The following is a 55,192-nucleotide window of genomic DNA, read 5'->3' as shown; positions in this document are numbered from 1 at the left end:
TGAGTTCCTCGGGCGTGGCCCGGTTGCCCAGGCGCTGCAGGTGGGCCCGGACCTCGGCGACCCGGCGGCCGACCGAGGCGCGGCGCAGTTTGACCAGGAACTCGCCGGCGTAGAGCTCGTCCGGCTTGCGCCGGGTGCGGACCGGCTCGACCGTCAACTCGGTGACCAGGGAACGGACCCGGGCGTCCTCGGCGGCCTCCTGGACCAGGTCGAGGAAGCCGGGCACGGTGGCGCCCCAGGTGGTGCCGCCGGCCTTGGCGATGGCCCGGCGCACCGCCGCGTAGGGCGGCGGCGGGAACTCGTCCTCGCCGTACTGGTCGAACGCCGGGCTGACCAGCTGCGGGTGCTGGAGCGCGAGCTTGAGCAGTTCGCGCTCGACGAACCGGGCCGGGTCGCGGTGGTCGATCCGGAACTGCGGCGGGGCCGGCGGCGCCACGGGCGCCGGCCGGACCGCCTGGCCGCGCTGCTGCTGCGGGGTCTCGCGCTGCCAGCGGGAGATCTGGGCGATCCGGCGGACCACGAACTGCTCGTCCAGGATGCCGAGCAGGCCGGCCAGTTGGACGGCGTACTCGTGCCGGATCGACGGGTCCTTGATCTTCGCGACGATCGGCGCGGCCTCCTCCAGCGCGGCGGCCCGGCCCTCGGCCGAGTCCACCCGGTGCCGGGCGACCGTGCTGCGCAGCGCGAACTCGAACAGCGGCACCGGGTTGGCGATCAGCTCGCGGACCGCCTCCTCGCCCTGGGCCAGCCGCAGTTCGCACGGGTCCATGCCGCCGGGGCTGATCGCGATCGAGGTGCGGGCGGCGAACTTCTGGTCGTCCTCGAAGGCGCGCAGCGCGGCCTTCTGGCCGGCCGCGTCGCCGTCGAAGGTGAAGACGGTCTCGCCCCGGTAGGCCGAGGTGTCCATCAGCAGGCGGCGGATGATCTTGATGTGGTCCTCGGCGAACGCGGTGCCGCAGGTGGCCACCGCCGTGGTCACGCCCGCGAGGTGACAGGCCATCACGTCGGTGTAGCCCTCGACCACCACCGCCCGGCCGGACTTGGCGATCTCCTTCTTCGCCAGGTCGATGCCGTAGAGGACGTGCGACTTCTTGTAGATCGGGGTCTCGGGGGTGTTCAGGTACTTCGGCCCGTTGTCGTCCTCGCGCAGCCGGCGGGCGCCGAAGCCGACCACCTCGCCCGCCGCGTCCCGGATCGGCCAGACCAGCCGGCCGCGGAACCGGTCGATCAGGCCGCCGCGCTGGCCCTGCGAGGCCAGGCCGCCCTGCAGGATCTCCTTGTCGGTGAAGCCCTTGCCCCGCAGGTGGCGGACCAGGTGCTCCCAACCCGCCGGGGCGTAGCCGACCCCGAACCGCTCGGCGGCGGCCGCGTCGAAGCCGCGCTCGGCCAGGAAGGCCCGGCCGATCTCCGCCTCCGGCCCCTCCAGCTGCTCGCGGTAGTAGGCGGCGGCGGCCTTGTGCGCCTCGACCAGCCTGGTCCGCTCGCCCTGCTGGCCGCGGCTGGAGTAGCCGCCCTCCTCGTAGCGGAGCGTGATGTTGGCCTGCGCGGCCATCCGCTCCACGGCCTCGGCGAAGGAGAAGTGCTCGATCTTCATCAGGAAGGAGATCGTGTCGCCACTCTCCTGGCAGCCGAAGCAGTGGAAGACGCCCTTGCTCGGACTGACGTAGAAGGAGGCGGACTTCTCGTCGTGGAACGGGCAGACGCCCTTCAGCTGGCCGCCGCCACCGTTGGTGAGCTGCACGTAGTCGCCGACGACCACGTCGATGGGCAGCGCGTCGCGCACTCGCTGTACGTCTTCGTCCCTGATCCGCCCGGCCACCCCGGAATTCTACGTGGTCCGCCCGGCGAACCGCGGTGGTGCCGGCCGGTCAGCCGGCGGCGGCCCCCGCACCGGTCAGCCGGGCGTGCAGGGCCAGCGCGGAGGCGTCGGTGAGGCTGGCGATCTGGTCGACCACGGCGCGCAGCGCGGCCGCGTCGTCGGGGGCGTGCCGGTACTGGGCGTGGAAGACCGGATCCAGCTCGGTCGGGTCGCCGGCCGCCAGCCGCCGCCACAGCTGCTCGGCCAGCTCGCCGATCACCACCCGCTGGCGGGCCCGCAGCTGGGCCTGCTCGTCGCGCTGCATCACGTAGCGCACCGCGACCGCCTTGAGCACCGCGCACTCCAGCCGCACCTCGCGCGGCACCACCAGCTCGGCCGCGTACCTGGTCAGCCGGCCCGGGCCGTAGCGGGCCCGGGTGGCCTGCTCGGCGGCCTGGCAGAACCGGCCGATCAGCTGGCTGGTCAGGTCCTTCAGGCCGGCCCGGGAGCGCGGCGTGCCGTCGTAGCCGCGCGGCCACCACTCCTCGGCCAGCAAACGGTCCAGCGCGGCGGCGAACTCGGCCGGCCCGGTGCCCGGGGCGTACCGCTCGGCGACCGCGAACAGCCCGGCCCGCTCCTGCGGGCTGCGCAGCGCGGCGGGGTCGATGTGGCCGGCGTAGATGCCGTCCTCCACGTCGTGGGTGGAGTAGGCGACGTCGTCGGACCAGTCCATCACGGTGGCCTCGAAGCACTTGCGGCCCTGCGGGGCGCCGGTGCGCAGCCAGCGGAAGACCGGCAGGTCGTCGGCGTAGACGCCGAACTTGGACGAGTCCGGGTCGGTGGGGTGGCCGCCGCGCGACCAGGGGTACTTGGTGGCGGCGTCCAGCGCGGCCCGGGTCAGGTTGAGGCCGACGCTGCGGCCGGGCCAGGGGGCGAGCCGGGCCGGCTGCTCGTCCAGCGGGGCGAACCGCTTGGGTTCCAGCCGGGTGAGGATGCGCAGCGACTGGGCGTTGCCCTCGAAGCCGCCGCAGGCCGCCGCGGCCTCGTTGAGCGCCTCCTCGCCGGTGTGGCCGAACGGCGGGTGACCCAGGTCGTGGGCCAGGCAGGCGGTCTCCACCAGGTCCGGGTCGCAGCCCAGCGCGGCCCCCAACTCCCGCCCGACCTGGGCGCATTCGAGCGAGTGGGTGAGCCGGGTGCGGGGGAAGTCACTGCGCATCGGGGCGACCACCTGGGTGGTGCCGGCCAGCCGGCGCAGGGCCGCGGAGTGCAGCACCCGGGCGCGGTCGCGCTGGAAGGCGGTGCGGCCGGGCCGCTTGTCGGGCTCGGGCACCCAGCGGGCGTCGGCCCAGTCGTCGGTCGTGAGGTCGTCACCCTGCGGGTCGTCGATCATCGCGTCGTCCATCACCGACACGGTACGCGCCACCGGTGACGCGGCGGCGAACACGCGCTGACGGCAACTTGCAGAGAGTTCTCTGCAGATATCCCTATGCAGAGAACTCTCTGCAAGCTAGTGTCTGTGCCGTGAACGAGGAACCCACCCCCCAGCGGCCCCCCGGCCGCACCGTCGATCCGCGCAGCCTGCGGGCGCTCGCCCACCCGCTGCGGATGCGGATCCTCGACCTGCTCACCGACGAGGGCCCGGCCACCTCCGCCCGGCTCGCCGACCGGCTCGGCGAGAACACCGGCACGGTCAGCTGGCACCTGCGCCACCTCGCCGAGCACGGCTTCATCGAGGAGGAGCACGGCCGGGGCACCAAGCGCGAGCGCTGGTGGCGCCGGGTGCGCACCCCCCTCAACGTGAACTCCGCCGAACTCGTCCCGGACCCGGCCACCAGCGCCGCGCTGGACGTCTACAAGCGCCACTACCTGGAGCGCAGCTTCCGGCGCGCGGCCCGGGCACTGGCCTCACCGGTCCCGCCGGAGTGGGTGGGCGCCGGGAACATGTCCGACTGGGGCGACGTGCGGATGACGCCCGCCCAGCTCTCCGCGCTCGGCGCCGAGATCCTCGAAGTGATCCGGCGTCACGTGCCCGACCCGGACGCGCCGGTGCCACCGGACGCCCGCCCCGTGCTGATCCAGTTCCAGACCCTGTCGATGCTCGACGACACCGACGAGGACCCGCGATGACCCTGCTCGCCCAGCGCCCGGCCACCCGGCCCGGCCGCACCCCCGGCCTGCTGCGCCGCAACCGCGACTTCCGGATGCTGTACCTCGGCGAGGTCAGCGGCAAGTACGGCTCCTCGGTCACCGGCCTGGCGTTACCCCTGACCGCCGCCGCCGTGCTGCACGCCGGACCGCTCGCCACCAGCTCGCTGACCGCCGCCGCCTGGCTGCCCTGGCTGCTGGTCGGCCTGCCGGCCGGCGCCTGGGTGGACCGGCTGCCCCGCCGCACCGTGATGCTGGTCTCGGCACTCTGCTCGCTGCTGCTCTACCTCTCCGTCCCGGTGGCCGGCGCGCTCGGCGTGCTCGGCCTGCCGCAGCTGCTCGTGGTCGCCCTCCTGGCCGGCACCTCCGGCGTCTTCTTCCAGACCGCCTACACCGCACTGCTGCCCGCCGTGGTCCCCGAGCCGGACCGCGCCGAGGGCAACGCCAAGCTGCACGGCAGCGCCTCCGCCGCCCAACTGCTCGGGCTCGGCACCGGCGGCACCCTCGCCCAGGCCTTCGGGCCGGTCAACGGCCTGCTCGCCAACACCGCCACCTTCCTGGTCTCGCTGCTCAGCACCTCCCGGATCAAGGCGCGCGAGGAACGGCCGTCGGCGGCCCGGCGCAGCCTGCGCCAGGAGGTCGGCGAGGGGCTGCGGCTGGTGCTGCGGGACCGCTGGCTGCGCGCCTTCCTCTGCTTCGGCGGGCTGTCCAACCTGGCGCTGACCGCCTACCAGTCGATCCTGGTGATCTTCCTGCTGGACCGGGTCCACCTCTCCCAGGGCCTGATCGGCGTCCTCGTCGCCGCCGCCAGCGTCGGCGGCATCGGCGGCGCGGCGGTGGCCCGCCGGGTCGGCGCCGCGCTCGGCACCGCCCGGGCGACGCTCCTCTTCCAACTGGTGCTGCCGGCGCCGGTCCTGCTGATCCCGCTCACCGGCCGGGGCGCCGGGACGCTCTGCTACCTGGCCGGCGGGATGACCGTCTCGGCCGGAGTGGTGGCCGGCAACGTGCTGCGGGCCACCTTCAACCAGCGCTACGTGCCCGCCGAACTGCTCGGCCGGATCAGTGCCACCACCGCCGTCGTGGTCTACGGCACGATGCCGCTGGGCGCCCTGCTGGCCGGCGTGCTCGGCCAGACGCTGGGCCTGGGCCCGGCGATGTGGCTCAGCTGCGCGGGTGTCCCGCTGGCCGCGGCGACCCTGCTGCTGTCCCCGGTGCGGCGCCACCGGGACCTGCCGGACTCGCCGATGACCGTCCCGGCTCCTTGAGGAAGACCCCGAGCAGCACCCCCAGCACCGGCACCGCCGGCAGCACCGCCAGCACCCCCTGCGGCCCGTGCCCCTGGGCCACCAGCCCGAGCAGCGGCGCGATCAGCCCGCCGATGCTCACCGCCAGACCCAGCGTCACCCCGGCCGCCGTGCCCGGCCGGTTCGGCAGGTAGTCCTGCCCCAGCTTGACCAGCACCGCGAACGGCAGGTTCAGCGCGGCCCCCGTCAGCACCGCGAACAGCAGCGGCGGGTACTGACCCGGGGTCAGCCGCAGCGCCAGCAGCGCCGGGACGGTCAGCGCGGTGCCCCACTGCGCGGTGCGGACCATGCCGATCCGGTCCGCCAGCCGGCCGCCCCCCAGGGTCCCCGCCACCCCGCCGGCCAGGAAGCAGGTCAGCGCCGCCCCGCCGAGCAGGTGCGAGGAGTGCAGGTGGCGCAGCCAGTACAGCTCGATGAACGTGTTGATTCCGGAGAAGACCACCGAGCGGACCACCTCGACCCCGGTGAGCACCAGGAACGGCCCCCAGCGGTCCTTCCCCGCGCGCCGCGCGGCCCCGCCGGCCAGTGCCGCCGGGCGGTCGCGCCGCCGGTGCAGCACCACGGCCATGGCCAGCGCGGGCAGCAGGAAGACCGCGGTGGCCCGCACGCCCCAGGCCACCAGCAGCGGCGTGGCCAGCACCGGGGCCAGGAAGAAGCCCACGCTGCCGCCGGCCGCGAAGACGCTCATCGCCGCGGTGCTCTCCCCCGCCGCCTCCCGGGCCGCCTTGCCGGCCGCCGGGTGGAACATCGCCACCCCGAGCCCGGAGAGCAGCACCAGCGCCCAGACCAGCGGATAGCTGCCGGCCAGCCCCGACAGGCCCACCCCGAGCCCGGCCAGCGCCACCCCGGCCCCCGCCAGCCAGGAGAGCCGCCAGCGGTCCACGGCCAGCCCGATCGCCGGCTGCGGCACGGCGCTGCCCAGCGTCGCGGCCAGGGTCAGCCCGCCGGCCGCCACGTAGCCGTAGCCGCGCTCCAGCACGAAGTACGGCACCACGGCGGGCACCAGGCCCTGGTAGAGGTCGTCCACGGCGTGCGCCGCGCCCCACACCCGCATCCGGCGCCAGATCCCGGTCCCGCCGCCCGCCGCGGTCGTCATCGTCGTCGTGGTCGTCATGGGCCCAGCCTGGCGGGCGGACGGGTCTGCGGGCTTCCGCTACTCTGCCAAGTTGTGTCGATAACCCGCCAGGAGCCGCAGGGAGCCGTCCGCCGTCCGCTCGCCGACCGGGAACGGGTGGACTGGCACTACCACGAGGTCAACCAGCTGGTCGCGCCCGGCCTCGGGGTGCTCCGGGTGACCACCACCCAGGGCAGCTGGGTGGTGCCGCCGCACCGCGCGGTCTGGCTGCCCGCCGGCACCCCGCACACCCACCAGGCCTACGGCCCGAGCGAGTTGCGCTGCCTGGTGTTCCAGCCGCGGACCAACCCGCTGCGGCTGACCGGGCCGACGGTGCTGGTGGTCACCCCGCTGCTGCACGAGCTGATCGCGGTGCTCACCGGGCCCGGGGCACCGGTCGGCCGGCCCGCCCGCACCCTGGAGCAGGCGGCGCTGGACCAGCTGCGGCCCGCCCCCGAGCCCGCCCTGGCCCTGCCGCTGCCGCAGGAACCGCGCCTGCGCGACCTGGCCGACCTGCTGCTCGCCGACCCCGCCGACGACCGCACGCTGGCCCAGCTCGGCCACGCGGTCGGCGCGGGCGAGCGCACCCTGAGCCGGCTGTTCCGGCGCGAGCTGGGGCTGAGCTTCCCGCAGTGGCGGGCCCAACTGCGGCTGCACCACGCGCTGGTGCTGCTGGCCGAGGGCCGCTCGGTCACCGCTACCGCGGCGGCCTGCGGGTACCGCTCCCCCAGCGCCTTCATCGAGGCCTACCGGCACGCCTTCGGCAGCACGCCCGGGCGGCAGCGGCCGGGCCGCACGGCCGGCGGCTGAGCCCGCGGGCGGTCAGCGGGTCGCCCGGACGGTGCCGAGCACCGCGTCGGCCATGCCCTGCTGGCCGGCCGCGTTGGGGTGCAGCGGGGCCAGCCCGTCGGCCGGCAGCGGGGGCTCCACCCAGCGGGCCGACCGGCCGGCGCACATGTCGTGGCCCTGGGAGGGGGTGTAGGTGTCCACGTAGACCGCGCCGACGGCCGCGGCCTGCTGCTTGAGCAGCGTGTTCAACTGCTGCTCGTGGTCGCTCAGGAAGGCCAGGTCGCCCTTGGTCACGGTGGGCCCGAGGGTGCCGTAGCAGGCGGCCGGGTCGGCGGGCAGCAGGGCGGGGTAGCCGACCACGAAGACCTTGGCGCCCGGGGCCCGCGCCGTGACCTGGTGCAGCACCGCGGCGACCCGCTGCCCGACCGTGTCCAGCAACCCGGCCAGCTGGTCGGTGCCGTCCGACGCGGTGTAGTGCGCCTTGCAGGGCGAGTCGCCGTGCGCCGCGTCCACCAGGCGGAGCAGGCCCTGCTCGGCGCACTGCTGGACCACCGCGGTGAAGTCCGCGTCGTTGCCGCCGATGCCGACGGTGACCAGCCTGGTCCGGTCGGAGAGCGCGTCCAGCTGCGGCGGGTTGGGCCCGCCGGTCACCTGTTGAGCCCCCGTCAGGTCGGCGGTGGTGGCGCTGGTGCAGCTGACGTCGGTGAACTGGTCCCCGGACAGGCCCAGGTCGTGCGCCACCAGCGCGGGGTAGTTGACGGCGGACCGGCCGCAGCCCTGCGGACCGCTGCCGGCCGGCCGCACCTTGTCGCCCGCCGTGTAGGAGTCACCGAGCGCCACGTAGGGCCCGCCGGGCACCCAGGCCCGCGGGCTCGGCGGGGCGCTGGACGGCCCCGGTGCCGGTCGGCTGCCCCCCGTGGCGCAGCCGGCCAGCGCGCACAGCGCGGCCAGCAGCCCCAACAGCCTCAGTCGATGGATCACACCCGCCCCAACGCGCCGCCGCCCGGCATTGGTTCCGACCGCCCGACCCGCCGGCCCGGCGGTCGCGGCCGGTCGCGGCCCGGCTAGTCGCCCTGCTCGTGCTCGGCCAGGAACTGCTCGAACTGCCGGCCCAGCTCGTCCGCCGAGGGCAGCTCGGTGGTCTCGGCGAGCAGGCTCTCCCGGTCCTCGGCGCCGGCCACCGCGTCGTACTGGCTCTCCATGCCGCGGATCGCCGAGCGCAGCTCGCCGTCGCCGTGCGAGAGCTGCTCCTCGATGTCGGCGTAGACCTCGCCGATCCGGCCGCGCAGCGCCAGGCCCGGCAGCACCAGGCCGGAGGCGGCCTGCACGGCCTCCAGGATCACCACCGCGGCGGCCGGGTAGGGCGAGCGGGCCACGTAGTGCGGCACGTGCACGGCCAGGCCCAGCACGTCGTGGCCGGACTCGGCCAGGCGGTACTCGACCAGGGCCTGCGCGCTGCCCGGCACCTGGGCCCGCTCGAACCAGCGCGGGTAACCGGGCGCCAGGTCCAGGCGGTTGCCGTGCGGGGTCAGGCCGACCGGGCGGGTGTGCGGCACGCCCATCGGGATGCCGTGGAAGTCGACCGTGAGCCGCACGCCCAACTCGTCCACCAGGCGCCGCACGGCGGCCGCGAAGGCCTCCCACTCGACGTCCGGCTCCGGGCCGGTGAGCAGCAGGAACGGGCTGCCGGTGGCGTCCTGCACGAGCTGCACCAGCAGCTCCGGCGGGTCGTAGGAGATCCAGCTCTCCCGGTCGAAGGTCATCGCCGGGCGGCGGGCCCGGTAGTCCACCAGGCGGTCGTGGTCGAACCGGGCGACCACCACGGGGCTCCCCTGCTCCTGCAGGTGGGCCACCACCTGGCCGCCGGCCTCGCCGGCGTCCATGAACCCCTCGAAGTGGTAGAGCAGCACCAGGCCCTCCGCCAGGCCGGCCCGCGCGGCCTCCAGCGCCGCCATGCCCTGCGGCTCCAGTTCGTACAGCTCCCCGGGATCACGCACCGCGCACCCAACCCGTTTCTCGTCGGTCCTACCTACCGGTCATGGACACCAGCGTGCCGCACCGCGCCGACATTCCCGCCACCGCCCCCCGCCCCGGACGAGCGCCGATCACCGGGCCGTCACCATCGGTGATGAGCGCAGGTCGGAGCGGGTGCTTGAAACGTTTCAGCACCCCCCGGCGGACCTGCCGAAAGGTTCCCCTCCCCGGTTGGCGCGCCGCGAAGTGACGCAGGGGCCCGGGGCAGGTATCGTCCTCTCGCTGCCCCGCACCGTCGCGCCGTCGCCACGTCGTCAGTCACGCCGTAGGACGCCGTCCCGAACGTGTACGGTCAGCCCCAGAACCTCACCTTGCCTTCACCTGGCCGCCTGCTTCCCTTCGCGCACTCGTTCCCCTCTCGGCCATCTCGCGGACGCACTCTGTCCCCCCGCACCTCCCCGCCGGACCGGTCCATGCGAACCGTGCCCGCTCCGGCACCGCGCTGCCCGCCCGAGGGCCGCTGCCCCCCGACGTACCGCCGAGGCTCCGGCGTACCCGGGTGGAGCGGACCCACCGGACGGGGCGACTGACCACCCCAACCGCCCGGAACCCCTGGGCGCGAGGGCCCTCCGACTGCCGAAGGATCGAAGGTCCCGTGCCAGCACCTGTCACCCTCACCGGCCGCACCGTTCGGCTGGAGCCCCTCACCGAGCAGCACGCCGAAGCCCTGGCCGGGGCGGCTGCCGAGGACCGATCGAGCTTCGGCTACACCGCCGTCCCGCAGGGCCTGGACGGCGCGCTCGACTTCATCGCCACCGCGCGGGCCGACCAGGCCGCCGGCCGCTCGCTGGCCTTCGCCACCGTCCGGGCCTCCGACGGCCTGGTGGTCGGCTCCACCCGGTTCCTGGAACTGGACTACTGGCAGGGCCCGGTGGTCTGGCCACCGCTGCCGGCCGGCCCGCTGGGCGACCCGGCCACCGCCGTGCCGGACGCCGCCGAGATCGGCCGCACCTGGCTCTCCCGGCACGCCCAGGGCACCGGCATCAACACCGAGGCCAAGCTGCTGATGCTCCGGCACGCCTTCGAGGTCTGGGGGGTGCAGCGGATCTCGATGCGGGCCGACGCGCGCAACCTGCGCTCGCGGGCCGCGATCGAGCGGCTCGGCGCCACCCCCGAGGGGGTCCGCCGGGCGCACAGCCGGGGGCTGGACGGGGTGGTGCGCAGCACCGCGTTCTACTCGATCCTGGCCGAGGAGTGGCCGGCCGTGCGGGACATCATCGAGCTGCGGATCGCCGCCGCCACCTCGCCGAGCGCGCCGGAGCGGCTCGGGCCGGGGATGGGGCGGGAACGCGACGAGGAGTGCGTCAGACCGGGCCAGCCGCTCATCCTGGCCTGACCCGACTCCTGGCCCGACCCGGGGTCGGTCCGAGGCGGCGTCGGTCTGAGGCGGGGTCAACACCGAGGGCGGGTGACCCCGTGCGGGGGATCTTTCGCATACCCACGGTCCAGGTGGGCAACACCCCGCCATGACTGTGATGACCGCCCTCGAGACCGTCCGGGTGCTCGGCGCCGACCACCAGCACATCCTGACCAGGGCTCAGCTGATCGAGCACGGCGTGCCGTCCGGCACGATCGCCCACCGGCTGCGCCCCGGCGGGCCCTGGCAGCGGGTGCTGCCCAGGGTGATCTGCCTGCAGAGCGGGCGGCTGACCCCGCACCAGCGCCTGCGGGCGGCGCTCGGTTACGCGGCGCCCAAGGGCGAGCGGCCCAGACCCGGCTCGGTGCTGCTGACCGGGGTGGCCGTGCTGGCGGACGCCGGGCTGCCCAGCGCCGGGCACCCGTCGGACGTCGAGGTGGTGGACGTGCTGATCCCGGCCGGGCGGCGGGTGGCCAGCCGGGACTTCGTCCGGGTGCACCGGGCGCCCAGCCGGCCGAACGGGATGCCGCCGGGCTTCGAGCGGGACGACGGGCTGTGGAGCGTCGGGGTGGCCCGGGCGCTGGCCGACGCGGCGCCGTTCGTCTCCGGCAGCCGGCAGTTCCGGGCACTGTGCGCGGAGGCGGTGCAGGGCCGGCACTGCGAGCGGGCCGACCTGCTGGCCCGGCTGCTCGGCGGGCCGCCCTCCTCCGCCACCCTGCCGCACGTGCAGCACGTCGCGGACGAGCTCACCTGCGGGGTCTACTCGGTGGCCGAGGGCGAGGCGCGCGAGGTGCTGCGGCGGGCCGGGATGCCGGAGCCGCTGTGGAACCCGGTGCTGATGCTGGACGGACGCTTCCTCGCGGTGCCGGACGCGTTCTGGCCGCAGTCCTGCGTGGCGCTGGAGATCGACTCGCGGGCCTGGCACCTGCGCCCGGCCGACTACGAGCGCACGCTGACCCGGGGCAACCGGCTGCAGGCGGCCCGGCTTCCGGTGGTCCGGGCCACCCCGCACCAGCTGCGCTCGGACGCCGGCCCGATCATCCGCGAGCTGCGCACCCTGCTGGCCACCGGCCCGCACGGCCCGTACCACCGGATCACCTGGACCAAGGCCCGCTGACCCGCCGTCAGTAGTGCCCCGCCGTCAGCAGCGCGGGTCGACCAGTTGGAAGCTCGCGTAGTGGTCCTGGGTCCAGTACTCCTCGCCCGCGCCGCCGGTGACGATCCGGCGGGCTCCGCGGTCGCCCGCGCCCGGGGTGACCACGGTGTACTCGTGGTAGTAGGCGCCGGGCTGCTTGGGGAGCCGGCCCTCGCGGTTGTCGAAGACGATCCCGTCGCTGCGGTACGGGAACGGACCGCCCTTGGCGATCAGCGCGATGGTGTCCTGGGCCTGGCTGGGCAGCCTGGTCCGGCAGACCCCGCCCTGGCCCGGGCCCGGCTTCGGGCTCGGGCCCGCGGCGGCGCGGGTGCTGGTGACGGCGGTGGCGCCCACGGCCGGGCGGGCGGCGGGCTGGTGACGCCCCATCGCGTAGGCGGCGGCGAGCGCGACGGCCACGGCGAGCACGACGGCGACGACGATCGGACGCAGGCGGTTGGTCATGGCCTCCAGCTTGCCGGGCGCTCCCGGCCGGCCGGCCGACGGGCCGCCGCGATCACCCGGACGGAGCAGTCACCCCCGGGCCGGACGGGCCCGGACACGGCAGCGGCCGGGTGCGGTGGACGTCATTGGCCACCACACCCGGCCGCTTTACGTCCGGCGGTTCTCCTGCGCCGAGCACCGACGGACGCCCCTCCCCAACGGAGGGGGATGCGGGTCAGCGCGAGTCGCTGCCCGCGGTCTCGATGGCCGCGCGACCGGCCTCCAGCCGCGCCACCGGGATCCGGAACGGCGAGCAGGAGACGTAGTCCAGGCCCGCCTCGTGGAAGAAGTGCACCGAGTCCGGGTCACCGCCGTGCTCGCCGCAGACGCCGAGCTTCAGGTCCGGGCGGGTGGCCCGGCCCTCCTTGACGGCGTGCTTCACCAGCGAACCGACGCCGTCCCGGTCGATCGTCTCGAACGGCGACACTCCGAAGATGCCCTTCTCCAGGTAGGCGGTGAAGAACGAGGCCTCCACGTCGTCCCGGGAGAAGCCCCAGACCGTCTGGGTGAGGTCGTTCGTCCCGAAGGAGAAGAACTCGGCCGCCTCGGCGATCTGACCGGCCGTCACGGCCGCCCGCGGAAGTTCGATCATCGTACCGAGCTTGATGTCCAGCTGGACACCGGTGGAAACCGCCACCTCGGCGAGAACCCGCTCACACTCCTCGCGGACGATCTCCAGCTCCTGGACGGTGCCGACCAGCGGGATCATCACCTCGGGGCGCGGGTCGCCGCCGGCCAGCTTGCGCTCGGCCGCGGCCTCGGCGATCGCCCGGACCTGCATGCCGAACAGGCCGGGGATGACCAGGCCGAGGCGGACGCCGCGCAGACCCAGCATCGGGTTCTGCTCGTGCAGCTTGTGCACGGCCTGAAGCAGGCGCAGGTCGTTCTCGTTCGGGTCCTTGCGGGCCTCGGCCAGCGCGACCCGGACCGAGAGCTCGGTGATGTCGGGCAGGAACTCGTGCAGCGGCGGGTCGAGCAGCCGGACGGTGACCGGCAGGCCGTCCATCGACTGGAAGAGCTCGATGAAGTCGCCCTTCTGCAGCGGCAGCAGAGTGGAGAGCGCCTGCTCGCGGTCCTTGTCGTTGTCCGCCAGGATCAGGTGCTCGACCTCCTTGCGGCGCTCCTCGCCGAGGAACATGTGCTCGGTGCGGCACAGGCCGATGCCCTGGGCGCCGTAGCGGCGGGCGCGGTTCGCGTCGTCGGCGTTGTCGGCGTTGGCGCGGACCGCGAGCCGGCGGCGGCCGTCGGCGTGCGACATGATCCGGTGCACGGCCTGGACCAGGCCGCCCTGGACGTCGGCGCCGGCGTGCAGGGTGCCCTCGAAGTACTCGACCACCGGGGAGGGCAGCACGGGTACCTCGCCGAGGTAGACCTTGCCGGTGCCGCCGTCGATCGAGACGACCTCGCCCTCCTCGATGACCAGGCCGTCGGCGGTGATCATCTTGCGGCGCTTGGTGTCGACCTCAAGCTCCTCGGCGCCGCAGACACAGGTCTTGCCCATGCCGCGGGCGACCACGGCGGCGTGCGAGGTCTTGCCGCCGCGCGAGGTGAGGATGCCCTCGGCGGCGATCATGCCGTCCAGGTCGTCCGGGTTGGTCTCGCGGCGGACCAGGATGACCTTCTCGCCGGAGCGGGACCACTTGACGGCGGTGTAGGAGTCGAAGACCACCTTGCCGATCGCGGCGCCCGGCGAGGCGGCCAGGCCGCGGCCGATCTGCTTGGAGGTGGACTCGGGGGCGAACCGCGGGAACATCAGCTGGGCCAGCTGGCCGCCGGTGACCCGGTGCAGCGCCTCGTCCAGGTCGATCAGGCCCTGGTCCACCAGCTGGACGGCGATCCGGAAGGCGGCCGCGGCGGTGCGCTTGCCGATCCGGGTCTGCAGCATCCAGAGCTTGCCGCGCTCGATGGTGAACTCGATGTCGCACAGGTCGCGGTAGTGCAGTTCGAGCTTGTGCATGATCGCCATGAGCTCGTCGTAGGACTTCTTGTCCAACTGCTCCAGCTCGGCGAGCTGCAGGGTGTTGCGGATGCCGGCCACCACGTCCTCGCCCTGGGCGTTGGAGAGGTAGTCGCCGTAGACGCCGGGGGCGCCGGTGGAGGGGTCGCGGGTGAAGGCGACGCCGGTGCCGGAGTCCTCGCCGAGGTTGCCGAAGACCATGGTGCAGATGTTGACCGCGGTGCCCAGGTCGTTCGGGATGCGCTCCTGGCGGCGGTAGAGCCGGGCCCGGTCGCCGTTCCAGGAGTGGAAGACGGCGTGGATGGCCAGGTCCATCTGCTGGCGCGGGTCCTGCGGGAACTCCCGGCCGGTCTCCTTCAGCACGATGGTCTTGAAGGTCTCGACCAGCGCCTTCAGGTCCTCGGCGCCCAGGTCCAGGTCGTTGGTGCTGCCCTTGGCGTGCTTGGCCTCGTCCAGGGCCTCCTCGAACAGCTCGCCGTCCACGCCCAGCACGGTCTTGCCGAACATCTGGACCAGGCGGCGGTAGGAGTCCCAGGCGAACCGCTCGTTGCCGGACTGGGCGGCCAGGCCCGTGACCGAGACGTCGGACAGGCCGATGTTCAGGACGGTGTCCATCATGCCGGGCATGGAGAACTTGGCACCGGAGCGGACCGAGACCAGCAGCGGGTTGTCGGACTGGCCGAGCTTCTTGCCCATCTGCTCTTCGAGGCGGGCCAGGTGCTCGCTGACCTCCTGGTGCAGCGAGTCCGGCTCGGCGCCGGTCTCCAGGAAGACCTTGCAGGCCTCGGTGGTGAGGGTGAACCCGGGGGGGACGGGGAGGCCGAGGTTGGTCATCTCGGCGAGGTTGGCTCCCTTGCCGCCCAGCAGGTCCTTGAGGTCCTTGTTTCCTTCGGTGAAGGAGTAAACAAACTTCTGCGTCGCCGCCACGGGTCGGTCTCCTCGCACGGGGTTGCCCTGACGCCGGAGAACATACCCATTTCGAAGGCGGTTTCGCGCCGTCGATAGGCCGTCCGATCCTCGGAGCCCCGCGTTACCCCCGAGATCAAATGCTTGTGAAGGCGTTCACCTTTGTTGCTGAAATCGTCCGGGTGACGCTAGCGATCGTTCAAGTCTTGAAGGCATGGATACACGAAGATCACGATGGGCGGACAGAGGGTAGCGGCCGTGGGACCGCCGTGTTTCCCCGGCTTGATTTCCTGCAGCCAGTCGGCCCGATCCGCCGCGGCGCCCGTTCGGAAAGCGATTTGGACATGATGGCGCCATCGACGACTCTGACCCACCGTCAGGCGTGGATTCGTGTGGCCAGAGTCACGGATCCGACTCGCTCATCGTACGTATCAAAACTCGTCACTTCGTCGCTCAACGCGCCGTTTCACGCGCACAGAGTCACCATCGCCTGCCAAAAAGGAGCCCACTTGGCCAGATTGGCCAAGTGGGCTGGGCCGAGCCGTCCTGTCGGCTTTCAGGGCCAACTTCTACTCGGCGTACAACTCAGCCGCCGGAGCTGTCCGATTCGGCCTCAACGGACGGAATGGCGCAGTCGTACGGATCGTCCAACCAGCCCTCCGGCAGGACCACCCGTCCGTTGCCGCTGGTGCGCCCGCGCGGACCGTCGGCGGAGTCCGGCCAGCGCTGCTCCTGGTCCACCTCGGCGAGCAGTTCGGCCAGCTCCGCGAGCGAGCTCGCAGTGGCCAGCTTGACCCGCAGCTGGCCGCCGACGGAGAAGCCCTTGGTGTACCAGGCGACGTGCTTGCGGAAGTCCACCACGCCGCGCTGCTCGTCGTTCAGCCAGTGGCCGAGCAGTTCGGCGTGGCGCCGCATGGTGGCCGCCACCTCGGCGAAGCTCGGCCGGACCGGATCGGTGACGCCCTCGAAGACGGCGACCAGGTCCTTGAAGAGCCAGGGCCGGCCCAGGCAGCCGCGGCCGACCACCACGCCGTCGCAGCCGGTCTCCTCGATCATCCGGATCGCGTCCGGGGCGGACCAGATGTCGCCGTTGCCCAGCACCGGGACGTGCGACGGCACGGCCTCGCGCAGCCGGGCGATCGCCGACCAGTCGGCCTGGCCGCCGTAGTGCTGGGCGGCGGTGCGGCCGTGCAGGGCGATCGCGGACACGCCCTCCTCGGCGCCGATCCGGCCGGCGTCCAGGTAGGTGAGGTGGTCGTCGTCGATGCCCTTGCGCATCTTCATCGTCACCGGCAGGCCGCCGGCGCCGGCCACCGCCTCGCGGAGCAGCTCGCGCAACAGGTTGCGCTTGTAGGGGAGGGCCGAGCCGCCGCCCTTGCGGGTGACCTTGGGGACCGGGCAGCCGAAGTTCAGGTCGATGTGGTCGGCCAGGTCCTCCTCGGCGATCATCCGGGCGGCCTTGCCGACGGTGGCCGGGTCCACCCCGTAGAGCTGGATCGAGCGGGGCTGCTCGGTCGGGTCGAACTTGATCAGCTGCATGGTCTTGGCGTTGCGCTCGACCAGTGCCCGGGTGGTGATCATCTCGCTGACGAACAGGCCCTTGCCGCCGGACTGCTCGCGGCAGAGGGTGCGGAACGGGGCGTTGGTGATACCGGCCATGGGTGCCAGCACCACCGGCGGCCAGACCTGGAGCGGGCCGATCGACAGCGGCGCCGCGACGGGGGCGGCAGGGGCGGGCGTGGTCGTCATGCGCGGCTGATCCTCGACGGAAGGGGGTGGACGGGACTCTCCATTGTCCCCCAATCGGCGGACCCGCCCTGAGCTGCGGTGATGCTGGTGGGGCTCGGGTGGGGTGGGGCGGGGCTCGGGTGCGCTCTGGTGCGCTCGGGTGGGGCGGGGTGAGGCTCGGGTGCGTTCAGGTGGGGCCGGGCGGGGCGGCCGGGGCGGGCGGCGGGTCAGTTGTCGGCGTACTTGAGGGTGACCGAGCCGGAATCGGCGGTGGCGGTGACCGAGCGCTGGGAGGCCGGGTCCTGCAGCTGGCGGTCGACGGTGCTGCCGCCGGAGCCGGTGCTGACGGCGACCCGGTAGGTGGTGCCCTGCGGGAAGAGCGCCCGGACCGAGCCGGAGCCCGCCGAGAGCGCGACCACCTCGGGCGCGGAGATGAAGGTGAGGTTGACCGAGCCGGAGGTCACCTGGGCCTGGACCTGCGAGGAGGACAGGCCCCGGCCGGTCACCGAGCCACTGGTCACCTGGGCCGTCACCCGGCCGGTGTCGTCCGAGAGCGCGAAGGTGCCGGAGGTCGCGTGCAGGTTCAGCTCGCCGGTCAGGCCGGTGATGGCGGTGTCCGCGCTGCTGCCGCGCACCGACACCTTGGTGTCCGCCGGGACGCCGATGGTCAGATTGGTGCGGCAGTTGGGCGCGCCGATCGGGAAGACCTCCGGGCAGCGCACGCTGATCTTCAGCCTGCCGTCGACGACCTCCCGCTTGACCACCGGCTGGCTGACCGTCCAGTGGGTGCTCTGGCTGACCTCGACCTCGCCGCTGACGGACGGGGTGACCTGGGTGCTGGCGTTCTGCAGGTCGAGGTCGAGCGCGGTGATCTGCGGGTACCGGTAGCCGTCGGACCGGTCCTGCTGGGCCAGGGCACGCCACGTCTGGCCGGCGCCGGTCAGCGTCAGCAGCACGGCGGCCACGACGCCGACCGCCCGCCAGCGGCGGTAGGCCGCGGTCACGGCTCAGCCCTCCCCGAGGTAGCGCAGCACGGCGAGCACCCGGCGGTGGGTGGCATCGGCCGCGGGCAGCTCCAGCTTGGTGAAGATGCTGCTGATGTGCTTGGCCACCGCGCTGTCGCTGACCACCAGGGATTCGGCGATCGCGGTGTTGGAGTGGCCCTGGGCCATCAGCCCCAGCACGTCGCGCTCGCGCGGGGTGAGCCGCTCCAGCGGATCGCGGTGCCGACGCACCAGGAGCTGGGCCACCACCTCGGGGTCGAGCGCGGTGCCGCCGGAGGCGACGCGTTGCAGCGCGTCCACGAAGTCGTCGACGTTGGCCACCCGCTCCTTGAGCAGGTAGCCGACCCCGCTGGTGTTCGAGGAGAGCAGGTCGGCGGCGTACCGCTCCTCCACGTACTGGGAGAGCAGCAGCACCGCGACCTCGGGCCACTGCCGGCGGATCAGCAGGGCGGCCCGGACTCCCTCGTCGGTGAAGCCGGGCGGCATCCGCACGTCCGTCACCACGACCTGGGGCTGGTGCTCCTCGACGGCCGTGAGCAGCGCGGCGGAGTCGCCGACCGCGGCGACCACCTCGTAGCCCACCGCCTCCAGCACCTTGACCAGGCCCACTCGCAGCAGGACCGAGTCCTCGGCGATCACAGCTCGCACGGCAACTCCACAGTGATGGTGGTCGGGCCCCCGACGGGGCTGGTGATGGCCAGGGTCCCGTCGACCGAGGCGGCGCGCTTGCGCAGCCCGATCAGACCGGTGCCCTTGCCGGGGTCGGCACCGCCGACCCCGTCGTCGCTGATGGTGATGTGCAGGGTCCGGTCGAGCTGGCGGACCGTCAGGTCGGCCCGGGAGGCGCGGGCGTGCTTGGCCACGTTGGCCAGCGCCTCGGAGACCACGAAGTAGGCGACCGCCTCCACCGTGGGTGCCATCCGCCGCTCCAGGCTGACCGTGAGGCGGACCGGCAGCGGGGCCCGGGCGGCGATCCCGGAGAGCGCCGCGTCCAGCCCGCGGTCCTCCAGCACCACCGGGTGGAGGCCGCGCACCAGGTCGCGCAGCTCGGCGATGGCGGCCTGGGCCTCCTCGTGCGCGTCGACGATCACCTGCATGGCATCGGGGGGCACGTCCTTCAGGGTGCGGCGGGCCAGGCCCAGGTTCATCGCGAGCGAGACCAGGCGCTGCTGGGCGCCGTCGTGCAGGTCGCGCTCGATCCGGCGGCGCTCGGCATCGGCCGCGTCCACCACGCCGGCCCGGCTCTCGGCCAGCACCGCCACCCGCTGCTGGAGCTCGACGGCCCGGCTGGGGCCGAGCAGGGCGCGGGCCGCCCGCCGGTCGACCCGGGCCACCCGCACCGCCAGCCAGGGCGCGGCGACCAGCAGGCCCATGCCGATCAGGGTGAACGCGGCCACGGCCGGGAAGCCGTGGCCGCCGCGCACCGGGGTGCCGCGCGGCATCAGCCAGGCCCAGCCGATCACCGTGCTCAGCACCGCCCCGGCACCGGTGCCGAGCAGGGCGACCGCGCCGACCAGGGCCAGCACCGGGCCGACCACCAGGTGGTAGCCCAGCTGACGGTAGGTGGACCCGGCCCTGGCCCAGGCGAGCAGCCGGACCGGCGGCGAGCTGCCGGGCTCGGCCGGCGAGCGGAGCTCCGGGACGACCAGGCCGCCGAGCGCCTGGAACCGGCCGCGCTGGGCCCTGGTGAGCCGGGAGACGAAGAGCACCAGCAGGGCGGTGACGAAGCACCAGGCCTGACTCGTCGTCACCACCAGGATCAGCGGCAGTAGGAAGGGCACTCCCGCGGCGACCAGCAGCAGCTCGCCCAGCGCGGCGACGGACCACGGCGCGGGCGGACGGGGGCTGGGAGCGGTCTGCTCCTCCCCCTTCGCGCGCACCCAGGCCACGCTGGGGTGCGCCGCGCCGCGGCGGAGCCGCTCTCGCAGTCGGCTGGTGCTGATCATGGCATTCAGCTTAAAGCGCCAGCTGGGGGCCGCACATGGGTGCGGGGTCCCGAAGTGGGGGTGTACCTAGGTACACCCTGAAGACGGGCCCGAGGACCACAGACACCGGCTCCGGCGACCGGCAGTCTTGTTGGCGTCAGGGGATCCGGCCGCAGCCGGCTCCTTCCAACGGGTTCATGAGGTGGTGGGGATGGACACGGTGCAGGAGCGCCAGCAGCCGGCGATGCCGGCCGGCCCGATCGGCGGCCCGTGGTCGGTGCGCCAGACGGTCGGCCGGGCGGGCCGCCGGGCGCTGGAGGTGTACGAGGCGGGCGAGCTGATCGACGTGCTGGTCGCCAGCACGCTCAGCCCGGACGTGTTGCGCGGGGCCCGGCGGACCCGGGCCGCCGGCTTCGCCTGGGGCCGCGTCCCGGCCGACGGGCCGGCGCCCCAGGTGGCCTTCGCCCAGGCCAGGGTGCGGGCGCAGTGGGAGCCGGCCGAGCTGGTCGAGCTGCCGGGCGGCTTCTGGCTGGCCTGGACGACGGCGCCGGCCGCCGCGGTGCTGGCCCGGCGGGCGGACGGAGTGGTGGAGCGGCTGAGGCCGGCCCGGCTGGTCTGAGCGGCGCGGAGCACGGCGGGGGCGGGGCGAGGCGGGGTGCTGAGCACGGGATCTGACGGGTCGACGGGACGAGGGGGCAGGGCGATGCGGGATTCGAAGCGGTGGCAGGTGCGGCTGCTCGGCGGCGCGGGCATGGCGCTGCTGCCCTGGATGGTGGTGCTGGCCCTGACCCTGCGGGACGCTACCGGTTGGGTGCTGCTGGACCTGGCGGAGGCGGCCAGCCTGGTCGGCACGGCGGCGCTGCTGCGCCGTGACGGGCAGTGGCACCGGGTCTGCGCCGCGCTGGCAGCCCTGCTGCTGGTCTCCGACGCGGGCTTCGACCTCGGCTCGGCCACCACCGGGAGCGACCTCTGGACGGCCCTGGCGATGGCGCTCGGCGCGGAGCTCCCGCTGGCCGCGCTCTGTGCCGTGCTCGTGCTGCACCGCAGCCGGCCGGTCAGGGCCCTGCTGCCGGTCCGGCCGGTCCTGGCACTGGCGGCCTGACCCGTCGTCGCCCGGCCTGTCGGCGCCTGACTGGCGGTGACCGTACCGGTCGGCCTGCCGACGGGGAGGACGGTCGCGGCAGGTCGGCCCGGGTGCGAGTGACGAGTGACGAGTAAACGGGCGGTAATAGGTGACGGACGGTCAGTCGGGAAGCGCCGCAGTGAGGTCCAGCTCGACGAGCTGGCCGGTGTAGCCGAGTTGGGCCACCCCGAGCAGGGTGCTCGCGGTGCCGAAGGCCGGACCGATCGCGGAGTCGGTCAGCCGCTGCCAGGCGCCGGCCAGCACCGGCTGGTCGGCGGTGACCACGTAGATCACCGAGCGGACCACGTGCTCGGGTCCGGCGCCCACCGCGGCCAGCGCGGTGAGGGCGTTGGCGACCACCTGGTCGATCTGGGCCTCCAGGTCACCGGGCCCCACCAGCGTCCCGGTGAGGTCGAGCGGGCACTGCCCCGCCAGGTGGGCGGTGCGGCCCGCCGAGACGACGGTGATGTGGTGGTAGCCGGGGGTCGGGTGGAGCTGTGGCGGGTTGAGTCGGGTGATGTGGGATGTCATGGAAACCGAGTCTGGTGGCTCGACCTCGCGGACGCGCGGCCTTTTCCGGTGCACCCGGCGAGCGGACCGCCCCGGCTCACCGGGACCGCGCCGACCCCGGTGCCCCGTCAGGAGACCAGCGCCCGCTGGCTGGCCTCGGGGAGCGGATCGGCCCGGTGGGCCAGGTCGAGCAGGGCGCGCAGCGGGACCTCGGCCAGCCCGAGCCTCGGGTGCCACTGGGCGACGATGCTGACCGGGCGGACCTGCTCGGTCAGTCGCAGCTCGACCAGCTCGCCGGTCTCCAGTTCGCGGGCCACCGCGAGCTCCGGCAGCAGAGTGACCCCGCGGCCGTGCACGGCGAGCCGGAGCAGCGCGGCCAGCGAGCCGGTCACCATGGCCACCTGGGCGTCGATCAGCAGGTCCCGGCCGAAGCGGTCGAAGAGCATCTCCGAGGTGCAGCCGGGCTCGGCGACCAGGAACTCGTGCCCGAGCAGCTGGTCCACCGTCACCGTTCCGGCGCGGGCCAGCGGGTGGCCGGCGCCCGCGGCCAGCACCGTGCGGTCGTGGCCGACCACCCGGTGCGGTCCGATCAGCGGCCGCCCGGCGTCGTACTGGAAGACCAGGTCCAGCTCGCCGGCGGCGAAGAGCTGGTTGAGCCGGGGCCGGCTGCCCACGCTCAGCTCCACCTCGGCGGCGGTGCCCGGCCCGGCCGCGCCGTACTCCAGGGCCGCCAGCACGTCCGGCAGCCAGACGTGCGCCAGTGACTCCTGAGCCCCGATCCGCAGCTTGACCCGCTCGCCGAGCACCGCCCGCCGCATCCGATCGTCCAGGCTGAGCGCCTCCCGGGCGAAGGGCAGCAGTCGCTCCCCCGCCTCGGTGAGCACCGCCCCGGTGCCGGCGCGGACCAGCACCGCCGAGCCGACCTCCGCCTCCAGCCGCTTCAGTTGGGCGCTCACGCTGGATTGGGCGTAGCCGAGCCACTGTGCGGCGGCCGAGATCCCACCCTGGTCGGCGACGGCAACGAAGGCGCGCAGATATCGGGTGTCCATATGAGAATCATACTGACGCTCCATCGGATTCTCCGATGGGGCCATCGGACTTCCGGCGTCGCCCGGACTCCCGGGGCGGGACGAGGGTACTGCCATGACCACCGCCACCCTTCTCCCGCGTGCTGACGCCCCTTCAGCAGCCCGGTCCCGCCTCGCCTTCGCGGGGATCGCGGCCGGGAACCTTCTCGTCCTGCTGGACACCTCGATCCTGAACGTCGCCCTGCCCGACCTCCAGCGCACCCTGCACCCCGCCGCCGCGGCGGTGCCCTGGGCGGTGGACGCCTACACCGTGCTCTTCGCCGGTCTGTTGCTGGCGGCCGGCGCGCTGGCCGACCGCTGGGGCCCGCGCCGGGTCTACCGCGCCTCGCTCGCCGCCTTCGCCGTGCTCTCCGCGCTCTGCGCCGCCGCACCCGGGATCGACTCGCTGATCCTCGGCCGGGCCCTGCTCGGCGCCGCGGGCGCCGGCCTGGTGCCCGCCTCGCTCGGCCTGCTGATCGCCATGAACCCCGACCCGGCCCGCCGCACCTGGGCGGTCGGCGCCTGGACCGCGGTCAGCGGCCTGGGCGCGGCGGCCGGCCCGGTGCTCGGCGGCTTCCTGGTCGAGCTGGGCGGTTGGCGGCTGGTCTTCCTGGTCGCCCCGCCGATCGCGCTCGCCGCCCTGGCCCTGGCCCGCCGGCTGCCCGTACCGCCCCGCGCGGCGGCCCGCCCGCTGGACCGCCCCGGCATGCTGCTCTCCACCGGCGCCCTGGGCGCGCTCACCTTCGGCCTGGTCGAGGCGGGCGTGGCCGGCTGGACCGCCCCGCAGACCCTGGCGCCGCTGGCGCTGGCCGTGCTGGCCTTCGCCGCCCTGGTGGTCGTCGAACGCCGGGTGGCCTCCCCGGTGCTGCCGCCCTCGCTGCTCGCCCTGCCCCGGGTGCGGGCCGCGCTGGTCGCCGCCGCCGTCGCCTGCTTCTCCTTCTACGGCTGCCTCTACCTGCTCGACCTCTGGCTGCAGCACGCCTACCGGCTCTCCCCGCTCGACGCCGGCCTGGCCTCGCTCCCGCTGACCCTGCCGGTCTGCGTGATGCCGTTCTTCACCGGCCGCCTGGTCGCCCGGCGCGGCGCCCGCCCCGTGCTGCTGGCCGGGATGACGGCCAGTGTGCTGGCAGGCCTGCTGCTGCTCGCCGCCACCGGTCACCACCCGCCGCTGGCCCTGCTGATCGTCGCCGAGCTGGCGCTGGCCGGCACCGGCACCCTCTCCATCCCGGGCGCCTCGGCCGAGATGGCCGTCGCCGCCCCCACCGAGCTGGCCGCCACCGGCCAGGGCGCGCTGAACGGCATCCGCCAGGCCGGCTCCGCCCTCGGGGTGGCCGTGCTCGGCACCACCGGCACCCTCTCCGCGGCGGGCGCCGTGGTCCTGCTGGTCGGGGTCGCCGCCGTGTTCACCGTGGAGCGGGCCACCCGCCGGCGCGCCTGATGACACGAGCGGGCCCGGCCGCCGGCGAAGTGCCGGCGACCGGGCCCCGTGCTGCCGGTCCGTCAGAGACAACCCGTCGGATCCAGTCCGTCAGATCCGCTCGGATCCGCCCCGTCAGATGTCGCCCCGTCAGACTCCACCCCGTCAGATCCGCTCCGTCAGATCCGCTCCGGTGCCTCCAGCCCGAGCAGGTCGAGCCCCCGGGCCAGCGTCGCGGCGGTCAGCTCGCAGAGCGCCAGCCGGTTGCCCCGCAGCCCCGGGGTGGGCGCCTTGAGCACCGGGCAGGCGCCGTAGAACTCGGTGAACGCCTTCGCCAGCGCGAAGAGGTAGCCGCAGAGCCGGTGCGGTTCCAGCTCCCGGGCGACCTCCCGCACCGTGCCCTCGAACCCGTCGAGCAGCAGCACCAGCGCCCGCTCGGCCGGGTGCAGCGGCAGCGACCGGTCCACCACGACCGACGCCTCCCCCGCCTTGGCCAGGATCGACCGCACCCGGGCGTGGGCGTACAGCAGGTAGACGCCGGTGTCGCCGTTCAGCGAGACCATCTGGTCGATGTCGAAGACGTAGTTCCGGGCCCACGAGGTGGACAGGTCGGCGTACTTGACCGCGCCGATCCCGGCCGCCTCCGCCACCCGCTCCAGTTCCGCCCCGGAGAGCTCGTGCGACTTCTCCGCCATCACCGCCCGCACCCCGTCGACCGCCGAGTCCAGCAGGCCGGCCAGTCGCACGGTGCCGCCGGACCGGGTCTTGAACGGCTTGCCGCCCGGACCCATCACGGTGCCGAACGGCACGTGCTTCGCCTCCACCCCGGCCGGCAGCCAGCCGGCCCGCCGGGCGGCCGCGAAGACCATCTTGAAGTGCAGCGCCTGCCGGGCGTCCACCACGTAGAGGATCCGGTCGGCGCCGAGGTCCCGGACCCGGTGCCGCAGCGTGGCCAGGTCGCTGGCCTGGTAGCCGAAGCCGCCGTCCTGCTTCCGGACGATCAGCGGCACCGGGGCGCCCTCGGGGCCGAGGATGTCCTCGAAGAAGACGCAGAGCGCGCCCGCGCTCTCCACCGCGATCCCGGCCTCGATCAACTCCTCGGCAAGACCCGGCAGTTCCTCGTTGTAGCTGGACTCGCTGTCGGTGTCCTGCGGGGTGATCAGCAGGCCGAGCCGGTCGTAGAGCTGCTGGAAGGCCTCGCCGGAGACCTCGACCAGCTCCTGCCAGACGGCCACCGTCGCCGGGTCGCCGCCCTGCAGCGCGACCACCCGCCGCCGGCTCCGCTCGGCGAACTCCGGGTCGGCCTCGAAGGCCTGCCGCGAGGTCTTGTAGAGCGCGTCCAGCAGCGAGATCCGCGTCCCGGCCGCGCCGTCCCGCCAGGGGTGCTCCGGATGCTCGGTCAGGTACTGGATCAGCATGCCGAACTGGGTTCCCCAGTCGCCGAGGTGGTTCTGCCGGATCACGTCGGCGCCGAGGAAGCTCAGCGACCGGGCCAGCGCGTCGCCGATCACGTTGGACCGCAGGTGGCCGACGTGCATCTCCTTGGCGATGTTCGGCCCGGAGTAGTCGACCACCACCCGACTGCCGGCCAGCGGCAGGCCGGCGCCGAGCCGCGGGTCGGCCAGCCGCTGCTCGACCTGCCCCCAGAGCAGGGCGTCCGGCACGGTGAGGTTGAGGAACCCGGGACCGGCGACGGACACGGTGAACGCCGTTTCCTCCGCCAGCAGTTGCCGCAGCCGCTCGGCCAGCTCCCGGGAGGCGAGCCCGGCGGGGCCGGCCAGCGCCATCGCCGCGTTGGACTGGAAGTCGGCGTGCTCGGAGGGTCGGACCAGCGGGTCCCGCCCGGCCAGCTCGCGCGGCAGCACGCGGGCCATGGCGGCCGTCATCGCGTGCTCCGCAAGGCTGTTCACGGCAAGGACCTCGGTCAACGTGGCCACCACTCTCGGTCGGGGCGCCTCAAGGCGAGTGCGCGAAGGGCCGGCGCGCGGGCGCGGGCCGACCGGTTTCGCCGCAGCCTAGGCGGTCATCCCGGCCGCGGCCGAGCGAATTTCCGCCGGTCACCGCCGGTCACTACCGTCCCACCACCGCCTCGACGTCAGCGGAAGGCCGCCAGGTTGCGCGCCGCCCAGTCGCCGAAGCTGCGCGCCGGACGGCCGAGCAGCTGCTCGATGTCCCCGGTGATCCGCAGCTCCTCCGGCGTCGGGGCGCCCAGGATGCCGAGCGTGGCGTCGGCCACCGCCTCGGGCATCATGGCGACCAGGTGCCCCCGCGCCTGCTCGGCCGTCAGCTCGACCAACTCGACCTTCTCGCCCAGGAGTTCCCCGAACACCTCGGCGCAGTCCCGCGGCGAGCGGAGCTGCGGACCGGTCAACTGGAAGGCCTGGCCGAGGTGTTCACTGGTGCGCAGGAGCAGCGCGGCCACCTCGGCGATGTCGGTCGGGTCCACCAGCGGCAGGCCGGTCCCGGCGAACGGGGCGTACACGGTGCGGCCGGTGCGGACCGACTCGGCCCAGCCGTAGGCGTTGGAGGTGAACGCACCCGGCCGCAGCACCGTCCAGTCCAGCCCCGACTCGCGCACCGCCCGCTCGGCGCCGCCCATCACCGTGCCGTGCGCGGGCGAGTCGGGCCGGGTCAGAACGCCCAGGCTGGAGAGCTGCACCACCCGGCGCACCCCGCCCGCCTTGGCCACGTCGAGCAGTTCCGGCACCGGCATCTGGTGCGCCGCCCCGGCGTCGTGCAGGAAGAGCGCGTCCGCGCCCTCGACGGCGGGCCGCAGGCTCTCCGGGTCGGTCAGGTCGACCCGCACGTGCCGCACGCCCTCCGGCAGCCACTGCGGCACGGAGCGGGAGACGGCGGTCACCGGCTCTCCCGCGGCGGCCAGCGCCTCGACCAGCGGACGGCCGACGTTCCCGGTTGCACCGGTCACCACAATCATGTCAACTCCCGTGTTCCACAAGTATGTTGACGGGCCGTTCGAGGCCCGTTCCGGTTCGACACGAGGACGCTAACACCGCCGGTATAGTAGGTACCTAGAGGAAAGTGGCTATGCCGGAGGGGAGCGAGGGCCGCCATGGAGCCGATCGACGGCGCGACCCAAGACCCGACCCCGGGCCCGACCCCGGACCCGACGCAGGCCTGCCCGATCAGTCCGATCGCGGACATCGTGTTCAGCCGCTGGACCACGCCGATCCTGTGGGCACTGAACCAGTACGGCATGCTGCGCTTCGTCGAACTGCAGCGCCTGATCGGCACCATCACCCCGAAGGTGCTCACCCAGCGCCTGCGCCAACTGGAGCGCGACGGACTGGTGGTGCGCACCTACCACGCCGAGGTGCCGCCGCGGGTCGAGTACCGGATCAGCGACCTCGGCCGCAGCCTCGCGCCGCTCTTCGCCCACCTCGTCGACTGGTCCAACGACAACCTGCCCCGGGTCACCGAGGCCCGCGAGGCGTACGACGCGGAGCCCGGCCACTGACCGAACCGATGGTTCGAGCACGCGCAGTGGCGATCCGTCACGCCCTGGAGCGAGCGCAAAACGTGACCGCCGGACCCTTGAGGCTCCGTCGACGAGTCCGTTAACCTCCGTTTGTTTCTGTTGGAATCTGAGCGAAACCCCACTCGCTCAGGCGTGCCATGTCACATATTCAACAGTTTCGCCAGCCACCCACCGTATCTGCACAGGCTCTCACCCCAGAGAGCGCTTCCCCCACCCGCATTCACCCCATGGAGCCCCCATGCGCCTGCGCTCAGCGTCGCGCCAGTCGCCCTCCCGCCGCACCGCCCGCACCCTGCCCAGCGCGCTGCTCGCCATCGCGCTCGCCGGCTCCGGCCTGAGCGCCGCCGCCGTGCTCGGCGCCGCGACCCCCGCCGCCGCCCTGGCGAACGGCAACGCCCTCACCCCGCCGATGGGTTGGAACTCCTGGAACTCGCTCGGCACCAACGTCACCGAGCAGCAGGTCAAGCAGACCATCGACTTCATGTCGGCCAACGGCCTGGTGCAGGCCGGCTACAACACCGTCACCATCGACGACGGCTGGTCGCTGAACCACCGCGACGGCCAGACCACCGACGTGGTGAAGAACGCGTACGGCGCGATGCAGCTGTACGACAACAACGGCAACCCGGTGCTCGGCACCGACGGCACCGGCAACGACCCGACCAGCGGCCACCTGGTGCCCAACGCCAACTTCCCGGCCCAGACCGTCAACGGCCAGTCCCTGAACGGGATCCAGTACCTGGCCTGGTACGCGCACAGCAAGGGCATGAAGTTCGGGCTCTACAGCACCGACACCTACACCACCTGCCAGGGCCACCCCGGCAGCCTGGGCCACGAGAGCACCGACGCGAGCGACTTCGTCTCCTGGGGCGTCGACTTCGTCAAGTACGACGACTGCCCGTACGGTCCGGCCATCAACGGCTCGGACGGCCACAACTATGGCACCCAGGGCGAGGGCAAGGAGCTCACCGAGTCCATGTTCGCGCGGGTGCAGGCCTTCCAGAAGGCGCTCGACGCGGCCTCGGCCGCGCAGGGCAAGCCGAAGGTCACCCTCTCGGTCTCCGCGCAGCCCGTGCACACCGGCATCCCCTACCTGGAGAACGCCAACGACCCGGCCCGCACCGACCCGCTGGTCGTCGCCGCCGGCACCCCGCAGTTCCAGGCCCCCGGTTACGCCCCCACCGGCGTCTGGTGCGGCGAGGTGGCCAACCTCTGCCGGATCGGCGGCGACCGCAACAGCGACCTCAACGGCGTGCTCTACAACGGCTCGCTGCAGACCGCGCTGCAGTACCCCGGCAACGTGCACCCGGGCAGCTGGAACGACATGGACATGATGTTCGCCGGCTGGAACGACCCCTACGGCGAGTACGGGGTCACCGACACCTGCACCTGCCACAAGCCGTTCACCGACGACGAGTCGCGCACCGAGACCTCGATCCTGTCGATGATGGCCGCACCGCTGATCTCCGGCGCCGACCTGCGCGCCGCCGCCGACTCGCAGCAGACCTCCAACGGCGCCACCTGGTCCACCGGCATCGGCGCCTCCTCGCTGGCCATCCTGAAGAACTCCGACATGATCGCCATCGACCAGGACTCGCTGGCCAAGCCGGCCACCCTGGTCGGCGGCGCGCCGGCCTCCTCCACCGCACCGGTGATCCTCAAGCGCCAGCTGGCCAACGGCGACCTCGCGGTCGCGCTGGTCAACCAGGACCCGAGCAACTGGGCGATGCCGAGCGTGACGCTCAGCCAGCTCGGCCTGACCGGCTCCAGCTACTCCTACAAGGAGATCTGGAGCGGCAGCACCGGCACCACCACCGGTACCATCGGCGGCAGTTGGATCCCGGCCCACGGCACCGCGCTCTACCGGATCAGCGCCGGCTCCACCCCCGCCACCAACACCCCCGCAGCCGTGATCGGTGACGGCAAGTACCACTCGATCAGCGCGGGCGGCACCGGCGGCCAGGCCCTGGAGGTGTCCGGCACCTGCAGCGCCAACGACGGTGCGACGACGGACCTCAACACCTACTGGAACACCCACACCTCGGAGCAGTGGAACTTCGCCGCCAACTCCGACGGCACGGTGCGGATCACCGACAACTGCAACACCGCCACCCAGGTGCACGGCACGCTGACCGGCTCCGCCACCGCGGGCGCCGCCGCCTCCGTGACCAACGCCTTCGACCCGAACAACGCCGCCCAGAAGTGGCGCGTCACCCAGAACACCGCCACCGGCGCCCTCACCCTCACCAACGTGGCCACCGGCCTGGTGCTGGACGCCCCGAACTCCACGGCCACCTCGGCCGTGGTCACCGACCAGGCCAACCCTGCGGGGGCGGGACAGGCCTGGAGCACGCTGTCCTGATCCCTGACCCCTGATCAGTACGGCTGCTGCGCAAGGCCCCGAGCCCACCGGAGACCCCCACCTCCGGCCGCTCGGGGCCTTGTTCCCGTCATGGGGTTCTGTTTGACTACGGATCGACAACCGAATTCGATCATCCGGGGGACCACATGAAGCGCCTCGTCACCGTCATCGCCACCGCCACCTGCGCACTGGCCCTCACCCTCGGCGGCGCCGCCTGGGCCACCAGCGGCAGCAGCACCACCCACGTCGACCACATCGCCGGCGGCACCGGCCTCTGCTGCTGAACGGCTTCACCCTCGCCCCGGACGATCTGACGGACCGTCCGGGGCGATCCGTTTCACGGCCGCCCGCGGTGCCGCTCCCACTCGCGGTCCAGCACCGCCATCACGTGGTTGTCCACCCAGCCGTCCCCCACCCTGATCACCTCGCGCTCGGTGCCCTCCAGCACGAAGCCGGCCTTCTCGTAGGCGCGGCGGGCCCGGGAGTTGTGGGCGTAGACGCCGAGCGAGACGCGGTGCAGCCCGAGCCGCTCGAAGCCGTACCCCACGGTGAGGCGGACGGCCTCCGTACCCAGGCCCCGGTCGCGGCCCGCCGCCGTCAGGATGATCCGGAAGTTGCAGCTCTGCCGCGCCGGCTGCCACTCGTTGAGCACCGCCTCCCCGACGCACCGCCCAGTGGCCCGGTCGACCACGGCGAGGTCGAGCCGGTCCGGCTGCTCGTGGCGGGTGCCGTACCACTCCCGCATCACCCGCTCCCGCTCCGCCGTCCACTGCGAACGGCCGCTCTGCTCCTCGCCGTTGGCGAACCGGGCCGTCTCGGGGTCGGTGAGGAAGTCGCGGATCGCCTCGGCGTCCTCGTCGACCGCGAAGGGCCGCAGCACCACCAAGTCCCCTACCAGCGTCGGCTTGACGGAGAAATCGCTGAGAGCAGTCATGGCCCGATTCTCGGCAGCCGCACCGGCACCGGCAAACCGTTTGTCTCACTCGGCCGCGATCCCCGCCAACACGCCCGCCCGGGTGGCCAGTCGGGCCGGCCAGAGCGCCGCGAGCAGGCCGACCGCGCCCGCGCCCAGCACGTAGAGCGTCAACTGCCCGTACGGCAGCACCAGGCTGAGGTCGGCCACCGCGTCCTTGGTCATCCGCACCACCGACCAGGCCAGTAGCACCCCCGTCGCGACGCCCAGCACCGCGCCGAAGACGGCGATCACCACCGCCTCCAGCCGCAGCATCCGCCGCACGCCCGACCGGTCCAGCCCGATCGCCCGCAACAGGCCGATCTCGCACCGCCGTTCGAAGACCGACATGGCGAGCGTGTTGACCACCCCCAGCACGGCGATCACCACGGCCATGGTCAGCAACCCGTACATCACCTCCAGCAGCAGCACCGTCCGCGCGGCGAACGCCACCTGGAGGTCGTGGTGGGACTGCACCTGGATCAGCGGGTTGTCACCGGTCGCGTCCCGCAGCGCCTGCTGGAGGGCCGCCGTGGCGCCGTCCGTCCCCCGGACCAGCACGCTGCCGTAGAACGGCCGGGTGACGTGCCGGCGCAGCACCGCCTCGCTCAGCAGGCTCGGCCCCTCCAGGTCGGAGCTCTGGAAGATCCCGCCGATCGTCAACGTGCCCGCGGAGCCGTCCGGATAGGTGACGTTCAGGCTGGTGCCGACGGTCCAGCCGGACCGGCTCGCCGAGGCCTGCTCCACCAGCAGCTGTCCCTGGGCGAGCGCCGCCGTCGATCCGCTCACCATCGTGGGCACCATCTGCCGGTCCAGCCCCGCCGGGTCCACCCCCGCGACACCCATCGGGGCGGGCTGGTCGGGCAGTTGCAGCGCCTCCTGGTCCAGCGGCTCGGTCGCCGCCACGCCGGGTGCCGCGGCGATCGCGGCGATCGCGGCCGGCGAGAGCGGCTGGCCGAACAGCGCGCTGACCTGGTAATCGGCCCGCATGCCCTCGGTGACCTGCTGGTCGACGGCGCTGGTCATCGAACTGCCGAGCACCGTCAGCGCGCTGATCAGGCCGATCCCGATGGTGAGCGCGGAGGCGGTGGCGGCGGTGCGGCGCGGGTTGCGCACCGCGTTGCGCCGGGCCAGCCGGCCGCTGACCCCGAACAACCGCCCGTAGACCGGCCCGACCAGCGCGATCGCGGGGCGGGAGAGCAGCGGGGTGAGCACCAGCACGCCGAGCACCAGCAGCAGCGCGCCCAGCGCGACCAGCCGCATCGCGCCCTCGCCGTGCCGCCCACTCTCGAACAGCACGACGGCCAGCCCGAGCACCGCCAGCGCGAGCCCGACCGAGTTGCGCAGCACCAGGCCGCGCCTGCGGATCGGCGCCTCCACTGAGTTGAGCGCGGCCATCGGCGGCACCCGGGAGGCCCGCACGGCCGGCAGCAGGGCCGAGACGATGGTCACCAGCACGCCGGCGAGCAGGGTGACGAGCACCGTGGTCGGCGCGATCACCAGCGTGCCGGCCATCGCCTGACTGCCCCAGGAGCTCATCAACGCCTGCATCCCGCTGCCGATGCCGATCCCGACCAGCAGGCCCAGTACCGAGGCGACCGCACCCACCACCGATGCCTCGGCCAGCACCGAGCGGCGGACCTGGCGCCGGCTCGCGCCGACCGCCCGCAGCAGCGCCAACTCCCGGGTGCGCTGGGCGATCAGCATGCTGAAGGTGTTGGAGATCACGAAGATCCCGACGAAGAGCGCGATGGCCGCGAAGCAGAGCAGCACGAACTCCAGCGTGCGGCTCGCGAGTTCGACGAGTTTCAGCTGTGCGGAGCGCAGCTGGTCGACCGTCTGGATCTCGATGTTGGAGCTGCCGGGAACCACCCGGGCCGCTTGGGCCGCCAACTCGTCGGCGCCGACTCCCGGTTTGGCGGTGAGCGCGACGGCACCGTACTCGCCCGGCTTGCCGTAGTAGCGCTGCGCGGTGGCCGTGTCCAGCAGCACCAGCGAGCCGCCGGCCCGCACCTGCGGGTCGTCGGTGCGGAAGATCCCGGTGACCGTCACCTGGGCGACCGGCCCGGTGACGGCCAGTCGGACGGTGTCGCCGACCTTGAAGTGCCGCGCGGCCGCTGTGCCGCTGTCGACCGCGATGCCGTGCTCGTCGCTCGGCCCGGCGCCCTGGAGCATCGGGTAGCGCGGGTCGCTGCCGTCCGGTCCGGGCGACCAGTTGGTGCCGTGGGTGTCGCCCCGACGGCCGATCAACTTGCCCTGTGCGTCGGCGATCCCGGCGAATCCGGTGACGGTGCCCCGGGCGGCGGCGGTGCCCGGCAGCGCGGCGAGCGCGCGCAGCGTGGCGTCGGTGAGCGGCTGGGCGCCGCCGGTGCGGTCCATCGGCCCCGCGTCCGGGCCGGTGGCGGTGTCCGTGACCTGGACGGAGATGCCGCGGTAGCTGCTGGAGATGCTGTTCCGGAAGGAGGCGTCGACCGAGTCGGCGAAGACCAGCGTGCCGGCCACGAAGGCGGTGCCGAGCAGCACGGCCAGCACCGTCATCAGCAGCCGGCCCTTGTGCGCGAGCACGTTGCGAAGTGCGGTTCGGTACAGCATCAGCGGCCCTTCACGTCGAAGGAGCGCATCCGGCCGAGCACGGCCTCGGCGGTCGGCTCGGTGAGCTCGTCCACCAGCCGGCCGTCGGCCAGGAAGACCACGCGGTCGGCGTAGGAGGCGGCGACCGGGTCGTGGGTGACCATCACGACGGTCTGGCCGAGTTCGTCCACCGAGCGGCGCAGGAACCCCAAGACCTCGGCGCCGGAGCGGGAGTCGAGGTTCCCGGTCGGCTCGTCGGCGAAGATGATCTCCGGCCGGGAGGCGAGCGCCCGGGCCACCGCGACCCTCCCTCCTTGCCCGCCATCGGACAGGAGGGGCCCATCTGCTGACCGCCGGAGAGCTGGCCGGGCCGGTGCCCCAGCCGGTCGCCCAGACCGACTGTGAAGACCACCGTGGCCAGCCACTCCTCGTCGGGCCGGCGGCCGGCGATGTCCGTCGGCAGCGTGATGTTCTCCAGCGCGGTCAGGGTGGGCAGCAGGTTGAAGGCCTGGAAGACGAAACCCGACGCTGTCCCGGCGCAGGCGGGTCAGCTGCTTCTCCTTGAGCGCGGTGATCTCGGTGCCGCCGATGAACGCCGTGCCGGAGCTGACCGCGTCCAGGCCGGCCATGCCTGGGGGCCCCTCCCAGCCGCCAGGCTGGGGGAGCATCAGGGTGGACTTGCCGGAGCCGGACGGCCCCATGATCGCGGTGAACTCGCCCCGGCGGAACTCGACGCTGACGTCGTCCAGGGCGGTCACCCTGGTCTCGCCTTCGCCGTAGACCTTGTTCAGGCCCACCGCCCGGGCAGCGGAGGTGGTCGATTGCACGCTTGCTCCTGTGGGGAGTTGACGGGATGTGCGTCCACCGTCCCGCGCCGCCGGGTGCCCGGGCGTCCCGCGCGGAGCCGATCTTCGGGGCGCCGGGTATGTCCGTGGGCATAGGCCTGCAAGCCGATGGTGGGGGCGGGGCGGCTCACTACCATCGGTCCGGTGGATCAGACCGTGCCCCGACCGCCGCTGCTCGAACGACTCCCGCCCCGGGCCTGGAGCGCCGCCCTGTGGTGCTCGACGCTCGTCTTGGCGATGGAGATCGGCATCCGCTGCCCGTCCGCCTTCCACCCGCTGCGGTGGCTCTGGCCCGTGCTGGCCTTCCTGCTGGCCGCGCCGCTGTTGCTGGCCCGGCGCCGGCCGGTGCTCGCGCTGGCCGCGACGATGGCGGCCGGGCTGGGTACCGTGGCGCTCGGGCGGTCACCGTGGCCGTGGTTCCTGGTCGTGATGAACCTCCTGGTGCTGCGCCTCGCCGCCGCCGACCTGAGTCGGCTGCGGACGGTCGGGCCGGCGGTGGTGGTGTTCGCCGTGGAGCTCTGCGGTTGGCGCGGCGCCAATGGCAGTTGGTCGGGTTCGGTGCACGTAGCGGTTCCGTTCGCCTCGGCGACGGCCTTCTGTTGGGCGGTCGGCAACTCACTGCGCCAGCGGCGCGACTATGCGGAGAGCCGGCGCGTCCAGGCCGTGCAGGCTGAACGGCTGCGCATCGCGCGGGAGTTGCACGACATGGTGGCGCACAGCATCGGCGTGATCGCGATCCAGTCGGGCGCGGCCCGGCTGGCGGTCGACGACCCGTCGGAGGTCGACAAGTCGCTGGGCGCGATCGAGACGACCAGCCGGGAGACGCTGGCCGGGCTGCGGCGGATGCTCGGTGGCCTGCGGGACGCGGAGGCCGACTCGGCACCCGGCCTGGCGGACCTTTCGCGCCTGGCCGAAACGACGGCGGAGTCCGGCGTGCGGATGGACCTGCGGTGGCGGGGGCACCGACGACCGCTGCCGCCGGAAGTCGAGCTCTCCGCCTTCCGGATCGTGCAGGAGTCGGTGACCAACGTGGTGCGGCACGCCGGCGCCCGGCACTGCTGGGTCTCGGTGGAGTACGGGGAGGCGGAGTTGGCGATCGAGGTGCTGGACGACGGGCGGGGCGGGGCGGTGGGCGGCGAACCGGCCGGGGTCGGCGACGGCGCCTTCGGGATCGCGGGCATGCGGGAGCGGGTCGAGCTGCTCTACGGCCGATTCAGCGCGGGCCCCCGGCCCGAGGGCGGCTTCCGGGTGAGCGCGAGGCTGCCGGCATGACGGTCCGGGTGGTGCTCGCTGACGACCAGGAACTGGTGCGCGCCGGGCTGAAGTTGGCGATCTCCCGGACGCCCGACCTGGAGGTGGTCGGCGAGGCCGGCACGGGGGCGGAGGCGGTGCGGGTGACTCGTGAGCTGACGCCGGACGTGGTCCTGATGGATTTAAGAATGCCCATTATTAACGGCATCGAGGCAACCCGACTGATCACCAGTCAGCTGACGGACACTCGGGTCCTGGTCCTCACCACCTTCGACGACGACGAGAGCGTCTTCGGCTCGCTGCGCGCCGGGGCCAGCGGGTTCCTGGTGAAGGACATGCCGGTGCTGGACCTGCTCGGCGCCGTCCGGCTGGTCGCGGCCGGCGACGGGCTGATCGCGCCGAGCGTGACGCGGCGGCTGATCGAGGAGTTCGCGGGCGCTCGGCGGCGCAAGCCGGACCGGCGGGCCGGGCCGCTGGACGGCGTCACCGTCCGGGAGCGCGAAGTGCTCACCCTGGTGGGAAGCGGACTCTCCAACCAGGAGATCGGCGAACGCCTGGGCATCGCCCCCGGCACCGCGAAGGTGCACGTGGCCCGGCTGATGACCAAGCTGGCGGCGCGGGACCGGGTGCAGCTGGTGATCAGGGCGTACGAGGCGGGCCTGGTCTCGCCGTAGGGCCCGCCCGGCCTGCGCGACCCGTCCGGCCCGTGCGGTACAACGGCGGCATGGACACCGCGCTACTCGCACAGCTGCTGGACGACACCTTCGACCACGCCCTCGTCTACCACGGCTACACCGACTACATGCGCGACTACGAGGTCATCGTCTACATGACGGCGGCCAAGAGCACCGGGATCCCCCCGGCCTACCTGCGCTACCTCTTCCGGCACTGCGTCGAGGCGCGGTGCGAGACGACGGTACCGGCCGAGACCTGGCAGCGGTCGCTGGACGAGCGCCTGCTCGACCTCGACACCGGCGCCGACCTCGACGGGTTCGTCTGGGGCGTGAAGTGGCAGTGCATGTACCCGGGCGCGAGCCTGCTCCCCCAGTCGGACGCGGCCCGCCGCTGGTCGGCCGAGGTCGGGATCGACTTCCACCACGTACTCGTCGAGACCAACGCCCAGCGGCTGACCCTGCTCTTCTCCGACCTCCAGGTCACGGAGGTCCCGGTCGGCTACGCCCCGTACGCCACGGACTGAGAGCCCGCGCCCGTGTCCATCGGCTGTTGATCGGCGACTGTCCTACTGTGAGTCAGCTTTCGGTTCGCAGTCCTGGAGGACGATCGTGCGCAAGTCGGCAGTTCGGGTCGTGGTCGGCGTGGTGGCGGCCCTGGTGATCGCGGTGGCGGCCGGGCCCCTCACTGCCGGACCAGCCGCACACACTGCGGCGCGGGCCACCAGCCAGGTGACACCCGAGGCCTGCGGCGGCACGCCGATGGGCTGCCTCTGACTCGCCTCCGCAGATGACCGAGCTCGTGACCTCGCGACTCCGCCTGCGCCGCTTCGCGCCTGACGATGCGCCCGCCCTGGCGCGCTACCGTTCCGACCCCCGCGTCGCCCGCCACCAGGCCTGGCGGACGCCGATCGACCGGGCACAGGCGGCGGCCGTCATCGCCGGCTACCGCACCGAGGAGCCCGACCGACCCGGCTTCTTCCAGTACGCGATCGAGCTGCTCCGGCACCCCGGCCTGATCGGTGACCTCTTCGTCGCGACCGAGGCCGACGGCACCCAGGCGGCGGTGGGCATCACGCTCACGAGAGAGGTGCACCACCGGGGCTACGCGACCGAGGCGCTGACCGCCGTCACCGACCGCCTCCTCGCCTCGGGCGTGCGACGGGTCCGCGCCACCTGCGACGCCCGCAACACGGCATCGGCGAGGCTGCTACGACGGGTCGGCTTCGAGCAGTGCGGCCGGGAGAGCCAGTACCTGGAGCTGCGAGGCGTCCACGCCGACGTCCTGCTGTTCGAGATGTCTGCTCGGAGTCGGGCGGGCAGCTGCACCGCCCTTGAAGAACCTGCCGGGGACCAGACGGGTACCACCGGCACCCACCGCGCGCACTGACGCGCCGTCACACATGGAGGACAGCATGGATCAGGCCCGCCCTGGAGACCGCCTCGCCCCGGTCGACGAGACCGAGCTTGGCATCGACGCCGTGAACACCCCGAGCCGGCCGATCGCGCCGACCGAGCTGACCGAGCCGACCGCCCCGGAGCAGACCGAGGCGTAGGACCAAGGTGGCGGTCTTCTCGGTCGTACCTCTGCCGAGAAGACCGCCACCTTGCACACTCGGCTGCGCCTACCCCAAGGCCTCCACCAGCGCGGCGGCCACGGCCACCTCGGTACCGGCGAGGCCGACCGAGCAGAAGACGGTGACCTGGTCGGCACTGGTGCGGCCGGGCGCGTCACCGGCGGCGAGCGCGCCGAGCTGGGCCATCGGCTTCCCGGCGAAGAGGTGCGGATCGGGGTAGCCGTTGAGCTGCGCGAGCGAGTCGGTGCAGAACACCTCGCCGCGCTCGGCGAGTTCGACCGGGATCTCGTGGTGCTGCGCGAACTTCGGCCCCAGCGTGGTCAGGTGGGTGCCGGGGGCGAGCCACTCCGCCTCCAGCACGGGAGTTGAACTGTTGGTCGCGGTGATCACGACGTCCCGCTCCCGGGCCGCCTCCTCGGGCGAGCCGGCGGGGCGGATCTCCACGCCGAGCTCCGCCCGGGCGCGCGCGGCGAACGCCTCGGCGTTCGCGGGGTTCCGGCTCTGTACGAGCACTTCGGTGACGGGCCGCACGGCGGTCAGCGCCCACAGCTGCGTCCACGCCTGCAGCCCGGTCCCGAACAGCCCGACCCGCACCGGCCCGGGCTTCGCGAGCAGATCGGCGGCGACGGCACCGATCGCCCCGGTCCGCCGGTTGCCGAGCTCCCGGCCGTGCACGACGGCACGGAGCGAGGCGTCCTGTTCACTCCAGAGCGCCACCAGCTGCTCGGCCCCGACGAACGTGTCGTACGCCCGGAACCCGAACACCCCCTGCCCAGCGAGCCGCCCCACCGTGAAGACGAGCGCCCCGTCCCCCAGTTCAGCGTGCGCACGAGCAGGCGCGTGCAGGGTGCCCTGGTGGTGCTCGACCAGCGCGGAGCGGATGGCGGCAACGGTGCGCTCGGCGGAGAGGTGGGCGCGGACGTCGGCGTCGGAGAGGAGGAGCGGTTCGTTCACGGAAGTCGTCATGGCGTCACCGTAAGGGACGGTGATCACGGCGATCCGTCAGGTGCCCTGGAACTGCCCTGCCTTGAGCGCTACGAGGAACGAGCGGAAGGCGTCGGGCGAGACGGTGAGCAGCGGGCCGTGGGGGTCCTTGCTGTCGCGGAGCTGGAGAACAGTGGGAACGTTGTCCGCTACCTCGACGCAGTGACCGTTGTCGTTGCTGTGGCTGCTCTTCCTCCACAGAGGGTGCACAGTGGTCATCTCAGATCCTTCATTGCAGCGACGATCCGATCGATCGACGCTCGGGGTGAAAGGGCGTGAGCCGTAAGAAGATCATAGGCGCGATCCGCAGCTGCCACATCGTCAGGATCGGCCAGAATTTGCCCTTGAAGGAACCCGTCAACTACTACGAGACCGGGCCCCTCATCCAAGGTCAGCGCGGAGAACGGCCCACCGAGCCCCGCATGAGCTCCACTGTCGAACGGAAGGACTTGCAGGACCGTCCTGGGAGCTTCCGCCTCAGCGATTAGTCGTTCGAATTGCTTCAGCATGACCGACGGACTGGCAATGTGGCGCCGCAGCACCAGTTCGTCCAGGACAACCCACAAGTCCGGCCGATCATCTCGATTCAGGATTTCCTGTCGTTGCATGCGAGCTGCAACTTGTTCGGCCGCAACAGCCCTTTCGAGTCGACGCCCGGACATCACCGCTCGCGCATACTCCTCGGTCTGCAACAAGCCATCCACCACCTGGACCTGGAACGACCGGATGATGCGCGCCGCTTCCTCCAGGTCCACGAACGGCCGGAACCACTTCGGGAACGCGAACTTGATCACCAAGGGCCACAACCGCTGGAAGTAGTCCCCCGTCCCGAACCGCCCGTCCGCCAGCTCGGACAGCTCCTTGGTGGGCAGCCGCACGCCGGCCTCGATCTTGTTCAACAGCGACGGCGCCATGAGTGCGAGCTTCGCGAACTCCCGCTGCGTGACGCCGTGCTCCTCCCGCTTCTTGCGCAGATCCGTTGCGTAGAACGCCTGAACGGAAGCAGTGGGGTCGAGTGCATCGGCCAGGGACATGGTGCAACTCCCAGCATTGACTAGCGCCAGTTTCAACGCGCTCAGTAGTCAAACCCCTCCGGAGCGCACTCCCCATGATGCACAGTCAATAGCGGCAGGAACCCCCCTTTCCCCAAAGATCGGAGCACCCCATGCCCCCCTCCCGCCTCCAGGTCCTCATCGCCGACCAGCGCCGCGAAGCCGAACACGCGCTCACCCAACTCACGCTCGGCCTCCAGGGAGTTGGCGTCACGCTGCCCTCCCTCGGGCTGGACCACCCCTCCCCCTTCACCGGCACCACGCTCATCGAGCTCGGCGCCGTCCGCCCGGACGTGGCGCTCCAGCTCGCCGACGTCCTGCTCCGCGCCGCCGCCGCTGATCGCTGATCGCTGACCGTGCTGCTCCTGCGCCGACTCCTCCCCGCCCCCACCCCCAGGCCCCGGCCCTGCCCGCTCGGGTGGCCGAACTGCCCCTACTGCAACGCGAGCTGACCCATGACGATCCCGCTCCCCGACCCGCCCCACACCCGCCGCAGCATCCTGCACCTGCGCACCTACCGGATCACCACCGCCGGCGAGCGCATCGAGCTCTCCGCCGGCACCCTCGACCTCGCCGTCCCCTGCGCGATCGAACTCACCTCGGAGTGGCCGGAGTGCAAGTGCCCCCGCTGTCCGCTGCCGGACCGGCGCTGACCCCCGCCATGTCGACACGCAGCACCGGCCCGAGCCCCAGCGGCCGGGCCGTGCGCCGCACGTCAACCCCTCAACCCCTCACCCCGTCAGCGCCGCCGTCTGGTACAGCACCCCGCCCACCAGCAGCGCGCCGACCGCCAGCACCGCCGCCACCTGCACCGCCGCCCGCGCCTTGCGCGGGGCGAAGACGAAGGCCGTGCCCAGCAGCAGGCCGGTGAGCAGGCCGCCGAGGTGGCCCTGCCAGGAGGTGATGCCGGCCGAGGCGACCAGCCAGATCACCGAGGCGATCAACTGGCGCCCGCCGCCCAGCGGGTCGGAGTGCATCCGGCGGGTCATCAGGAAGTAGGCGCCGACCAGGCCGAAGATCGCGCCGGACGCGCCGAGGGCGGCCTCGGTCGGCGAGATCAGGTAGCCGAGCACCGAGCCGCCGACGGCGGAGAGCAGGTAGAGCGCCAGGAACCGGATCCGGCCGAGCTGCACCTCCATCACCCGGCCGAACAGCCACAGCGAGTACATGTTCATCAGGATGTGCAGGATCCCGAAGGTGCCCTGGCCGGGCGGCTGGTGCAGGAAGGCGGAGGTGATCAGGCGGTACCACTCGCCGTGCGCGACGCCGGACAGGTGGAAGCCGGGCGGCAGCGGGACCCCGGCCCCCTGGAAGACGTACGCCTTGCCGTCCGGACCGAGCAGTCCCTGGCCCAGGTTGTCGTAGCGGTCGACGGTGTCGGGGCGGGCCAGTTCCAGCAGGTAGGCCAGCACGTTGAGCGCGATCAGCAGGTACGTCAGGACGGGCCCGGCACCCGTGCGGGCGCCGAAGACCGTCCGCGCCTCGCGCATGCCCTGGTGTCCGGCCCGCACGCAGTCGGGGCACTGGTGGCCGACCGGCGCCTCGCGCATGCAGTCCGGGCAGATGTGGCGGTCGCACCGGGTGCAGCGGATGTACGTCTCGCGCTGCGCGTGCCGGTAGCAGGCGGGGGCGGGCGGCGCCTCGGGGGCGGGCGTCGGGTTCATCGCGGGTGGTTCTCCGTCTGGGGCCGTCGGTGGGTCGAATCCGCACAAGCTAGCGAACGGTGCTGACGGTGCGTCCGCGCGGGTCCGGCCCGCCACGGGAACCGAAGATCAACATCAGCCGTCCCTTCCTCTGAACCAAGGAGGGGAGCCCATGTCTTCAGGCCGCGTCGCCGCGCTGACGACCGCCGCGCTGCTGGTCGGACTCGTGCTCAGCGTCTGCCTGCTGTGGACGGTCCACGTGCTCGTCCCCGGCTACCTGGAGTGCTACCCGCACCCCGAGCCGGGAGACACGGACCCGAACATCGACCTGGCCACGCCGCTCTTCAAGGGCCTCTGCTACCTGACGGTGTACACCAGCACCTTCCTGCTCGGCTTCTGGTCGCCGCACCTGCTCCACCGCAAGCGGCTGTGGATCCGGATCCTGACGGGCTGCCTGCTCGCCCCGCTCGCGCTCGCGGCCGTCAGCGGCGCGGACCTGCTGTTCAACGTGGCACCGGCCCACGGGCTGACCGTCGACCTGCGGCAGGCCCAGCCCTGCGTGCCGATCGTCGACCCGTGAACCACCGCCACGAACCGGCACCGTGACTCACCCGTCCCGGCGCGCCGCCCCCCAGTCCCACATGCTGCGCAGCACCGGTGCCAGCTCCCGCCCCTCGCCGGTCAGCACGTACCGCACCCGGGGCGGCCAACCGGCCTCGCGGTGGCGGTCGATGATGCCCGCGCGGGTCAGCTGGGCCAGCCGCTCCGAGAGCACCTTGTCCGACAGCGTCGGCAGGGCGGCGGACAGCTCGGAGTACGTCGCCTCGCCCCGCAGCAGGAACTCGCGCAGCACCAGCGGGGTCCAGCGCCCGGCCAGGGCGGCAAGGGTGATGTCGACCGGGCAGCGCGGTTCGGGCCCCGGCGGCACCAGTTCGCTCTGCGGACAGTCGGCCAGGGGACCGTGTCCAACCGTTTGGTGAGCCACGAAGCCCCCTCCTACGCTCCCTCACATGCGAATCCATCATCTCAACACCGGTTCCCTGCGCACGATTCCGCCGGTCGAGGGCGACGGGCCCGAGCTCGACGCCGTCTGCCACGCCCTGCTGATCGAGACCGGGGCGGACGGGCTGGTCCTGGTGGACAGCGGCATCGGCACCGGCGACCTGCGCGACCCCGACGGCTCGCTGGGCGCCGACTGGGTCGCCCACGCCCGGCCGGGGCTGCGCGCCGAGGAGACGGCGCTGCACCAGGTCACCGGCCTCGGCTTCGCGCCCGAGGACGTGCGCCACATCGTGCTCACCCACCTGCACCGCGACCACACCGGCGGCCTGCCCGACTTCCCGCACGCCCGGGTGCACCTGCTCGCCGACGAGTACCGGGCCGCCACCGACCCGGCCGCCGCACACCACCGGCACACCCTGGACCGCTTCATGCCGACCCACCGCGCACACCGGCCGCTGCTGACGCCCGCTCAGGAGCCGGCCGACTGGTTCGGCGTCGCGGGCGTGGTGCGGCCCGAGGGGCTGTCGGCCGAGGTGCTGCTGGTGCCGCTGCCCGGCCACTCGGCGGGGCACGCGGGGGTCGCCGTGCGCGCGGCGGACGGCGGGTGGCTGCTGCACGCCGGCGACGCGTACATGTACCACGGCGAGATCGACCGCACCCCGCCGCTGCGGCACCCGGTCTTCGCGCCGGTCCAGCAGGGCGCCCAGATCGACGCCACGGCCGCCGGCGCGACCCTCGACCTGCTGCGCATCCTGCACCGGGACCACGGGGTGACCGTGTTCAGCGCCCACGACCCGTGGGAGTTCGCCCGCCTGGCGACCCCGCAGCTCCAGGGCAGCTAGCTAGCCCACCACCAGGTGATAGGTCTCGCGCACCTGGTAGGTCGGCCGGAGCATGGCGTCGCAGCTGCCGCAGTTCTGCACGGTGAAGTCGGTGCCGCCCTTGCCCACGGCCTTGAAGACCAGGTAGACCGACCCACCGTCACCCATGCCGCCGCCGCCCTTCAGGTAGTCGGGGCCGACCACCTTGAGCACCCCCGGGTCGGGCTGCGGATCGACCACGGTCCAGTCTCTCTGGCCCGGCACCACCGCCAGCTTCCGGTACAGCGAGAAGGTCTGACCGACCGCCACCTTCAGCTGCGGGGTGTCGAAGCCGAACACCCGGCCGTGGTCCAGCTTGCCCGACTGCGTGTCGCAGCCCGCGAGCAGCAGCCCGGCCACCGCCGCCGCCACCGCGACCCGCCACCGGCGGCGCATCAGCGGCCCGCCTGACGCAGCCTCAGCACCGCACCGACCGCCTCCAGCCAGCGGGCCACCTGCTCGTCGTCCGCGACGTCGACGGCGACCGCGCCGGCGGCGGCCAGCCAGTCCCGGGCCGGCCCGGCGCCCGCGCCGGGCAGCCCGCCGGTCGGCTGGTCACCCAACGTGCCCTCCCCCTGGTGCCGGTGCTACTGGACTGACCAGCAGAATTCCGTCCCGGGGCGGGGTGAGTCAACGCACGTCATGTCACGACACGTCAACAACAGCACTGACGGGGCGTCAGTTGCCGGGCTGCGCCCCCGCCACCGACCCGGCGCCCAGCACCGCGTGCAACAGCTGCCGGCGCCGCTCGGCGTCGGGGGCGGCGAGCAGCGCGGCGAGCACCGCGATCCGGGCCTGGCCGGCCCGCAGCGTGCCGGTGGGCACGGCCCCGGCGGCCACCAGGTCCACCGCGCCGCCCTGGGTGTAGATCTCGGTGACCGGACCGGCCGGCACCCGGGTGGTCAGCGCGACCAGCACGCCCCGCTCCCGGGCGGTGGCCACCGCCTCCACGAACGCGGGGGTGGCGTTGCCCGCACCGGTGGCGACCAGCACCACGCCCTGCGCGCCGGCCGCCAGCGCGGCCTCGAAGAGCACCGGGTCACCGTCGGTGTGGTGCATCACCAGGTCCACCCGGGGCGCGCGGTCCGGGAGTTCGGGCAGCGGCAGGGCGGCCGGGCGCTCCGGCACGCGCAGCACCGAGACCCGCCCGAAGCCGACGTCGCCGACCCGGCTGGCGGACTGGTCGGCGAAGGCGTCGTGCGCGACGGTCTGGGTCTTCACGGTGCCCCGGGCGGCGTGCACCTTGCCGTCGAAGACGACCAGCACGCCGAGGTCGCGCACGCCCGCGGCGGTGACCAGGGCGTCGTGCAGGTTGCCGGGGCCGTCGCCGTCCTGGGCCTCCATCGGCAGCTGGGCGCCGGTGAGCACGACCGGGCGCGGGTCGTCGTGGTGCAGGTCGAGCAGGAAGGCGGTCTCCTCCAGGGTGTCGGTGCCGTGGGTGACCACGATCCCGTCCACACCGGGGTCGGCCAGCACCTCGTGCACGGTGCGCAACAGGGTGAGCTGGTGGGCGGTGGTGAGGCGGGGGCTGTTCACGCTGAACAGGTCGACCACCTCGACCTCGATGCCGGTCGGGACGGCCGCGATGGCCATCACCTCCTGACCGCGGGCCTCGGCGGCGAAGCCGGTCCCCTGCCAGCGGCTGGCGATGGTTCCGCCGGTGCTGATGACGACGATCCGTGCCATGGCCCGTCACCCCTTCTCTCGCTACTTGCTCCGCGCACGTATGGACGGTCGCAATAGTAGGAAAGTCAGTGCGCAAGCGGATCGCCAGTTCGACCAGCACGGGGCCGTCGGAGTGGTGGATCCTCGCGCGGATCCGCCGATCGGGGGTGTTTTCCGGCGCGCCCCCGCGCTCAGCCCCTCGCGCCTCCGCGCCTAGTGCCGCGTCAGGCAACTTTTGCCCGTCAAGGAGCGGCGTCCGGTGCGTGCTCTCGGCGTGCCGGCCGGAAGTCCTCGTACTGGACGTACTTGGGCTTTCGGCCGGTGCGGCGAGAGTGCGTGCCGGGCGTCGCGACGGGGCGAAGGTTGCCTGACGCGGCACTAGGGCCCCCGCTCAGAGCTCGGCGAGGCGCTGCAGCCGCTCCTCGGTCTCCTCGTCCACCGGCGTGTAGGTGACCAGCCGGGTACCCAGTCGCCGGCCGAGCCACATGCTCGTGTACTCCATCCGCATCGTCCCGACCACCGGGTGGACGAACCCCTTGATGCCGTTGACCAGCGCGCCCACCTCGTGCCGCTGCCAGGCCGACTCGAACTCCGGCGAGGCCCGCCGCAGCCGGGCCAGCAGCGACTTCCAGGCCGGGTCGCCGACGTGCTCGGCCAGCGCCGCCCGTAGCCGGGCCACCACCCCGAGGCCGACCGCCTCCGGCTCCAGGAACCGGGCCCGGAAGGCCTCGTTGGTGAACAGCAGCCAGACGATGTTGCGCTCCTCGAAGGGCAGCGCGTCGATGTCGCCGAGCAGCTCGGCGTAGGTGGCGTTCCAGGCCAGCAGGTCGTAGCGGGAGTTCATCACGCAGGCCGGCAGCGGCGAGAGCTGGTCGAGCACCCGGCGCACCGACGGGGTGACCGAGGGGCACTCCACCCCCGGCTCCGGCAGCGCGGCGCCGGCCAGGGTGTAGAGGTGGGCGCGCTCGTTCGGGTCGAGCAGCAGGGCCCGGGCCACGGCACCGAGCACCTGGGCGGAGACCTGGATGTCCCGGCCCTGTTCGAGCCAGGTGTACCAAGTGACCCCGACCGAGGCGAGCTGCGCGACCTCCTCGCGGCGCAGGCCCGGGGTGCGGCGGCGGCCGGTGTCGGGCAGGCCCACCTGCTCGGGGGTGATCCGCTCGCGACGGCTGCGCAGGAAGGCGGCCAACTCCTGACGGCGCACGTCGGGCGCGTGCCGGGCATCCGGTGCGACCGGCGCGTGCGTCCCGGACGTCGGCGGAACGGCGGTTGCGGCAGGGGTGTTCAGCGTGCGCATGCCCCTAGGATGCGCCTCGGCCGCACCGTCCGCGACCCTGGTGCCGGGTACTTCTGGTACCAGGATGAGGAGACTCTGGTACCAGGGTATTGCGAGGCGGATCGTAGGACCCGTGACCCAGCAACTGGAACGTTCGAGCACCACCGTCCGCACCACCGCACCGACCGCCGCCCCCACCCCCGTCGGCAGCCCCGGCGTCCACCGCACCCTCACGGTCGCCGGCCTGGTCACCGTCATGCTCGGCGCCTTCCTGCCGATGCTCGACTTCTTCATCGTCAACGTCGCGCTGCCCACCATCGACCACGACCTGGCCGCCGGACCGGCGGTGCTGGAACTGATCGCCGCCGGGTACGGCATCGCCTTCGCCGTGCTGCTGGTGCTCGGCGGCCGCCTCGGCGACAGCATCGGGCGCCGCAAGCTCTTCATCGCCGGCGCCGCGCTCTTCGCGGTCACCTCGCTGGCCTGCGGCGTCGCACCCAGCGCCTGGGCCCTGGTCGCCGCCCGGGTGGCCCAGGGCGCCTCGGCGGCGCTGCTGATCCCGCAGGTGCTGGCCACCATCACCGCCGCCACCCACGGGCAGGCCCGGGCCAAGGCGCTCAGCATCTACGGCGCGGCCGGCGGCATCAGCGTGGTGATCGGCCAGGTGCTCGGCGGCATGCTGGTGCAGGCGAACCTGTTCGGCAGCGGCTGGCGCGTGGTCTTCCTGCTCAACGTGCCGTTCGCGCTGGTCGCGGCGGTCATGGCGATGCGCTTCGTGCCGGAGAGCAAGTCCGACGCGCCGAGCCGGGTGGACCTGCCCGGCACCCTGCTGCTCTGCGCCGCGCTGCTCAGCCTGTTCATCCCGCTGATGGAGGGCCGGGCGGTCGGGTGGCCGCTGTGGACCTGGGTCTCGATGGCGCTCTTCCCGTTCATCGCCTGGGCGTTCATCGCGGTCGAGCGGCGGACCGAGGCGGCCGGGCGGCTGCCGCTGGTGCCGCTCTCGCTGCTGCGGATCCCCGAGATGCGCAGCGGACTGGGCATCGCGCTGCCGTACTTCAGCAACTTCGGCGCCTTCATGTTCATCATCGCGATCACCCTGCAGCAGGGCCTGCACCTCAGCCCGGTGGACTCCGGCTGGGCCCTGGTGCCGCTGGCGGTCGGCTACTTCAGCACCTCGCTGGCCGGGCCGCGGCTGATCGGCCGGTTCGGCAGCCGGGTGATCACCATCGGCGCGCTGATCCAGCCGGTCGGCGTGGTGGTGCTGATCATCACCGCGCTGACCGACTTCAACGGCCTGGGGATCTTCACGCTGATGCCCGCGATGGTGCTGATCGGCGGCGGCAACGGCTTCGTCGGCACCCCGCTGTTCCGGGTGGTGCTCTCCACCGTGCCGCTGGAGCGGGCCGGCGTCGGCAGCGGGGTGCTGGCCACCTCGCAGCAGTCCAGCCTGGCGCTCGGCGTGGCCACCTGGGGCACGCTCTTCCTGGCGCTGGCGCCGGGCCTGGGCATGGGGCAGGCGCTGGCCCTGGTGATGGCACTCCAGTTGGGCTCCTCCGCCGCCGTCGCCTTCCTCTCCACCCGCCTGCCGCGGTCGATCGGCTGACCCGGTCGACCACGGCCCACCGGCCCGGCCACGCACCGCCCGATCGGCCGACCGATCGGGCGAGGAGGTAGCGTGGACGGTCCGGAACGCACCTTCGAGGAGAGCTGGTGTCCATCAACTCGGGTACGGCAGAGGAGATCAGGGCCGAATTCGCGGCCCAGGGCGTGCCGGTCGTGGTGCGCGGGGCGATCGCCTTCGACACCCTCGGCCGCAGCTACGGGCTCGCCGTGCTGGACGAGGAGCTCGGGCGACTGGCCGGCCCCGGCACCGACCGGGCCGACCTGATCCGCGCGCACGTCCGGTCGCTGCTCGAACACACCACCGGGCCCTCCGAGCTGGACGCCGCCCCGCGCGCGGACTTGCTCGGCAGGCTCTACCCGCTACTGGTCGGCTCGGCCGCGCTGGCCGAGGGCGAGGAGTACCTGCACGCGCCCGAACCGCTGCCCGGCCTGCGGGAGTTCCTGGCCCTGCGGGTGCCGGACGGGCTCTCCACGCTCTCCGCCCAGGGGGTCGCCAAGCTGGGCAACGCGCACGAGCTGCGGGCCCGGGCCCGGGCCAACCTGCTGGCACTGCCGATCGAGCGGCACGAGCTGGCCGACGGCACCCGGGGCGGCGAGTTCCACGTGCTCAGCGGGCTCTCGGTGCTGACGGCCAGCCGGATCCTGGTGCTGGAGCAGCTGTTCGAGCAGTTGACCGGCCGTCCGGTGCCGGACAAGGGGCTGCTGGCGGCCGTGCCCTCCGCCCAGGAACTGCTCTTCGCCCCGGTGGACGACCACATCGCCTCGGTCTTCGGCACCATGCTGCGCTACCGGGCGCTGCCCGCCGACCAGCAGGCCGCCGAGCTCTCGCCGCACGTCTACTGGTGGCGCGGCGGGCAGCTCACCCCGCAGACCGCGATCGGTCCCGGCGGGCGGCTGCGGGTCGCCATGGAGGCCGAGTTCGCCTTCACCGCGGCCCCGCCGGCCCCGGTCGAACGGCGCCACCACCACTACCAGTTCGCCCACCGGGCGCTGCCGGCCGCGCTGCGCGCGGTCGGGCCCGAGCTGGTCACCGACGTGCCGGTGGGCGGACTGACCCCGATGCTGGTCGAGCTGTGGGGTGAGGTCGGCGCCCGGCTGCCCCCGGACCAGCGGGTGTCCTGGGACGGGCTGGAGTGCGAGTACCGCCGGTTCGGCAACGGCCACACCGGGGTGTTCGTCACGCTGCCCCCGCCGGTAGCCCCGCCGGAGGCCCACCTGGCCGCCGCCGTGCTGCCCAGCGGGGGCGACGAACTGCGCTACTTCACCGTGGAGTTCGCGATCGACCCGGTGACCAGGGAACCCGGCGCGGTGCTCGGCGAGTGGACCACCGACGGCACCCACCGGCTGCTGTCGACCGGCGCTGCGGCGGAGCCGGACGCCTTCGCCGCGGCGGTCTCCGCGGTGCTGGACGGCGAGCGGCGCCGGGGCTGGCGGCGGCTGTTCAGGCCCAGGCCTCGATGAGGTCGACCGCGCGCCCCGCGCCGTCCTCACCGGCCAGCCGCTCGGCGAGCGCCGCCGCCCGGCCGCGGTAGCCCGGGTTCCCGACCGCCTCGGTGACGGCCGCCGCCAGCCGCTCGGCGGTGAGCCGCTTGAACGGCACCGGCGCGGGCCCGGCGCCGAGCCGGGCCACCCGGTGGCCCCAGAACGGCTGGTCGCCGAGGACCGGCACGGTCACCGTGGGCGCGCCGGCCCGCAACGCGGCGGCCGTGGTGCCCGCCCCGCCGTGCTGCACCACGGCGGCGACCCGCGGGAAGAGCAGCTCGTGCGGCAGCTCGCCGACCGTCAGCACCTCGGGCCCCGCACCCGCGGCCAGCCCGGCCCAGCCCGCCTGCACCACCCCGCGCACCCCGGCCCGGCGCAGCGCGGCGACGGCCAGCTCGCTCAGCCGCTCCCCCTCGCCGGCGCCCATGCTGCCGAACCCGAGGTACACCGGCGGCGGCCCGGCCTGCAGGAAGTCGGCCAGCTCGGCGGGCAGTCGGGGGTCGCCGGGGGTGTCCGGCCACCAGGTGCCGACCACCTCAAGGCCGGGCCGCCAGTCGGCCGGCCGGGGCAGCAGCGCGGGGCTGTACCCGTGCAGCGCCGGGTCGCCGGCCGCCTCCGAGCGGGCCCGCACGGCGGCGGCGGTGAGCGCGGGCAGCCCGAGCTCGGCGCGGAGTTGACGCACCGTCGGCTCGTACATCCGGTCCATCACCCGCAGCGCCAGCCGCCCCGCCGCCCGGTTCCCCCAGCCGCCGAGCGACCGCCCGCCGCCCACCACCGAGCTGAACTCCCGGGTCGGGTGCACCGGTTGCAGGTAGGCACCGAGGCAGCGGGCACCGGTCGCCTCGGCCAGCTGCCAACCGAGCTGCGCGGTGGTGGCGTTGACCAGCAGCAGGTCGGCGGCCGGCTCGGCCAGCGCGGCCGCCCCGGCGCCCATCTCCCGGATGAACGCGGCGGCCTGCTTCATCGGGGACAGCTCCCGGTGCAACTCGGCCCGCAGCGGCCGGTAGCCGAGCCCGCTGGCGGTGACCGCCGCCTCGAACCGGGGCTGGGTGGCCACCGTCACTTCGTGGCCGGCCGCGCGCAGCCGGGCACCGAGGCCGGTGAACGGGGCGACGTCGCCGGTGGACCCGGCGGCGAGAACGAGGATCCTCATCTGACCTCCCGGCCCGACCTTACGCGCCCCGATCCGAAATGCCCTCGCCGCCCTCGGCGCCGTTTGCGAGGATCACCGCCATGGACCACCCAGCACAGACCCGCTCCGTCCCCGACCTGCTCTCCCTCACCACCGCCGGCACCCGGCCCAAGTACCTGTTCTTCTGGGGCCACCGGCCCCAGCGCGACGGCAGCATCGGGTCCGGCTCGCTGAGCCAGTGGTGGCCCGCCCCGTTCGAGGTCGGCGGGGTGCGCTACGCCAGCGCCGAGCACTGGATGATGGCGGGCAAGGCGCGCCTGAGCGGGGACGAGGAGATCGTGCCGCGGATCCTGGCGGCCCGCTCGCCCGCCGAGGCGAAGAAGCTCGGGCGGCTGGTGCGCGGCTTCCGCGAGGAGGCGTGGGAGGCGGCCCGGTTCGAGCTGGTCGTCGAGGGCAACGTGGCCAAGTTCGGGCAGGACCCGGCGCTGCGCGCCTACCTGCTCGGCACCGGCAACCGGGTGCTGGTGGAGGCCAGTCCGGTGGACCGGATCTGGGGCATCGGGCTGGCCGCCGAGGACGAGCGGGCGGGCGACCCGGCCCGCTGGCGCGGCCTCAACCTGCTGGGGTTCGCACTGATGGCGGCCCGCGAGCGGCTGGCCGGCTGACCGACGGCAACGGGCCCTTCCCCCGTAGGGGAAGGGCCCGTTGCACGTCTGTCGGTGCGTCAGCAGCCGATCAGGCGGGCGCCCAGGTAGGACTTGACCTGGTCCAGCGAGACCCGCTCCTGCGCCATGGTGTCGCGCTCGCGGATGGTCACCGCGTTGTCCTCAAGGGTGTCGAAGTCGACGGTGACGCAGAACGGCGTGCCGATCTCGTCCTGGCGGCGGTAGCGCTTGCCGATCGCGCCCGCGTCGTCGAACTCGACGTTCCAGGCCTGGCGCAGGTCGGCGGCGAGGCCGCGGGCCTTCGGCGACAGGTCGGCGTTGCGGGACAGCGGCAGCACCGCGACCTTGACCGGGGCCAGCCGCGGGTCCAGCCGCATGCCGACCCGCTTCTCCATGACGCCCTTGGCGTTGGGCGCCTCGTCCTCGAAGTAGGCGTCGAGCAGGAAGGCCAGCATGGCGCGGTTGAGGCCCGCCGCCGGCTCGATGACGTACGGGAAGTACCGCTCGCCGGACTCCTGGTCGAAGTACTTCAGGTCCTGGCCGGAGTGCTCGCTGTGCACGCCGAGGTCGTAGTCGGTGCGGTTGGCGATGCCCTCAAGCTCGGAGAACTCGGTGCCGCCGAAGTTGAAGCGGTACTCGATGTCGACCGTGCGCTTGGCGTAGTGCGAGAGCTTCTCCTTCGGGTGCTCGAAGAGGCGCATGTTCTCCTCGCGCAGGCCGAGGTCGCGGTACCAGTTCCAGCGCTCCTGGAGCCAGTACTCGTGCCACTGCTCGTCCTCGCCCGGCTTGACGAAGAACTCCATCTCCATCTGCTCGAACTCGCGGGTGCGGAAGATGAAGTTGCCGGGGGTGATCTCGTTGCGGAAGCTCTTGCCGGTCTGGGCGATGCCGAACGGCGGCTTCTTGCGCGAAGTGGTCTGCACGGAGCGGAAGTTGGTGAAGATGCCCTGCGCGGTCTCGGGGCGCAGGTAGGCCAGGCCGGAGCCGTCCTCGACCGGGCCGAGGTGCGTCTTCAGCATGCCCGAGAACTCCTTGGGCTCGGTGAACGAGCCCTTGGTGCCGCAGTGCGGGCAGTTGAGGTCGGCCAGGCCGTTGACCGGCGGCTTGCCGTGCTTGGCCTCGTAGGCCTCCTCCAGGTGGTCCGCGCGGAACCGCTTGTGGCAGGAGGTGCACTCGGTCAGCGGGTCGTTGAAGGTGGCCACGTGGCCGGAGGCCTCCCAGACCTCGCGGGCCAGGATCACCGAGGAGTCGAGTCCGACCACGTCCTCGCGAGCGTGCACCATCGCGCGCCACCACTGGCGCTTGATGTTCTCCTTGAGCTCCACGCCCAGTGGCCCGTAGTCCCAGGCGGCGCGGGTGCCGCCGTAGATCTCGCTGCAGGGGTAGACGAAGCCTCGGCGCTTGCTCAGGCTGACGATCGTGTCGATCTTGTCGGCGGCCACAGTGCTCTCTTCAAATACGACGCCGCACTCGCGTGCGACGGCACGGTCAAGGCGCGGCTGGTTGCGCGCACCCGAATACCTCAGGTTACCGAACGGGTGGGTAGGGCGCTCAAATCGAATAACGCAACTCGGACACCCACTGTCACCACGCGACCGCCGTGCGTCATAGCATGCGTACGAAGATCAGGCGAGTTGACAATCATTTCCAGTTGACATGAGAATGATTGTCATGATGATCCGCCGCAACCGTGCCACCCCGATAGCCCTCACCGCGCTCGCCCTGACCGCCGGCCTCGCGCTCAGCGCGTGCGGCGGCAGCACGGGCGCGAAGAGCGCGGACGGCAAGGTCAACGTGGTCGCCTCGTTCTACCCGCTGCAGTACCTGGCCGAGCAGATCGGCGGGGACCACGTCAAGGTCACCGATCTCACGGCCGCCGGCGTCGAGCCGCACGACCTGGAGCTGACGGCCAAGCAGGTCGCCACCGTGCAGACCGCCGGCGCCGTCGTCTACCTCAAGGGCCTGCAGCCCACCGTCGACAAGGCGGTCGCCCAGTCCAGCAGCAAGTACGTGGTCGACGCCGCGGCGCTCTCCCCGCTGGTCGACCACCACCTCGACGAGGGCGGCGCCGAGAGCGGCACCGACCCGCACATCTGGCTCGACCCCACCCGGTACGCCACCGTCGCCAAGGGCGTCGGCGCCGAGCTGGCCAAGGCCGACCCGGCGCACGCCGCCGACTACCAGAAGAACACCGACGCGCTGGTCGCCCAGCTCGCCACCCTGGACCAGAGCTTCCAGAGCGGCCTGAAGAGCTGCACTCGCAAGGCCTTCGTCACCAGCCACGCCGCCTTCGGCTACCTGGCCGACCACTACGGCCTGCAGCAGATCGCGATCAACGGCGTGGACCCCGAGTCCGAGCCCACCCCGGCCCGGCTGGCCCAGATCCAGCAGGCCGCCAAGGACAACGGCGTGACCACCATCTTCTTCGAGGCCCTGGTCAGCCCGAAGCTCGCCGACAGCGTCGCCAAGGACCTCAACCTGAAGACCGCCGTGCTCGACCCGCTGGAGGGCGTCAAGGCCGGCTCCCAGGACACCTACTTCACGATCATGCAGCAGAACCTGAGCAACCTCCAGGCCGCTCTCGGCTGCGCGAGCTGACAGGACGTCACCCCATGGACTCCGCGATACCCGTCGTCCGGCTGACCGCCGCCCAGGCCGCGCTCGGCGGCCGCCCGGTGCTGCACGGGCTCGACCTGAGCGTCGGCGCCGGCGAGGTGGTGGCCCTGCTCGGCAGCAACGGCTCCGGCAAGTCCACCACGATCAAGACGGTGATCGGCACCGTGCCGCTCACCGCCGGCGACCGCGAGCTGTTCGGGGTGCCCGGCCGGCGGTTCCGCGACTGGCGCCGGATCGGCTACGTGCCGCAGCGCACCACCGCCGCCGGCGGCGTGCCGGCCACGGTGCGCGAGGTGGTCGCCACCGGGCGGCTGTCCCGGCACCGGATGCTGCCGCTGCGGCGCGCCGACCGGGCCGCCGTGGACGCCGCGCTGGACGCCGTGGGCATGCTGGAGCGGGCCGGGGACGGGGTCGCCGACCTCTCCGGCGGCCAGCAGCAGCGGGTGCTGATCGCCCGCGCGCTGGCCGGCTCGCCGGACCTGCTGATCATGGACGAGCCGATGGCCGGGGTCGACCTGGCCAGCCAGCAGGTGCTCGCCGACACGCTGCGCACCGAGGTCGCCCGCGGCTGCGCGGTGCTGCTGGTGCTGCACGAACTCGGCCCGCTGGCACCGCTGATCGACCGCGCCGTGCTGCTGCGCGACGGCCGGGTGGTGCAGGACGGCCCGCCGGCCGACGCCGCCCACCACCAGGAGCACCACCACGACCACCAGGACCACCACCGCACCGCGACCCGCCAGGGACTGCTGACATGACCGACCTGCTCTCCTACGACTTCATGCAGCGGGCCCTGCTCGCCGCGCTGCTGGTGGGCATCACCGCACCCGCCGTCGGCATCTACCTGGTGCAGCGGCGGCAGGCGCTGATGGGCGACGGCATCGGCCACGTGGCGCTCACCGGCGTCGGCCTCGGGCTGCTCTTCCAGACCGACCCGGTCTGGATGGCGGTGCTGGTCTGCACCGTGGCCGCGGTGATCATGGAGCTGGTCCGCTCCCGGGGCAACCAGCGCGGGGACATCGCGCTGGCCATGCTCTTCTACGGCGGCATGGCCTGCGGGCGGCTGCTGATCAGCAAGTCGCCGGCCGCCAGCGGCACCGGCGGCAGCCTGGACAGCTACCTGTGGGGCTCGATCCTGGCCGTGGACAACGGCGACCTGATCACCATCGCGGCGCTCGGCACCGTGGTCATCGCGGTCAGCCTGGGCCTGCGCCGCCAGCTCTTCGCGGTCTGCCAGGACGAGGAGTTCGCCAAGGTGACCGGGGTGCCGGTGCGGCTGCTCAACCTGCTGATCGCGGTGATGGCCGCGGTCACCGTGACGGTCGCGATGCGGGTGGTCGGGCTGCTGCTGGTCAGCGCGATGATGGTGGTGCCGGTGGTGGCGGCGCAGCTGCTCACCCGGTCCTTCCGGGCCACCCAGGCGCTGTCCATCGTGATCGGAGTACTGGTCTCGCTCGGCGGTGTGGTCACCTCCTACCAGGCCGACGTGCCGCCCGGTTCGGCCATCGTGCTGCTCGCCATCGCCTGCTTCGCGGTCTTCAGCGTGCTGGCCGCGCCGCTGGCCCGGCGCCGGCACCGCAGCGACGGGCCGTCGCGACCGGCCGCCGCGGAGCAACCGGCGGCCGGTGCGGGGCTGGCACAATGAGGTGTGACCCG

At 73.1% G+C, this 55,192-nt stretch carries 55 protein-coding genes and 1 pseudogene (1 of these 56 running past the window's edge); 27 read left to right on the top strand and 29 right to left on the bottom strand.

The annotated features are described in order from the left end of the window. Nucleotides 1–1,819, bottom strand: the 5' portion of a protein-coding gene (gene dnaG, locus FHX73_RS20110) for a DNA primase (RefSeq protein ID WP_145906317.1). The gene continues 77 nt to the left of window position 1, outside the view; the window shows 1,819 of its 1,896 coding nt (coding positions 1–1,819); the start codon lies at nt 1,817–1,819; the stop codon falls past the left edge of the window. 49 nt (nt 1,820–1,868) lie between these two features. Further along, nucleotides 1,869–3,188: a deoxyguanosinetriphosphate triphosphohydrolase gene (locus tag FHX73_RS20105; protein ID WP_170305077.1), complete on the bottom strand. Its 1,320-nt coding sequence runs from the start codon at nt 3,186–3,188 to the stop codon at nt 1,869–1,871. Nucleotides 3,189–3,319: 131 nt separating this feature from the next. Between FHX73_RS20105 and FHX73_RS20100 the strand changes: the two genes are divergently transcribed. Next, entirely contained in the window at nt 3,320–3,925 is a 606-nt protein-coding gene (locus tag FHX73_RS20100; RefSeq protein ID WP_145906315.1) for a winged helix-turn-helix domain-containing protein, read from the top strand. Next, nucleotides 3,922–5,208, top strand: a complete 1,287-nt coding sequence (locus tag FHX73_RS20095; protein WP_145906314.1) for an MFS transporter — start codon at nt 3,922–3,924, stop codon at nt 5,206–5,208. The genes FHX73_RS20100 and FHX73_RS20095 overlap by 4 nt, the downstream gene beginning before the upstream one ends. Here FHX73_RS20095 and FHX73_RS20090 read toward each other — a convergent pair. After that, the gene (locus FHX73_RS20090; RefSeq protein WP_145906313.1) at nt 5,105–6,361 is read right to left on the bottom strand and encodes an MFS transporter; all 1,257 of its coding nucleotides are present in this window, start codon (nt 6,359–6,361) and stop codon (nt 5,105–5,107) included. The two genes, FHX73_RS20095 and FHX73_RS20090, sit on opposite strands and share 104 nt — an antisense overlap. 54 nt (nt 6,362–6,415) lie before the next feature. Between FHX73_RS20090 and FHX73_RS20085 the strand changes: the two genes are divergently transcribed. Continuing rightward, nucleotides 6,416–7,171: an AraC family transcriptional regulator gene (locus FHX73_RS20085; protein WP_145906312.1), complete on the top strand. Its 756-nt coding sequence runs from the start codon at nt 6,416–6,418 to the stop codon at nt 7,169–7,171. Nucleotides 7,172–7,183: 12 nt separating this feature from the next. Here FHX73_RS20085 and FHX73_RS20080 read toward each other — a convergent pair whose 3' ends face one another. Together FHX73_RS20080 and FHX73_RS20075 are read right to left on the bottom strand one after the other, a co-directional pair. Beyond that, on the bottom strand, nt 7,184–8,131 hold the full coding sequence (locus FHX73_RS20080) for an SGNH/GDSL hydrolase family protein (protein ID WP_145906311.1): 948 nt from the start codon (nt 8,129–8,131) through the stop codon (nt 7,184–7,186). 83 nt (nt 8,132–8,214) lie between these two features. Next, the gene (locus tag FHX73_RS20075; protein ID WP_145906310.1) at nt 8,215–9,147 is read right to left on the bottom strand and encodes a PAC2 family protein; all 933 of its coding nucleotides are present in this window, start codon (nt 9,145–9,147) and stop codon (nt 8,215–8,217) included. A gap of 632 nt (nt 9,148–9,779) precedes the next feature. Between FHX73_RS20075 and FHX73_RS20070 the strand changes: the two genes are divergently transcribed. Together FHX73_RS20070 and FHX73_RS20065 are read left to right on the top strand one after the other, a co-directional pair. Then, nucleotides 9,780–10,520 carry a GNAT family N-acetyltransferase gene (locus FHX73_RS20070; RefSeq protein WP_145906309.1) on the top strand — a complete coding sequence of 247 codons (741 nt, stop codon included), beginning with the start codon at nt 9,780–9,782 and terminating at the stop codon, nt 10,518–10,520. 139 nt (nt 10,521–10,659) lie between these two features. After that, nucleotides 10,660–11,658, top strand: a complete 999-nt coding sequence (locus tag FHX73_RS20065) for a hypothetical protein (protein ID WP_145906308.1) — start codon at nt 10,660–10,662, stop codon at nt 11,656–11,658. A gap of 24 nt (nt 11,659–11,682) precedes the next feature. Here the strand turns inward: FHX73_RS20065 and FHX73_RS20060 are convergent, their stop codons facing one another. The 6 genes from FHX73_RS20060 to FHX73_RS20035 all read right to left on the bottom strand — a co-directional run bounded on the left by FHX73_RS20060 (nt 11,683) and on the right by FHX73_RS20035 (nt 19,718). Then, a complete protein-coding gene (locus FHX73_RS20060) occupies nt 11,683–12,138 on the bottom strand; it encodes a guanyl-specific ribonuclease (RefSeq protein ID WP_145906307.1) in 456 nt (151 codons plus the stop codon). A 214-nt stretch (nt 12,139–12,352) separates the two neighbouring features. After that, the gene (gene ppdK / locus FHX73_RS20055; RefSeq protein WP_145906306.1) at nt 12,353–15,061 is read right to left on the bottom strand and encodes a pyruvate, phosphate dikinase; all 2,709 of its coding nucleotides are present in this window, start codon (nt 15,059–15,061) and stop codon (nt 12,353–12,355) included. Nucleotides 15,062–15,625: 564 nt separating this feature from the next. After that, nucleotides 15,626–16,789: a tRNA dihydrouridine synthase DusB gene (dusB, locus tag FHX73_RS20050; RefSeq protein ID WP_145906305.1), complete on the bottom strand. Its 1,164-nt coding sequence runs from the start codon at nt 16,787–16,789 to the stop codon at nt 15,626–15,628. Between the two features lie 206 nt (nt 16,790–16,995). After that, the gene (locus FHX73_RS20045; protein ID WP_145906304.1) at nt 16,996–17,772 is read right to left on the bottom strand and encodes a DUF4097 family beta strand repeat-containing protein; all 777 of its coding nucleotides are present in this window, start codon (nt 17,770–17,772) and stop codon (nt 16,996–16,998) included. A gap of 3 nt (nt 17,773–17,775) precedes the next feature. Next, entirely contained in the window at nt 17,776–18,420 is a 645-nt protein-coding gene (locus FHX73_RS20040; protein ID WP_145906303.1) for a response regulator, read from the bottom strand. Beyond that, entirely contained in the window at nt 18,408–19,718 is a 1,311-nt protein-coding gene (locus tag FHX73_RS20035) for a sensor histidine kinase (RefSeq protein ID WP_145906302.1), read from the bottom strand. The genes FHX73_RS20040 and FHX73_RS20035 overlap by 13 nt, the downstream gene beginning before the upstream one ends. A gap of 190 nt (nt 19,719–19,908) precedes the next feature. Here FHX73_RS20035 and FHX73_RS20030 point away from each other — a divergent pair, with 190 nt between their 5' ends. Both FHX73_RS20030 and FHX73_RS20025 read left to right on the top strand, forming a co-directional pair. After that, on the top strand, nt 19,909–20,316 hold the full coding sequence (locus FHX73_RS20030) for a hypothetical protein (RefSeq protein WP_145906301.1): 408 nt from the start codon (nt 19,909–19,911) through the stop codon (nt 20,314–20,316). An 84-nt stretch (nt 20,317–20,400) separates the two neighbouring features. Then, nucleotides 20,401–20,799: a hypothetical protein gene (locus FHX73_RS20025; protein WP_211786224.1), complete on the top strand. Its 399-nt coding sequence runs from the start codon at nt 20,401–20,403 to the stop codon at nt 20,797–20,799. A 141-nt stretch (nt 20,800–20,940) separates the two neighbouring features. Here the strand turns inward: FHX73_RS20025 and FHX73_RS20020 are convergent, their stop codons facing one another. Both FHX73_RS20020 and FHX73_RS20015 read right to left on the bottom strand, forming a co-directional pair. After that, nucleotides 20,941–21,351 (bottom strand): RidA family protein, encoded by a 411-nt coding sequence (locus FHX73_RS20020; RefSeq protein ID WP_145906300.1) that lies wholly within the window; start codon nt 21,349–21,351, stop codon nt 20,941–20,943. Between the two features lie 107 nt (nt 21,352–21,458). Further along, a complete protein-coding gene (locus FHX73_RS20015; protein WP_145906299.1) occupies nt 21,459–22,379 on the bottom strand; it encodes a LysR family transcriptional regulator in 921 nt (306 codons plus the stop codon). Between the two features lie 94 nt (nt 22,380–22,473). Between FHX73_RS20015 and FHX73_RS20010 the strand changes: the two genes are divergently transcribed. Continuing rightward, complete coding sequence (locus FHX73_RS20010) at nt 22,474–23,835, top strand: MFS transporter (protein ID WP_145906298.1); 1,362 nt, start codon at nt 22,474–22,476, stop codon at nt 23,833–23,835. A gap of 158 nt (nt 23,836–23,993) precedes the next feature. Here FHX73_RS20010 and argS read toward each other — a convergent pair whose 3' ends face one another. Further along, nucleotides 23,994–25,742 carry an arginine--tRNA ligase gene (gene argS / locus FHX73_RS20005; protein WP_425461404.1) on the bottom strand — a complete coding sequence of 583 codons (1,749 nt, stop codon included), beginning with the start codon at nt 25,740–25,742 and terminating at the stop codon, nt 23,994–23,996. Nucleotides 25,743–25,909: 167 nt separating this feature from the next. After that, nucleotides 25,910–26,749, bottom strand: coding sequence for an SDR family oxidoreductase (locus tag FHX73_RS20000; RefSeq protein WP_145906297.1), 840 nt, complete (start codon nt 26,747–26,749; stop codon nt 25,910–25,912). Nucleotides 26,750–26,884: 135 nt separating this feature from the next. On the opposite strand from FHX73_RS20000, the gene FHX73_RS19995 reads away from it, so the two are divergent. From FHX73_RS19995 to FHX73_RS44795, 3 genes are all read left to right on the top strand, one after another. Continuing rightward, nucleotides 26,885–27,289, top strand: a complete 405-nt coding sequence (locus FHX73_RS19995) for a winged helix-turn-helix transcriptional regulator (RefSeq protein WP_145906296.1) — start codon at nt 26,885–26,887, stop codon at nt 27,287–27,289. A gap of 259 nt (nt 27,290–27,548) precedes the next feature. Beyond that, complete coding sequence (locus FHX73_RS19990) at nt 27,549–29,672, top strand: RICIN domain-containing protein (protein WP_145906295.1); 2,124 nt, start codon at nt 27,549–27,551, stop codon at nt 29,670–29,672. Nucleotides 29,673–29,818: 146 nt separating this feature from the next. Next, a complete protein-coding gene (locus tag FHX73_RS44795) occupies nt 29,819–29,956 on the top strand; it encodes a hypothetical protein (protein WP_170304974.1) in 138 nt (45 codons plus the stop codon). Between the two features lie 53 nt (nt 29,957–30,009). Here FHX73_RS44795 and FHX73_RS19985 read toward each other — a convergent pair whose 3' ends face one another. The 3 genes and pseudogenes from FHX73_RS19985 to FHX73_RS19975 all read right to left on the bottom strand — a co-directional run bounded on the left by FHX73_RS19985 (nt 30,010) and on the right by FHX73_RS19975 (nt 34,022). Further along, on the bottom strand, nt 30,010–30,606 hold the full coding sequence (locus FHX73_RS19985) for a GNAT family N-acetyltransferase (RefSeq protein WP_145906294.1): 597 nt from the start codon (nt 30,604–30,606) through the stop codon (nt 30,010–30,012). 45 nt (nt 30,607–30,651) lie between these two features. After that, nucleotides 30,652–33,216, bottom strand: a complete 2,565-nt coding sequence (locus FHX73_RS19980) for an ABC transporter permease (protein WP_145906293.1) — start codon at nt 33,214–33,216, stop codon at nt 30,652–30,654. After that, a pseudogene (locus tag FHX73_RS19975) lies at nt 33,216–34,022 on the bottom strand (ABC transporter ATP-binding protein). Before FHX73_RS19975 ends, FHX73_RS19980 begins: the two are co-directional and overlap by 1 nt. Before the next feature lie 162 nt (nt 34,023–34,184). On the opposite strand from FHX73_RS19975, the gene FHX73_RS19970 reads away from it, so the two are divergent. From FHX73_RS19970 to FHX73_RS44785, 6 genes are all read left to right on the top strand, one after another. Then, complete coding sequence (locus FHX73_RS19970) at nt 34,185–35,312, top strand: sensor histidine kinase (protein WP_246213605.1); 1,128 nt, start codon at nt 34,185–34,187, stop codon at nt 35,310–35,312. Further along, on the top strand, nt 35,309–35,965 hold the full coding sequence (locus FHX73_RS19965) for a response regulator (protein WP_145906291.1): 657 nt from the start codon (nt 35,309–35,311) through the stop codon (nt 35,963–35,965). The genes FHX73_RS19970 and FHX73_RS19965 overlap by 4 nt, the downstream gene beginning before the upstream one ends. 50 nt (nt 35,966–36,015) lie before the next feature. Then, the gene (locus tag FHX73_RS19960) at nt 36,016–36,489 is read left to right on the top strand and encodes a YxiG-like protein (protein WP_145906290.1); all 474 of its coding nucleotides are present in this window, start codon (nt 36,016–36,018) and stop codon (nt 36,487–36,489) included. A gap of 85 nt (nt 36,490–36,574) precedes the next feature. Continuing rightward, nucleotides 36,575–36,739, top strand: a complete 165-nt coding sequence (locus tag FHX73_RS44790; protein WP_170304973.1) for a hypothetical protein — start codon at nt 36,575–36,577, stop codon at nt 36,737–36,739. A gap of 13 nt (nt 36,740–36,752) precedes the next feature. Next, nucleotides 36,753–37,352, top strand: coding sequence for a GNAT family N-acetyltransferase (locus FHX73_RS19955; RefSeq protein ID WP_145906289.1), 600 nt, complete (start codon nt 36,753–36,755; stop codon nt 37,350–37,352). A gap of 25 nt (nt 37,353–37,377) precedes the next feature. Further along, the gene (locus tag FHX73_RS44785) at nt 37,378–37,518 is read left to right on the top strand and encodes a hypothetical protein (RefSeq protein ID WP_170304972.1); all 141 of its coding nucleotides are present in this window, start codon (nt 37,378–37,380) and stop codon (nt 37,516–37,518) included. A gap of 69 nt (nt 37,519–37,587) precedes the next feature. On the opposite strand, the gene FHX73_RS19950 is transcribed toward FHX73_RS44785, so the two are convergent. The 3 genes from FHX73_RS19950 to FHX73_RS19940 are packed head-to-tail and all read right to left on the bottom strand — an operon-like array spanning nt 37,588 to nt 39,557. Then, nucleotides 37,588–38,505: an ornithine cyclodeaminase family protein gene (locus tag FHX73_RS19950; RefSeq protein WP_145906288.1), complete on the bottom strand. Its 918-nt coding sequence runs from the start codon at nt 38,503–38,505 to the stop codon at nt 37,588–37,590. A 36-nt stretch (nt 38,506–38,541) separates the two neighbouring features. Further along, nucleotides 38,542–38,742: a DUF397 domain-containing protein gene (locus FHX73_RS19945; RefSeq protein WP_145906287.1), complete on the bottom strand. Its 201-nt coding sequence runs from the start codon at nt 38,740–38,742 to the stop codon at nt 38,542–38,544. After that, entirely contained in the window at nt 38,739–39,557 is an 819-nt protein-coding gene (locus FHX73_RS19940; RefSeq protein WP_145906286.1) for a Scr1 family TA system antitoxin-like transcriptional regulator, read from the bottom strand. The genes FHX73_RS19945 and FHX73_RS19940 overlap by 4 nt, the downstream gene beginning before the upstream one ends. 131 nt (nt 39,558–39,688) lie before the next feature. On the opposite strand from FHX73_RS19940, the gene FHX73_RS19935 reads away from it, so the two are divergent. Beyond that, nucleotides 39,689–39,922 carry a hypothetical protein gene (locus FHX73_RS19935; RefSeq protein ID WP_145906285.1) on the top strand — a complete coding sequence of 78 codons (234 nt, stop codon included), beginning with the start codon at nt 39,689–39,691 and terminating at the stop codon, nt 39,920–39,922. Between the two features lie 108 nt (nt 39,923–40,030). Further along, on the top strand, nt 40,031–40,228 hold the full coding sequence (locus FHX73_RS19930; RefSeq protein WP_145906284.1) for a hypothetical protein: 198 nt from the start codon (nt 40,031–40,033) through the stop codon (nt 40,226–40,228). 78 nt (nt 40,229–40,306) lie between these two features. Here FHX73_RS19930 and FHX73_RS19925 read toward each other — a convergent pair whose 3' ends face one another. Further along, nucleotides 40,307–41,239: a rhomboid family intramembrane serine protease gene (locus FHX73_RS19925; protein ID WP_145906283.1), complete on the bottom strand. Its 933-nt coding sequence runs from the start codon at nt 41,237–41,239 to the stop codon at nt 40,307–40,309. Nucleotides 41,240–41,390: 151 nt separating this feature from the next. Between FHX73_RS19925 and FHX73_RS19920 the strand changes: the two genes are divergently transcribed. Beyond that, nucleotides 41,391–41,798 carry a hypothetical protein gene (locus FHX73_RS19920; protein WP_145906282.1) on the top strand — a complete coding sequence of 136 codons (408 nt, stop codon included), beginning with the start codon at nt 41,391–41,393 and terminating at the stop codon, nt 41,796–41,798. A 27-nt stretch (nt 41,799–41,825) separates the two neighbouring features. Here the strand turns inward: FHX73_RS19920 and FHX73_RS19915 are convergent, their stop codons facing one another. Further along, entirely contained in the window at nt 41,826–42,203 is a 378-nt protein-coding gene (locus FHX73_RS19915; protein ID WP_145906281.1) for a winged helix-turn-helix transcriptional regulator, read from the bottom strand. 25 nt (nt 42,204–42,228) lie between these two features. Here FHX73_RS19915 and FHX73_RS19910 point away from each other — a divergent pair, with 25 nt between their 5' ends. Further along, nucleotides 42,229–43,062 (top strand): MBL fold metallo-hydrolase, encoded by an 834-nt coding sequence (locus FHX73_RS19910; protein ID WP_145906280.1) that lies wholly within the window; start codon nt 42,229–42,231, stop codon nt 43,060–43,062. Here FHX73_RS19910 and FHX73_RS19905 read toward each other — a convergent pair whose 3' ends face one another. The 4 genes from FHX73_RS19905 to FHX73_RS19895 form a co-directional block, all read right to left on the bottom strand. Next, nucleotides 43,063–43,476 carry a hypothetical protein gene (locus FHX73_RS19905; protein WP_145906279.1) on the bottom strand — a complete coding sequence of 138 codons (414 nt, stop codon included), beginning with the start codon at nt 43,474–43,476 and terminating at the stop codon, nt 43,063–43,065. Further along, entirely contained in the window at nt 43,476–43,643 is a 168-nt protein-coding gene (locus tag FHX73_RS44780; protein WP_170304971.1) for a hypothetical protein, read from the bottom strand. The genes FHX73_RS19905 and FHX73_RS44780 overlap by 1 nt, the downstream gene beginning before the upstream one ends. A gap of 115 nt (nt 43,644–43,758) precedes the next feature. Then, nucleotides 43,759–44,766 carry an asparaginase gene (locus FHX73_RS19900; RefSeq protein ID WP_145906278.1) on the bottom strand — a complete coding sequence of 336 codons (1,008 nt, stop codon included), beginning with the start codon at nt 44,764–44,766 and terminating at the stop codon, nt 43,759–43,761. 370 nt (nt 44,767–45,136) lie between these two features. Continuing rightward, nucleotides 45,137–46,042, bottom strand: coding sequence for a helix-turn-helix transcriptional regulator (locus FHX73_RS19895; RefSeq protein WP_145906277.1), 906 nt, complete (start codon nt 46,040–46,042; stop codon nt 45,137–45,139). Nucleotides 46,043–46,106: 64 nt separating this feature from the next. On the opposite strand from FHX73_RS19895, the gene FHX73_RS19890 reads away from it, so the two are divergent. Together FHX73_RS19890 and FHX73_RS19885 are read left to right on the top strand one after the other, a co-directional pair. Continuing rightward, nucleotides 46,107–47,624, top strand: a complete 1,518-nt coding sequence (locus tag FHX73_RS19890; protein ID WP_145906276.1) for an MFS transporter — start codon at nt 46,107–46,109, stop codon at nt 47,622–47,624. Nucleotides 47,625–47,731: 107 nt separating this feature from the next. Beyond that, nucleotides 47,732–49,105, top strand: a complete 1,374-nt coding sequence (locus FHX73_RS19885; protein WP_145906275.1) for a hypothetical protein — start codon at nt 47,732–47,734, stop codon at nt 49,103–49,105. Here the strand turns inward: FHX73_RS19885 and FHX73_RS19880 are convergent. Beyond that, nucleotides 49,086–50,279 (bottom strand): glycosyltransferase, encoded by a 1,194-nt coding sequence (locus FHX73_RS19880; RefSeq protein ID WP_145906274.1) that lies wholly within the window; start codon nt 50,277–50,279, stop codon nt 49,086–49,088. The two genes, FHX73_RS19885 and FHX73_RS19880, sit on opposite strands and share 20 nt — an antisense overlap. A gap of 80 nt (nt 50,280–50,359) precedes the next feature. On the opposite strand from FHX73_RS19880, the gene FHX73_RS19875 reads away from it, so the two are divergent. Next, nucleotides 50,360–50,923: a riboflavin biosynthesis intermediates N-glycosidase gene (locus tag FHX73_RS19875; protein WP_145906273.1), complete on the top strand. Its 564-nt coding sequence runs from the start codon at nt 50,360–50,362 to the stop codon at nt 50,921–50,923. 59 nt (nt 50,924–50,982) lie between these two features. On the opposite strand, the gene FHX73_RS19870 is transcribed toward FHX73_RS19875, so the two are convergent. Further along, the gene (locus tag FHX73_RS19870; protein WP_145906272.1) at nt 50,983–52,365 is read right to left on the bottom strand and encodes a glycine--tRNA ligase; all 1,383 of its coding nucleotides are present in this window, start codon (nt 52,363–52,365) and stop codon (nt 50,983–50,985) included. A gap of 229 nt (nt 52,366–52,594) precedes the next feature. On the opposite strand from FHX73_RS19870, the gene FHX73_RS19865 reads away from it, so the two are divergent. Genes FHX73_RS19865 through FHX73_RS19855 form a run of 3 tightly spaced genes read left to right on the top strand, consistent with a single transcriptional unit; the run spans nt 52,595 to nt 55,181 of the window. Then, nucleotides 52,595–53,521, top strand: coding sequence for a metal ABC transporter substrate-binding protein (locus FHX73_RS19865; RefSeq protein ID WP_145906271.1), 927 nt, complete (start codon nt 52,595–52,597; stop codon nt 53,519–53,521). Between the two features lie 14 nt (nt 53,522–53,535). Further along, entirely contained in the window at nt 53,536–54,294 is a 759-nt protein-coding gene (locus FHX73_RS19860; RefSeq protein ID WP_145906270.1) for a metal ABC transporter ATP-binding protein, read from the top strand. After that, nucleotides 54,291–55,181, top strand: coding sequence for a metal ABC transporter permease (locus FHX73_RS19855; protein WP_145906269.1), 891 nt, complete (start codon nt 54,291–54,293; stop codon nt 55,179–55,181). Before FHX73_RS19860 ends, FHX73_RS19855 begins: the two co-directional genes overlap by 4 nt. The last annotated feature ends 11 nt before the right edge of the window (nt 55,182–55,192 follow it).

Origin of the sequence: Kitasatospora viridis (assembly GCF_007829815.1) — a bacterium.
Lineage (GTDB): Bacteria > Actinomycetota > Actinomycetes > Streptomycetales > Streptomycetaceae > Kitasatospora > Kitasatospora viridis.
This window is presented reverse-complemented; position numbering and strand designations above follow the sequence as displayed.

Coding starts and splice junctions, on each gene's coding strand:
- FHX73_RS20105 (WP_170305077.1), bottom strand. CDS start 3,188: ATGATCGACGACCCGCAGGGTGACGACCTCACGACCGACGACTGGGCC.
- FHX73_RS20095 (WP_145906314.1), top strand. CDS start 3,922: ATGACCCTGCTCGCCCAGCGCCCGGCCACCCGGCCCGGCCGCACCCCC.
- FHX73_RS20090 (WP_145906313.1), bottom strand. CDS start 6,361: ATGACGACCACGACGACGATGACGACCGCGGCGGGCGGCGGGACCGGG.
- FHX73_RS20065 (WP_145906308.1), top strand. CDS start 10,660: ATGACCGCCCTCGAGACCGTCCGGGTGCTCGGCGCCGACCACCAGCAC.
- FHX73_RS20060 (WP_145906307.1), bottom strand. CDS start 12,138: ATGACCAACCGCCTGCGTCCGATCGTCGTCGCCGTCGTGCTCGCCGTG.
- dusB (WP_145906305.1), bottom strand. CDS start 16,789: ATGACGACCACGCCCGCCCCTGCCGCCCCCGTCGCGGCGCCGCTGTCG.
- FHX73_RS20035 (WP_145906302.1), bottom strand. CDS start 19,718: ATGATCAGCACCAGCCGACTGCGAGAGCGGCTCCGCCGCGGCGCGGCG.
- FHX73_RS20030 (WP_145906301.1), top strand. CDS start 19,909: ATGGACACGGTGCAGGAGCGCCAGCAGCCGGCGATGCCGGCCGGCCCG.
- FHX73_RS20025 (WP_211786224.1), top strand. CDS start 20,401: ATGCGGGATTCGAAGCGGTGGCAGGTGCGGCTGCTCGGCGGCGCGGGC.
- FHX73_RS20020 (WP_145906300.1), bottom strand. CDS start 21,351: ATGACATCCCACATCACCCGACTCAACCCGCCACAGCTCCACCCGACC.
- FHX73_RS20015 (WP_145906299.1), bottom strand. CDS start 22,379: ATGGACACCCGATATCTGCGCGCCTTCGTTGCCGTCGCCGACCAGGGT.
- FHX73_RS20010 (WP_145906298.1), top strand. CDS start 22,474: ATGACCACCGCCACCCTTCTCCCGCGTGCTGACGCCCCTTCAGCAGCC.
- FHX73_RS20000 (WP_145906297.1), bottom strand. CDS start 26,749: ATGATTGTGGTGACCGGTGCAACCGGGAACGTCGGCCGTCCGCTGGTC.
- FHX73_RS19995 (WP_145906296.1), top strand. CDS start 26,885: ATGGAGCCGATCGACGGCGCGACCCAAGACCCGACCCCGGGCCCGACC.
- FHX73_RS19990 (WP_145906295.1), top strand. CDS start 27,549: ATGCGCCTGCGCTCAGCGTCGCGCCAGTCGCCCTCCCGCCGCACCGCC.
- FHX73_RS44795 (WP_170304974.1), top strand. CDS start 29,819: ATGAAGCGCCTCGTCACCGTCATCGCCACCGCCACCTGCGCACTGGCC.
- FHX73_RS19985 (WP_145906294.1), bottom strand. CDS start 30,606: ATGACTGCTCTCAGCGATTTCTCCGTCAAGCCGACGCTGGTAGGGGAC.
- FHX73_RS19980 (WP_145906293.1), bottom strand. CDS start 33,216: ATGCTGTACCGAACCGCACTTCGCAACGTGCTCGCGCACAAGGGCCGG.
- FHX73_RS19965 (WP_145906291.1), top strand. CDS start 35,309: ATGACGGTCCGGGTGGTGCTCGCTGACGACCAGGAACTGGTGCGCGCC.
- FHX73_RS19960 (WP_145906290.1), top strand. CDS start 36,016: ATGGACACCGCGCTACTCGCACAGCTGCTGGACGACACCTTCGACCAC.
- FHX73_RS19955 (WP_145906289.1), top strand. CDS start 36,753: ATGACCGAGCTCGTGACCTCGCGACTCCGCCTGCGCCGCTTCGCGCCT.
- FHX73_RS44785 (WP_170304972.1), top strand. CDS start 37,378: ATGGATCAGGCCCGCCCTGGAGACCGCCTCGCCCCGGTCGACGAGACC.
- FHX73_RS19950 (WP_145906288.1), bottom strand. CDS start 38,505: ATGACGACTTCCGTGAACGAACCGCTCCTCCTCTCCGACGCCGACGTC.
- FHX73_RS19945 (WP_145906287.1), bottom strand. CDS start 38,742: ATGACCACTGTGCACCCTCTGTGGAGGAAGAGCAGCCACAGCAACGAC.
- FHX73_RS19940 (WP_145906286.1), bottom strand. CDS start 39,557: ATGTCCCTGGCCGATGCACTCGACCCCACTGCTTCCGTTCAGGCGTTC.
- FHX73_RS19935 (WP_145906285.1), top strand. CDS start 39,689: ATGCCCCCCTCCCGCCTCCAGGTCCTCATCGCCGACCAGCGCCGCGAA.
- FHX73_RS19930 (WP_145906284.1), top strand. CDS start 40,031: ATGACGATCCCGCTCCCCGACCCGCCCCACACCCGCCGCAGCATCCTG.
- FHX73_RS19925 (WP_145906283.1), bottom strand. CDS start 41,239: ATGAACCCGACGCCCGCCCCCGAGGCGCCGCCCGCCCCCGCCTGCTAC.
- FHX73_RS19920 (WP_145906282.1), top strand. CDS start 41,391: ATGTCTTCAGGCCGCGTCGCCGCGCTGACGACCGCCGCGCTGCTGGTC.
- FHX73_RS19910 (WP_145906280.1), top strand. CDS start 42,229: ATGCGAATCCATCATCTCAACACCGGTTCCCTGCGCACGATTCCGCCG.
- FHX73_RS19905 (WP_145906279.1), bottom strand. CDS start 43,476: ATGCGCCGCCGGTGGCGGGTCGCGGTGGCGGCGGCGGTGGCCGGGCTG.
- FHX73_RS19900 (WP_145906278.1), bottom strand. CDS start 44,766: ATGGCACGGATCGTCGTCATCAGCACCGGCGGAACCATCGCCAGCCGC.
- FHX73_RS19895 (WP_145906277.1), bottom strand. CDS start 46,042: ATGCGCACGCTGAACACCCCTGCCGCAACCGCCGTTCCGCCGACGTCC.
- FHX73_RS19890 (WP_145906276.1), top strand. CDS start 46,107: ATGAGGAGACTCTGGTACCAGGGTATTGCGAGGCGGATCGTAGGACCC.
- FHX73_RS19880 (WP_145906274.1), bottom strand. CDS start 50,279: ATGAGGATCCTCGTTCTCGCCGCCGGGTCCACCGGCGACGTCGCCCCG.
- FHX73_RS19875 (WP_145906273.1), top strand. CDS start 50,360: ATGGACCACCCAGCACAGACCCGCTCCGTCCCCGACCTGCTCTCCCTC.
- FHX73_RS19865 (WP_145906271.1), top strand. CDS start 52,595: ATGATGATCCGCCGCAACCGTGCCACCCCGATAGCCCTCACCGCGCTC.
- FHX73_RS19860 (WP_145906270.1), top strand. CDS start 53,536: ATGGACTCCGCGATACCCGTCGTCCGGCTGACCGCCGCCCAGGCCGCG.
- FHX73_RS19855 (WP_145906269.1), top strand. CDS start 54,291: ATGACCGACCTGCTCTCCTACGACTTCATGCAGCGGGCCCTGCTCGCC.